The sequence below is a fragment of the Thioalkalivibrio versutus genome, from assembly GCF_001999325.1.
In the GTDB taxonomy this organism is placed as follows: domain Bacteria; phylum Pseudomonadota; class Gammaproteobacteria; order Ectothiorhodospirales; family Ectothiorhodospiraceae; genus Thioalkalivibrio; species Thioalkalivibrio versutus.
Genome location: NZ_MVAR01000003.1, coordinates 70,685 through 125,177, shown reverse-complemented (window position 1 = coordinate 125,177; position 54,493 = coordinate 70,685). Strand labels below are relative to the sequence as shown.

At 66.1% G+C, this 54,493-nt stretch carries 46 protein-coding genes (1 of these 46 only partly in view); 17 read left to right on the top strand and 29 right to left on the bottom strand.

Translation table 11 applies throughout. From position 1 onward, the window contains the following. Positions 1 to 49: 49 nt before the first annotated feature. A complete protein-coding gene (locus tag B0684_RS01065; RefSeq protein ID WP_026313046.1) occupies positions 50 to 1,801 on the top strand; it encodes an EAL domain-containing protein in 1,752 nt (583 codons plus the stop codon). 101 nt (positions 1,802 to 1,902) lie between these two features. Here B0684_RS01065 and B0684_RS01060 read toward each other — a convergent pair whose 3' ends face one another. Further along, complete coding sequence (locus B0684_RS01060; RefSeq protein WP_018650040.1) at positions 1,903 to 4,530, bottom strand: hybrid sensor histidine kinase/response regulator; 2,628 nt, start codon at positions 4,528 to 4,530, stop codon at positions 1,903 to 1,905. A gap of 817 nt (positions 4,531 to 5,347) precedes the next feature. On the opposite strand from B0684_RS01060, the gene B0684_RS01055 reads away from it, so the two are divergent. Beyond that, positions 5,348 to 13,990 carry a glycoside hydrolase family 94 protein gene (locus B0684_RS01055; protein WP_018650039.1) on the top strand — a complete coding sequence of 2,881 codons (8,643 nt, stop codon included), beginning with the start codon at positions 5,348 to 5,350 and terminating at the stop codon, positions 13,988 to 13,990. A 396-nt stretch (positions 13,991 to 14,386) separates the two neighbouring features. Then, positions 14,387 to 16,156: a putative bifunctional diguanylate cyclase/phosphodiesterase gene (locus B0684_RS01050; RefSeq protein WP_018650038.1), complete on the top strand. Its 1,770-nt coding sequence runs from the start codon at positions 14,387 to 14,389 to the stop codon at positions 16,154 to 16,156. On the opposite strand, the gene B0684_RS01045 is transcribed toward B0684_RS01050, so the two are convergent. Then, positions 16,153 to 16,338: a hypothetical protein gene (locus tag B0684_RS01045; protein WP_018650037.1), complete on the bottom strand. Its 186-nt coding sequence runs from the start codon at positions 16,336 to 16,338 to the stop codon at positions 16,153 to 16,155. The genes B0684_RS01050 and B0684_RS01045 overlap by 4 nt on opposite strands. A 456-nt stretch (positions 16,339 to 16,794) precedes the next feature. On the opposite strand from B0684_RS01045, the gene B0684_RS01040 reads away from it, so the two are divergent. Both B0684_RS01040 and B0684_RS01035 read left to right on the top strand, forming a co-directional pair. Continuing rightward, positions 16,795 to 16,953 (top strand): DUF3309 family protein, encoded by a 159-nt coding sequence (locus B0684_RS01040; protein ID WP_018145506.1) that lies wholly within the window; start codon positions 16,795 to 16,797, stop codon positions 16,951 to 16,953. Between the two features lie 112 nt (positions 16,954 to 17,065). Then, the gene (locus B0684_RS01035; RefSeq protein WP_018169928.1) at positions 17,066 to 17,380 is read left to right on the top strand and encodes a BON domain-containing protein; all 315 of its coding nucleotides are present in this window, start codon (positions 17,066 to 17,068) and stop codon (positions 17,378 to 17,380) included. A 419-nt stretch (positions 17,381 to 17,799) separates the two neighbouring features. Here B0684_RS01035 and B0684_RS01025 read toward each other — a convergent pair whose 3' ends face one another. The 4 genes from B0684_RS01025 to B0684_RS01010 all read right to left on the bottom strand — a co-directional run bounded on the left by B0684_RS01025 (position 17,800) and on the right by B0684_RS01010 (position 23,067). After that, on the bottom strand, positions 17,800 to 20,346 hold the full coding sequence (locus B0684_RS01025; protein ID WP_018650036.1) for a chemotaxis protein CheB: 2,547 nt from the start codon (positions 20,344 to 20,346) through the stop codon (positions 17,800 to 17,802). Positions 20,347 to 20,368: 22 nt separating this feature from the next. Then, a complete protein-coding gene (locus tag B0684_RS01020) occupies positions 20,369 to 20,977 on the bottom strand; it encodes a PAS domain S-box protein (protein WP_018169930.1) in 609 nt (202 codons plus the stop codon). 136 nt (positions 20,978 to 21,113) lie between these two features. After that, on the bottom strand, positions 21,114 to 21,290 hold the full coding sequence (locus B0684_RS01015) for a CsbD family protein (protein WP_018176672.1): 177 nt from the start codon (positions 21,288 to 21,290) through the stop codon (positions 21,114 to 21,116). A gap of 736 nt (positions 21,291 to 22,026) precedes the next feature. Beyond that, a complete protein-coding gene (locus B0684_RS01010; protein ID WP_018650035.1) occupies positions 22,027 to 23,067 on the bottom strand; it encodes a fatty acid desaturase in 1,041 nt (346 codons plus the stop codon). A 683-nt stretch (positions 23,068 to 23,750) separates the two neighbouring features. On the opposite strand from B0684_RS01010, the gene B0684_RS01005 reads away from it, so the two are divergent. The 3 genes from B0684_RS01005 to B0684_RS00995 all read left to right on the top strand — a co-directional run bounded on the left by B0684_RS01005 (position 23,751) and on the right by B0684_RS00995 (position 25,786). Then, positions 23,751 to 24,404, top strand: a complete 654-nt coding sequence (locus tag B0684_RS01005; RefSeq protein ID WP_018650034.1) for a Crp/Fnr family transcriptional regulator — start codon at positions 23,751 to 23,753, stop codon at positions 24,402 to 24,404. 324 nt (positions 24,405 to 24,728) lie between these two features. Continuing rightward, positions 24,729 to 25,049, top strand: a complete 321-nt coding sequence (locus tag B0684_RS01000; RefSeq protein WP_018176668.1) for a rhodanese-like domain-containing protein — start codon at positions 24,729 to 24,731, stop codon at positions 25,047 to 25,049. Positions 25,050 to 25,054: 5 nt separating this feature from the next. After that, positions 25,055 to 25,786, top strand: a complete 732-nt coding sequence (locus B0684_RS00995; RefSeq protein ID WP_018650033.1) for a glycosyltransferase — start codon at positions 25,055 to 25,057, stop codon at positions 25,784 to 25,786. A 31-nt stretch (positions 25,787 to 25,817) separates the two neighbouring features. Here the strand turns inward: B0684_RS00995 and B0684_RS00990 are convergent, their stop codons facing one another. The 5 genes from B0684_RS00990 to B0684_RS00970 all read right to left on the bottom strand — a co-directional run bounded on the left by B0684_RS00990 (position 25,818) and on the right by B0684_RS00970 (position 29,027). After that, positions 25,818 to 26,639, bottom strand: coding sequence for a universal stress protein (locus B0684_RS00990; protein ID WP_018650032.1), 822 nt, complete (start codon positions 26,637 to 26,639; stop codon positions 25,818 to 25,820). A 15-nt stretch (positions 26,640 to 26,654) separates the two neighbouring features. After that, on the bottom strand, positions 26,655 to 26,948 hold the full coding sequence (locus B0684_RS00985) for a CC/Se motif family (seleno)protein (RefSeq protein WP_018169936.1): 294 nt from the start codon (positions 26,946 to 26,948) through the stop codon (positions 26,655 to 26,657). After that, the gene (gene arsB / locus B0684_RS00980; RefSeq protein ID WP_018176666.1) at positions 26,945 to 28,036 is read right to left on the bottom strand and encodes an ACR3 family arsenite efflux transporter; all 1,092 of its coding nucleotides are present in this window, start codon (positions 28,034 to 28,036) and stop codon (positions 26,945 to 26,947) included. The genes B0684_RS00985 and arsB overlap by 4 nt, the downstream gene beginning before the upstream one ends. A 30-nt stretch (positions 28,037 to 28,066) precedes the next feature. Beyond that, a complete protein-coding gene (locus B0684_RS00975) occupies positions 28,067 to 28,537 on the bottom strand; it encodes an ArsI/CadI family heavy metal resistance metalloenzyme (RefSeq protein ID WP_018176665.1) in 471 nt (156 codons plus the stop codon). Between the two features lie 112 nt (positions 28,538 to 28,649). Beyond that, on the bottom strand, positions 28,650 to 29,027 hold the full coding sequence (locus B0684_RS00970) for an ArsR/SmtB family transcription factor (protein WP_018169939.1): 378 nt from the start codon (positions 29,025 to 29,027) through the stop codon (positions 28,650 to 28,652). Between the two features lie 233 nt (positions 29,028 to 29,260). Between B0684_RS00970 and dapC the strand changes: the two genes are divergently transcribed. From dapC to B0684_RS00950, 4 genes are read left to right on the top strand one after another with little or no spacing between them, the layout of a single operon-like run. Then, positions 29,261 to 30,454: a succinyldiaminopimelate transaminase gene (dapC, locus tag B0684_RS00965; RefSeq protein ID WP_018650031.1), complete on the top strand. Its 1,194-nt coding sequence runs from the start codon at positions 29,261 to 29,263 to the stop codon at positions 30,452 to 30,454. A gap of 45 nt (positions 30,455 to 30,499) precedes the next feature. Continuing rightward, positions 30,500 to 31,321 carry a 2,3,4,5-tetrahydropyridine-2,6-dicarboxylate N-succinyltransferase gene (gene dapD, locus B0684_RS00960; RefSeq protein WP_018145491.1) on the top strand — a complete coding sequence of 274 codons (822 nt, stop codon included), beginning with the start codon at positions 30,500 to 30,502 and terminating at the stop codon, positions 31,319 to 31,321. Then, on the top strand, positions 31,314 to 31,667 hold the full coding sequence (locus tag B0684_RS00955) for an ArsC family reductase (protein WP_018650030.1): 354 nt from the start codon (positions 31,314 to 31,316) through the stop codon (positions 31,665 to 31,667). Before dapD ends, B0684_RS00955 begins: the two co-directional genes overlap by 8 nt. Before the next feature lie 13 nt (positions 31,668 to 31,680). Beyond that, a complete protein-coding gene (locus B0684_RS00950; protein ID WP_018650029.1) occupies positions 31,681 to 32,208 on the top strand; it encodes a DUF2062 domain-containing protein in 528 nt (175 codons plus the stop codon). Positions 32,209 to 32,215: 7 nt separating this feature from the next. On the opposite strand, the gene B0684_RS00945 is transcribed toward B0684_RS00950, so the two are convergent. From B0684_RS00945 to B0684_RS00935, 3 genes are read right to left on the bottom strand one after another with little or no spacing between them, the layout of a single operon-like run. Next, positions 32,216 to 32,437 carry a hypothetical protein gene (locus tag B0684_RS00945; RefSeq protein ID WP_018169943.1) on the bottom strand — a complete coding sequence of 74 codons (222 nt, stop codon included), beginning with the start codon at positions 32,435 to 32,437 and terminating at the stop codon, positions 32,216 to 32,218. After that, positions 32,425 to 33,207, bottom strand: a complete 783-nt coding sequence (locus tag B0684_RS00940) for a type III pantothenate kinase (protein WP_018650028.1) — start codon at positions 33,205 to 33,207, stop codon at positions 32,425 to 32,427. Before B0684_RS00940 ends, B0684_RS00945 begins: the two co-directional genes overlap by 13 nt. Beyond that, positions 33,200 to 34,006: a biotin--[acetyl-CoA-carboxylase] ligase gene (locus tag B0684_RS00935; protein WP_026304818.1), complete on the bottom strand. Its 807-nt coding sequence runs from the start codon at positions 34,004 to 34,006 to the stop codon at positions 33,200 to 33,202. Before B0684_RS00935 ends, B0684_RS00940 begins: the two co-directional genes overlap by 8 nt. Positions 34,007 to 34,119: 113 nt before the next feature. Here B0684_RS00935 and B0684_RS00930 point away from each other — a divergent pair, with 113 nt between their 5' ends. Continuing rightward, positions 34,120 to 34,863: a lytic transglycosylase domain-containing protein gene (locus B0684_RS00930; RefSeq protein WP_018650027.1), complete on the top strand. Its 744-nt coding sequence runs from the start codon at positions 34,120 to 34,122 to the stop codon at positions 34,861 to 34,863. 6 nt (positions 34,864 to 34,869) lie between these two features. Here the strand turns inward: B0684_RS00930 and B0684_RS00925 are convergent, their stop codons facing one another. Both B0684_RS00925 and B0684_RS00920 read right to left on the bottom strand, forming a co-directional pair. Further along, positions 34,870 to 35,190, bottom strand: a complete 321-nt coding sequence (locus B0684_RS00925) for a putative signal transducing protein (RefSeq protein WP_077276935.1) — start codon at positions 35,188 to 35,190, stop codon at positions 34,870 to 34,872. 49 nt (positions 35,191 to 35,239) lie between these two features. Beyond that, positions 35,240 to 35,857, bottom strand: coding sequence for a hypothetical protein (locus tag B0684_RS00920; RefSeq protein WP_018145483.1), 618 nt, complete (start codon positions 35,855 to 35,857; stop codon positions 35,240 to 35,242). A 200-nt stretch (positions 35,858 to 36,057) separates the two neighbouring features. On the opposite strand from B0684_RS00920, the gene ppk1 reads away from it, so the two are divergent. Beyond that, positions 36,058 to 38,142 carry a polyphosphate kinase 1 gene (gene ppk1 / locus B0684_RS00915; RefSeq protein ID WP_018650026.1) on the top strand — a complete coding sequence of 695 codons (2,085 nt, stop codon included), beginning with the start codon at positions 36,058 to 36,060 and terminating at the stop codon, positions 38,140 to 38,142. Positions 38,143 to 38,365: 223 nt separating this feature from the next. Here ppk1 and B0684_RS00910 read toward each other — a convergent pair whose 3' ends face one another. The 4 genes from B0684_RS00910 to egtD all read right to left on the bottom strand — a co-directional run bounded on the left by B0684_RS00910 (position 38,366) and on the right by egtD (position 42,029). Continuing rightward, positions 38,366 to 38,917, bottom strand: coding sequence for a hypothetical protein (locus B0684_RS00910; RefSeq protein WP_018650025.1), 552 nt, complete (start codon positions 38,915 to 38,917; stop codon positions 38,366 to 38,368). A gap of 69 nt (positions 38,918 to 38,986) precedes the next feature. Then, a complete protein-coding gene (ppx, locus tag B0684_RS00905; RefSeq protein WP_018650024.1) occupies positions 38,987 to 40,486 on the bottom strand; it encodes an exopolyphosphatase in 1,500 nt (499 codons plus the stop codon). Between the two features lie 2 nt (positions 40,487 to 40,488). Then, the gene (locus tag B0684_RS00900) at positions 40,489 to 41,001 is read right to left on the bottom strand and encodes a SixA phosphatase family protein (RefSeq protein ID WP_018145479.1); all 513 of its coding nucleotides are present in this window, start codon (positions 40,999 to 41,001) and stop codon (positions 40,489 to 40,491) included. A gap of 5 nt (positions 41,002 to 41,006) precedes the next feature. Next, the gene (egtD, locus tag B0684_RS00895) at positions 41,007 to 42,029 is read right to left on the bottom strand and encodes an L-histidine N(alpha)-methyltransferase (protein WP_018650023.1); all 1,023 of its coding nucleotides are present in this window, start codon (positions 42,027 to 42,029) and stop codon (positions 41,007 to 41,009) included. Positions 42,030 to 42,100: 71 nt separating this feature from the next. Here egtD and egtC point away from each other — a divergent pair, with 71 nt between their 5' ends. The 3 genes from egtC to B0684_RS00880 are packed head-to-tail and all read left to right on the top strand — an operon-like array spanning position 42,101 to position 44,851. Continuing rightward, positions 42,101 to 42,883 (top strand): ergothioneine biosynthesis protein EgtC, encoded by a 783-nt coding sequence (gene egtC, locus B0684_RS00890; RefSeq protein WP_018650022.1) that lies wholly within the window; start codon positions 42,101 to 42,103, stop codon positions 42,881 to 42,883. Positions 42,884 to 42,898: 15 nt separating this feature from the next. Continuing rightward, positions 42,899 to 44,089, top strand: a complete 1,191-nt coding sequence (locus B0684_RS00885) for an SUMF1/EgtB/PvdO family nonheme iron enzyme (RefSeq protein ID WP_018650021.1) — start codon at positions 42,899 to 42,901, stop codon at positions 44,087 to 44,089. A gap of 12 nt (positions 44,090 to 44,101) precedes the next feature. Further along, positions 44,102 to 44,851: an SIMPL domain-containing protein gene (locus B0684_RS00880; RefSeq protein ID WP_018650020.1), complete on the top strand. Its 750-nt coding sequence runs from the start codon at positions 44,102 to 44,104 to the stop codon at positions 44,849 to 44,851. An 879-nt stretch (positions 44,852 to 45,730) separates the two neighbouring features. Here B0684_RS00880 and B0684_RS00875 read toward each other — a convergent pair. From B0684_RS00875 to flgE, 9 genes are all read right to left on the bottom strand, one after another. Then, positions 45,731 to 46,420 (bottom strand): hypothetical protein, encoded by a 690-nt coding sequence (locus B0684_RS00875; protein WP_018650019.1) that lies wholly within the window; start codon positions 46,418 to 46,420, stop codon positions 45,731 to 45,733. Between the two features lie 77 nt (positions 46,421 to 46,497). Beyond that, positions 46,498 to 47,769 carry a flagellar hook-associated protein FlgL gene (gene flgL / locus B0684_RS00870; protein WP_018650018.1) on the bottom strand — a complete coding sequence of 424 codons (1,272 nt, stop codon included), beginning with the start codon at positions 47,767 to 47,769 and terminating at the stop codon, positions 46,498 to 46,500. Between the two features lie 21 nt (positions 47,770 to 47,790). Further along, the gene (gene flgK / locus B0684_RS00865) at positions 47,791 to 49,665 is read right to left on the bottom strand and encodes a flagellar hook-associated protein FlgK (protein ID WP_018650017.1); all 1,875 of its coding nucleotides are present in this window, start codon (positions 49,663 to 49,665) and stop codon (positions 47,791 to 47,793) included. A 62-nt stretch (positions 49,666 to 49,727) separates the two neighbouring features. Next, the gene (gene flgJ, locus B0684_RS00860) at positions 49,728 to 50,768 is read right to left on the bottom strand and encodes a flagellar assembly peptidoglycan hydrolase FlgJ (RefSeq protein ID WP_018650016.1); all 1,041 of its coding nucleotides are present in this window, start codon (positions 50,766 to 50,768) and stop codon (positions 49,728 to 49,730) included. Further along, entirely contained in the window at positions 50,768 to 51,913 is a 1,146-nt protein-coding gene (locus tag B0684_RS00855; protein WP_077276934.1) for a flagellar basal body P-ring protein FlgI, read from the bottom strand. The genes flgJ and B0684_RS00855 overlap by 1 nt, the downstream gene beginning before the upstream one ends. A gap of 27 nt (positions 51,914 to 51,940) precedes the next feature. Then, the gene (gene flgH, locus B0684_RS00850) at positions 51,941 to 52,639 is read right to left on the bottom strand and encodes a flagellar basal body L-ring protein FlgH (RefSeq protein WP_018145469.1); all 699 of its coding nucleotides are present in this window, start codon (positions 52,637 to 52,639) and stop codon (positions 51,941 to 51,943) included. A gap of 4 nt (positions 52,640 to 52,643) precedes the next feature. Next, complete coding sequence (gene flgG, locus B0684_RS00845; RefSeq protein WP_018145468.1) at positions 52,644 to 53,432, bottom strand: flagellar basal-body rod protein FlgG; 789 nt, start codon at positions 53,430 to 53,432, stop codon at positions 52,644 to 52,646. A gap of 34 nt (positions 53,433 to 53,466) precedes the next feature. Further along, positions 53,467 to 54,207 (bottom strand): flagellar basal-body rod protein FlgF, encoded by a 741-nt coding sequence (gene flgF / locus B0684_RS00840; protein ID WP_018145467.1) that lies wholly within the window; start codon positions 54,205 to 54,207, stop codon positions 53,467 to 53,469. 32 nt (positions 54,208 to 54,239) lie between these two features. Then, a protein-coding gene (gene flgE, locus B0684_RS00835) for a flagellar hook protein FlgE (protein WP_018650014.1) crosses the window boundary here: on the bottom strand, positions 54,240 to 54,493 show its 3' end. The gene runs 997 nt beyond the window's last position; only the last 254 of its 1,251 coding nucleotides appear in the window; its start codon lies beyond the right edge, outside the window; it ends in the stop codon at positions 54,240 to 54,242.

The window sequence follows — 54,493 nt, the reverse complement described above, 5'->3', positions numbered from 1 at the left end:
ACGGAAATTAGACCAGCTCATGCGCGACTGGAACCCCTCGCTCTCGGGGATGACCGACCTCGTCCACGCCCTGCGCCGCAACCCGAAAGAGTCGGCGGCGCTCGTGGTCCTGGTGTTCGTCAGTAGTCTGGCCTTTCTCTACGTCGACGACAGCCAGCAGGGCACCTTCACGCTATTCCTGTTTGCCCCCGTTATCCTCGCAGCCCTGGCGTTTGGCATCTACGGAGGTTTTTTCGCAGCTCTGTTTGCGGCCGCGCTGATCGCTCCCTACTCCGCCCTGACCCTAGCGCCGGAACACGCCTGGCTCTGGCTGGATTGGGGCATCCGCGCCACGTGGCTGACCGTGATCGGGGTGCTGGTCGGTATGCTCTCCTGCGCGGTCTGTAACCTCGAGGGCCGCGTCAACCTGCTGCGAGGGCTCAATCCGGAAAATGGCGAACCCGATTACGACTCTGCGCAGAAACACGTGGAAGTTCTGCTGAGCAGCACAACCGGCCGCGACCAGTACGCAAATGTCACGGAGGTGCGGGTAGCGAATTTCAAGGCGTTGCAGCAGCGCTTCGGCACACGGCGCATGGATGAAGTCATGCAGGTTCTGGCGGAGCGAATCCGCCTCGTGATGCCCGCGGGCACCTTCGTCAGTCATTCGGCCCCGGACTCGCTCTCCGTAGTCAACAGCTCGCATGCACCCTGGAACCCCGCCGAGCAGACCGAGCGACTGCGCTCGGTCCGCGAGACCCCGCTCCAGATTGACGGGCTCGAGATTCATACCGAGCTGGTCTCAAGCACGGTCAGCCAACGCATGGAACCGCTCGCAGCGAGCCCCGGCATGGGCGATACGGCCGCCCCGCTCTCCAACATGAGCGACGCCGCAAGCCGCCTGCTGGCGCGTGCGCGCGATGCGCTGACGGCCGAGTCCGATCTGAACTCCGGTGGACCCGCCCCTTCTTGGCACGGCGACACGCAACTGCTGGGCGAGATCGCCAAGGCCATCGAGGACCAGGAAATCCAGGTGGTCTATCAGCCGGTCCTCGAGTTGCGCAGCCGCAAGTTCCTCAAGCTCGAGGCCTTGCCCCGCTGGAACCATCCCATCCGGGGACTCATCCCGCCCAGCCGTTTCCTGCCCCTGATCGAACACGCGGGGATGGTCCAGCATTTTGCCCGCTGGGTAGTCGAGGACGTTGTGGAACGTCTGGCCGAGTGGAAAGCCCAGGGTTACGAGCCCGTCGTTTATCTGGACCTGCACCCTCACATGCTGCATGACCACACCTTCTTTGGAGAGGTGGCGCGGCAGCTGCGGACCCATAACCTATCCTTGGCACAACTGGGCTTACAGATCCACGAACGCTACGTGATGTCCTTGAAAGGTCGGCAACTGCGGCATCTGCGCCATCTGCGAGCGTCCGGCATGCGCTGTGTTGTAGACAGCTTCCACGGCAAACATGTGCCGCTCACCCACTTGCGCACCCTCCCCCTGGACACGATCAAGCTGGATGCCAAGGCCCTGTGCTACACCTCCGGGAAGCTGCAAGACCCGCGCTCCATCCAGGCCATCGTGCGGATGGCGCATGACCTGGGACTCTCGGTGATTGGCGCCGGGATCGAGAATCCCACGCAACTCGGCGAATTCGTGCAGCTGGGTTGCGACGAACTCCAGGGTCCCCTGCTCGGCAAACCGCTCGAACATACCCAGATTGACAGCCTGATGGATGTTCAGTATTCCCAGATCAAGCCGCTTTCGCCCACCCTTGTGCCCGAGAGCGAAGAAACGGAACTGGATCCAGCCTACTCGTCACATTGAAATGGCGTGACCGGAGAGCGGACCGCCGCTGGCGCACGTCCGGCATTCAAGGACCAGCGGCGGCGGGACTCGCTCACCGATGACTGCGGCTCGCCCACTGCTCAGCCCCCTTTGTGCAGCGCCTGATGCATGGCGGTCAGGAGCTGTGCCTTGCGATAGGGCTTGCGAAGCACCGGTGCAGAGCTTCCGGACGGATTGCCCACCATCGGCTCGTCACCGGTGTAGCCCGATGCCATGACGATGGGCAGGTGCGGTCGCATCTCGCGCGCCTGCGCGACCACATCGGTTCCCGACAAACAGCCAGGCAGCACCACATCGCACAACAACAGGTCGAGATGGACATCGCTACGAAGAATCTCGATCGCCGTGTCGGCATCCTCAGCTTCGCACGTCTCAAAGCCCGCTTCGCGGAGAATCCCCGCCACCAGCTCTTGGATCTCGGGGTGATCCTCGACGATCAGGATGACCTGCCCCCACCCCTTGTCCAACACGTCCGGTACCGGTTCTACGCACGAATCGGCCGGTTCGCTCGAGGCGGGCAATAACAACGTAAAGGTCGTCCCCGACCCCGGCTCGGAGTCGACGTGAATCGACCCACCCGACTGCTGGAGGAAACCGAACACCATACTCAGACCCAGGCCGCTGCCCTGCCCCGTCGCCTTGCCACTAAAGAACGGCTCGAAGATACGGTCCAGCTCGTCCGGATACATTCCGGTGCCCGTATCCCGGACCGTCACAAGCACGAAATCGCCGTCGCCTGCGTCAGCGTCAGCGTCGAGCGCACCCACAGCAGCGTCACCGTCCGCGTTGCGCATACCGATCTCCAGCACGCCCCCTTCCGGCATCGCATCGGCGGCATTGAAGGCAAGGTTCAGCAGGGCACTCTCCAGCTGACTTCGATCCATATGCACCGGCAGGACTGCTTCATCCGGGGTCAGGATGACCAGTCGACTCCGCTGCCCGAGCGAGGCCTCGAAAATCGGCCGCATCTCTTCGAGGAGATCCTGGAAATCCAGCCTCTCGGGCAACAAGGTCTGGCGTCGGGCAAAGGCCAGCAGGCTTTGCGTGAGGTTCCGGCCGCGTTCCGCGGCCTGCTCGATGACCCGCAGCAGCCGAGCCGGTTGCGACCCTTGGGGCACATGCTCTGCGAGTCGATCGACGTTGCCCAGAATGACGGTCAACAGATTGTTGAAATCATGCGCCAGACCACCAGTCAGCCGCCCCGTCGCCTCCATGCGCTGCGCGTTCATCAGCTCGCGCTCCAGCCCCCGTTTCGCCGTGATATCGCGCTCGACCGACACCCAGTGGGTAAACCATCCCGTCTCGTCGGCCAATGGCACGATATCCAGCTCCAACCACAGCTCCTCGCCGCTCTTGGTGTAATTCAGGAGCTCGGCCCGCACCGGACGCCACTGCTCCAGGGCGCGCCGAATCCTGCGCAGTTCTGCAGGCTGCGTCCCCGGTCCCTGGAGCATGCGCGGCGTATTTCCAATGGCTTCGTCGAGCGTGTACCCGGTACGTCGCTCGAACGCCTCGTTCGCAAAGATGATCCGCGGCCCCGGGTACTCAATCGGCTCGGCTTCCGTGATCAGGACAATGTCGTTGATGCGCGAAATGGCCGCGCGCAGCAGCTTGAGCTCCTGCTGTTGCTTGCGCTCCTCGGTCACATCCAGAAGGTATACGGCCAAGCCATCCGGCAATGGATAAACCCGCACATCAAGACACACACCGCGGGCTTCGAAATGGGCCTGAAAGATGACCGCCTCCCTCCGCCGCATTGCCCGGCGAAACTGCACCCCGAACGGGTCGCTCGGCGAGAACCGCCCCTTGCCCCAGATGGAACGGGCCTCTTCCGGACCACCCGGCAACCCGAGCAAGCTCCTCGCCTTGAGGTTGGCGTAGGTCAGCCCATACTCCCGGTCCACCGTGAAGAACGCGTCCGTGATGCTCTCGACGGTATCCTGCAGGCGAAGATCCAGCGCCCGGGCCTCCTCGCGCAGTTGCCGTAACGCCGTGATCTCGATGGCCGACCCCAGCCAGCGCTGGACGACGCCAGACGCCGACTTCACCGGGATCGCCTGGGCCAGATGCCAGATGTACTCGCCATCCGCACGCCGAAGGCGCACCTCGCGCAGATAGGGCTCTCCTGTCGCCACAGCCCGGCCCCATTGCTCGAGCGTGGGGTCGCGATCGTCCGGGTGGAGACAGTCGCGCCAGGCGCTCAGAAATCCCTCCTTGGAAGCCCCGGAAAAGCGCGCAAACTGGGCCCCGACATAGTCCAGCTCGCCATCCGGTCCTGCGGTCCAGACCTGGATCGGCATCACGTCCGCAATCTGCTCGTAGCGCGCGCGCTCATCGCGTAGACATTCCAGCCGCTTGCGTTCCTGAGCAAAGACGGACTGGTGGTAGTAAAAGACAAAGAACACCGCCAGCACAGCGGCCGTTGCCCCCAGCCGGTTCGCCAGCACGTACCCCATCGAAAAACCTTCTGGCGCGGAGGGTGACAGCAAGAATCCAACCCAGATCGCGGCCACCGCCAATGCAGTCACCAATGCCAGAAAGCGACCACCACCGGCATAGAAGGCCAGCACAATCAACGGTATGTAGAGAAATCCGTGCGCAAAGCCGAGCTGCGTCACCCACTCGGTCGCCAGGATGAGCGCCATGCCGGAATACACCGTCGCGGCCAGGACCCAGCTCCGCGGTTCTGAAGCCTCCATGTTCGTCATTGCGTCCAACTACCTTCAAGCCAAATACGCATGGACCAACGAGCACCCCCGTGGATGAACCGCTCCGGGTTTCTGAACCGCCCCGGATTTTCGGAAACTCGCTGGTTTGGGGCACGCCGCGCGAGCGGGCCTCTGAAGTCGCTGATGGTACTCCGCTTGCGCTCGACCCCGTTTCCGCGGGCCGTTTGCAAGGGGCTTTTTTGTCGCTGCGAGTTCCAGTCGAGCAGAGCGAGTGTCAGGCAGGTCAGGCCCCAGGCTAAACCGCACCTCCAGCGGGTCGCCGATCGGATGCGGGGCCAGACGAAGAAGGCGCCATGTCAGGCATGTGGGTCGCGCGGTCGAAACCACTACTCCTCTTTGCCAAGTGCGGCGCTGACCAATGCATCAAATCCATCTCCTGCCCAAGCGCCATAGCGTTCAGCACCTGAGAGCACTCTGCCGCACCCACTATTCGAGAAACCCTCCCTACCACCAGCCGTGCTGGGCTCCCCGTCCCTGCCCCGCAGAGGCGGGCGACTCCGTGCCGGGTCCAGGCCTGATCCGACCGCTCCAGCCGAGCCCCTCACGCCATCCGTGTCCCCTGCCCAGTCTGGCGGCCTCGACTTCCCGCTGGATCACGTTTAACGCCAGGCAACCGTGCGCTGGCGAACATACGGCGCTGACCCAAGGTGCAAGACTGAAATCGTTGCCTACGACGGGGTAGGCCAGCCCGGCCCTGACCCACCTGCGTCCGGACAAGGAGAAGGTCATCGACATCAAGGCGTTCGGATCTTCCTCGCGTACGCGCGAGGCGCTTCGCCACGACCGCGACACCGAGTTGCTGCGTTCGGAGCTTCTGAGCGTCGAGCAGCTCAAGCGGCATGCGGTCACGCTGGCCGAGCAGCACCGTATCGATCCCCGCCCCGGACCGGACCGGCTGCTGCCGCGCCTGGCGGACAATGAACGGGTCCTGATCGCGGCCTACGATGTCATCACCGCGACCCGTGCCGAAGTACCGGGCCAGCGAATCGTGCCGGACGAGGCGTGGCTGCTCGACAACTTCTATCTGATCGAGCAGCAGATCGCGATGGCACGACGCCATCTGCCCGACGGCTACAGCCGGCAGCTGCCGCACCTGGCCGATGGCCCCTCGGCGGGATTCCCGCGCATCTACGACCTGGCGCTGGGACTGATCTCGCACATGGATGGGCGGGTCGATCGCGACAACGCCACCGAGATGATCGCCGCCTATCAAACCGTCGAGCCCCTGAAACTCGGTGAGCTGTGGGCGTTCCCGATCATGCTCCAGCTGGCCTTGCTGGAGAACCTGCGCCGCGTCGGGGTGCGCATCGCCCAGCGTCGCGTGGAACGTGACGCGGCCATCACCTGGGCGGACCGCATGCTCGCGGCCGCCGAACGCGAACCCGCGCAGCTGATCCAGTTGCTGGCCGAGTTTGCCAGTGCCGATGTGCCGCTGACGGCGCCGTTTGTGGAGGAGTTCTACGGCCGGCTCCAGGCGCAGGGGCCGTCCATGGCCTTCGTGCAGACCTGGGTCGAGCAACGGTTGCAGGAACAGGGGGTCACCACTACCGGGTTGTCCGAGGCGTATGGACGCACGGCGGCAGCCAACCAGATTTCCATCGCCAACTGCATCGGCAGCCTGCGGTTCATCTCCTCGATGGACTGGAAGCAGTATGTCGAGTCACTCAGCGTGGTGGAACGGATCCTGAGCGAGGATCCGATGGGCAGCTACGCCGGCCAGGACTTCGCGACCCGCGACCGGTATCGCCACGTCATTGAGGAAGTGGCGCGCCACAGCGGCCGCAGCGAACCGAGCGTCGCGCACGAAGCCATCGGTCTGGCGCAAGCGGCAGCCACACACCGGAACCCCCGCGACCGCGGTGTGCATGTGGGCTACTACCTGGTCGACCGGGGACGTCCGGACCTGGAGCATGCAGTGGGCTACCGGCCCTCGTGGAGATCCCGCATCCGCGGGGTGTTCCGGGAACACAGCCTGCCCCTGTATCTGGGGCCCATTGGGTTGCTCACTCTCCTCATCGCAGGCGTTGCGGCATCCCTTGGAGGCTTCTTCGGCGCCGGTTCCGGGTGGAACTGGCTGCTTGCGCTTCCGCTCTTGATCGCCGCCTCGGCGCTGGCGATCGCCCTGGTAAACCTGCTGTACACGCGCGTTCTGCCACCACGGGCCTTGCCGCGCATGGATTTTTCCCACGGGATTCCCGACCGCCACCGCACCATGGTGGTCGTACCCACCCTGCTGGGAAGTCCGCAGGACGTCGATGATCTGCTCGAAGCCATGGAGATCCGCTATCTCGGGAATCGCGATCCCAACCTGTTTTTCGCCCTGCTGACGGACTTCCGCGACGCGCCCGAACAAACCATGCCCGGGGATGAGGCCCTGCTCGCCCATGCGCGCAGTGCAGTCGAACAACTCAACCAGACCTACAGCGACGACCGCCCCTGCATCTTTTACTTGTTCCACCGGCCCCGGGTGTGGAATCCGTTCGAGCAGATATGGATGGGCCATGAGCGCAAGCGCGGCAAGCTGGAGCAGTTCAATGCGCGGCTGCGAGGCGAAGCCCTGACCGCCTTCTCCGATCTTGTTGGCGATCCGTCCGTGCTCGCTTCGATCCAGTACGTCATCACCCTGGATACCGATACACAGCTACCGCGCGACGCCGCCCGCGCCCTGATCGGCAATCTGGCGCATCCGCTCAACCGCCCGGTCTACGACCCCGACAAGGGTCGCGTGGTGGAGGGCTATGCGATCCTCCAGCCCCGCGCGATGATCAGCCTGACCAGCGCCGAGCAGTCGCACTTCAGCCGGTTGTTTGCCGGTGAGTCCGGCCTCGACCCGTATACCCGTGAAGTGTCGGACGTCTACCAGGACGTCTTCTGCGAAGGCTCGTTTATTGGCAAGGGCATCTACGACGTGGATGCGTTCCGCCAGGCCGTCGACGGACGCTTCCCGGAGAACCTGATCCTCAGTCACGACCTGCTCGAAAGCGGGTATGCGCGGTCGGCCCTGGTGACCGATATCGAACTGATCGAGGAACACCCGGCCAGTGTTGCCATCGAGGCCAGTCGGCGCCACCGCTGGATACGGGGCGACTGGCAACTGGCAGGCTGGCTGCGCCCGCGGGTACCGGGGCCGCCCGGCCCGGACGGATCCATGGGACCGCGCCAGCCGAACCCCCTCTCGGCCCTGTCGCGCTGGAAACTGTTCGACAACCTGCGGCGCAGCCTGGTCGCGCCCGCGCTGGTGCTCCTGCTTGCAGGGGGCTGGCTGCTGGGACCGGCGTGGCTGTGGACCCTGCTGGTCGTGGCCGTGGTGCTCCTGCCCACCCTGCTGTCCAGCATCATCGAGCTGATCGACAAGCCCACCGGACGCGACTGGGCGCCACACTTGAACCTGACCGGACGGTCGACCGGCCGGCCGCTGCTGCTTGCCCTGCTGACCCTGGCCTTCCTGCCCTACGACGCGCGGATCAGCGTGGGTGCGATCCTGCACTCGGGCATCCGCATGCTGTACACGCGCAGCGGTCTGCTGCTGTGGTACCTGCCATCGTACGCGCGCCGCAACGCCCGCCAGACGCCGGCCGGTTTTTTCCGGGAGATGGCGAGCGCACCCGGCCTTGCCGTCGTGCTGGGCGTGCTACTGGCCCTGACCGGCAGCCCGGCGGCGGTCTGGCTTGCCGCCGCCCCGATCCTGCTGCTGTGGCTGGTCTCGCCGGTGATCGGCTGGTGGATCAGCCGGCCGCTGAGCGTTTCCACTCCGGACCTGAGCGCCGATCAGCGGGCCTTCCTGCGGGCCGTGGCCCGACGTACCTGGCGCTACTTCCTGGACTTCGTCGGCCCCGAAGATCACTGGCTCCCACCCGACAATTTTCAGGAATCCCCCGCCTCGGCCATCGCCACGCGGACCTCGCCGACCAACATGGGCATGGCGCTACTGGCCGATCTGGCGGCGGTCGATTTCGGCTATCTCACGACCGGGGAATGCCTGGAACGCATCGGCAACACCCTGGGCTCGATGGAGCAGCTGGAACGCTATCGCGGGCATTTCTACAACTGGTACGACACCCGCACGCTGCAACCCCTCCAGCCGCAATACGTATCGTCGGTGGACAGCGGTAACCTGGCCGGCAGCCTGCTGACCCTGCAAGCCGGCCTGGAGGAACTGAAGCACCAACCGATACTGACCGCGAACGCGTGGCAGGGCCTACAGGACACCCTGGAGGTGCTCGCCGAACACTTGCCCCCTGCTTCCGCGCCCGAGTTGACGAAAACCGTCAGCCGGCTGCAGGAGACCCTGCGCACCCTGATGCTGAACGCCCCCCCGCAGACCCTGGAGGCCGCCACCCGTGCACTCGGCGAGCTTCACCGACTCGGAGGCATGCTCCTCGAGGAGCCGTCGCCAGGTACCGAAATCGACCCTGAACTGGAGGCCTGGACGCAGGCATTCCAGCGCCAGGCCAAGGCCCTCCAGGAAGAGTTCGCGCGGCTGGTTCCCGCCACGTGGCCGGACAACGGCCTCCCGACGCTGGCGGAACTGGCCCGAGCGGATACTGGAGATGGCGGGGCCCGGGCGCAGATCGACCGCATCGATGACCTGATCGGGCGTTGCAGCGCACTGGCGACCATGGATTTCGAGTTTCTCTACGACGCGCCGCGCGACCTGCTGGCCATCGGCTATGACGTCACCGAACGGCGGCGTGACCCATCGTGCTACGACCTGCTGGCATCGGAAGCCCGCCTGGCCAGTTTCCTGCTCATCGCGCAGGGACAGGTGCCGCAGAAACACTGGTTCACGCTCGGCCGCCTGCTGACTCGCCATGGAGGCGACATCAGCCTGATCTCGTGGAGCGGCTCCATGTTCGAGTACCTGATGCCGCAGCTCATCATGCCGAGCTACGCCAATACCCTGCTGGACCAGACCGGCAAGGCGGCCGTGGCACGCCAGATCGAATACGGCCGTCAACGGGCAGTGCCCTGGGGTATATCCGAGTCCTGTTACAGCGCCACGGATCTCCATCAGGTGTACCAGTACCGCGCCTTCGGCGTGCCCGGCCTCGGCCTGAAGCGGGGGCTGGGCGATGACCTGGTGATCGCACCCTACGCCAGCGCCCTGGCCCTGACCGTGGCACCGCAGGACGCCTGCCGTAACCTCCAGAACCTGGCGGATCAGGGATTCCTCGGCGCCTACGGATTCTACGAGGCGATCGACTATACGGCGACCCGGGTGCCGCACGGCAATCCGCATGCCGTTGTGCGCTCCTTCATGGCGCATCACCAGGGCATGAGCCTGCTCGCCTTTGCCCATGTCCTGCTCGATCAGCCAATGCAGCGCCGTTTCATGTCCGATCCGCTGGTGCGGGCGACCGAATTGCTGCTCCAGGAACGGGTGCCGAAGAAGGGCGCCACCGTGCACCCGCACGCCGCGGAGGTCAGTGCCGCCGCTCGACCCTCCGGCGCGGACACCGGTTCGATCATGCGCATGTTCACCGACCCGGACACGCCGATGCCCGAGGTTCATCTGCTGTCGAACGGTCGTTACCACGTCGTGGCGACACATGCCGGCGGCAGCGCCAGCCGCTGGCGCGACCTCGCCGTCACCCGCTGGCGCGAGGATGCCACCACCGATGGCTGGGGCACGTTCATCTACCTGCGCGACCGCGACAGCGGCACCTACTGGTCGACAGCCCACCAGCCCACCCTGCGCCCCGCCGACCACTACGAGGCGATCTTCGTCCAGGGGCGGGCGGAATACCGCCGCCGCGACCACGCGATCGAGGCCCACACCGAGATCTGTGTCTCGCCCGAGGACGATGTCGAGATCCGCCGCGTCACCCTCACCAACCAGTCGTCCAGTACCCGCCACATCGAGGTGACCAGCTACGCGGAGGTGGTGCTGGCGCCGTTGAACAACGACCTCGCGCACCGCTCGTTCAGCAATCTGTTCGTGCAGACCGAGATCCTGCCGGAGCGCCAGGCGATCCTCTGCACGCGGCGCCCACGCACGCCGGGCGAACAAGTGCCCTGGATGTTCCACCTGATGGCGGCCCCGGGTGCGACAACCGACGAACCCTCCTACGAGACCGACCGTGCCCGCTTCATCGGCCGCGGGCGCAGCGCCGCCAACCCGCTGGTGCTCGACAAGCCGGACAGCGAGGCGACCCTTTCCAATACGGATGGGCCGGTGCTCGATCCCGTGGTCGCGATCCGCCGCACCCTGACCCTGGCGCCCGACGAGTCGGCCAGCGTGCAGATCATCTCCGGGGCCGTGGACACCCGCGAGACCGCACTGGCCCTGCTGGAAAAGTATTGCGACCGCTACTTTGTCGAGCGGGCATTCGAGATGGCCTGGTTCCAGAGCCAGGAGGTGCTGCGCCACATCAATGCCACCGAAGTCGATGCCCAGCTCTTCGGTCGCCTGGCCAGTTCCGTCGTGTACGGCAACGCCCTGCGCCGCACCGAGCCCGCCACCATCGCGCGCAACCGGCTGGGCCAGTCCGGGCTGTGGCGCTTCGGCATCTCGGGGGACCTGCCCATTGTCCTGTTGCACATCCGCAACCTGGATCGCATCGGCCTGGTCAGACAGATCCTGCAGGCCCACACCTACTGGCGTCTGAAGGGCCTGGCCGCCGACCTGGTGATCGTGAACGAGGACTTCTCCGGCTACCGCGCCCTGCTCCAGGATCAAATCATGGGGCTGATCCACGCCGGACCCGAGGCGCAGGTCGTCGACCACCCCGGCGGGGTCTTCGTGCGGCGTGCCGAAGAACTGACCGAGGACGAACGGGTCCTGCTGCAGACGGTGGCGCGGATCGTCTTCAGCGACACGGCCAAGACCCTGAGCGAAGAGATGGACCGGAGGCTGTCGGCCAAGTCGCTGGATCGGCGGGTCTCGAACAAGGGACGATCGGTGGATCGGCGCCGCTCGAAGCCGGGCCGATCGGTGGACCGGCGAGTGACCGCAACGCGTGCCTCCGATCTGCTGGAACCCGCCAAGCCTGCCACCCCCGAAGCGGTTCATCCGCTGGCGTCACGCGAGCGGGTATTCAGCAACGGGATGGGCGGCTTCACCCCCGACGGGCATGAATACGTGGTCACCCTGGAGCCCGGCCAGACGACCCCGGCGCCGTGGGTCAACGTCATCGCCAGCCCCCACATTGGCACGGTCGTCAGCGAGAGCGGCAGTGCCTACACCTGGGTCGAGAACGCGCACGAGTTCCGCCTCACCACCTGGCACAACGATCCGCTCTCCGACGCCAGCGGCGAGGCCTTCTATATCCGCGACGAGGAGACCGGGATGTTCTGGTCACCCACGCCGCTGCCAGCCCGCGGCCAATCCGGCTACGTATGCCGGCACGGGTTTGGCTACAGCGTGTTCGAGCACACCGAATCGGAGATCGCCTCGGAGCTGCATACCTACGTCGCCATGGACGCTCCGGTGAAGATCGTGCGGGTCAAACTGAGCAACACATCGCAGCGGCCACGCAGCCTGTCGCTGACCGGGTACTGGGAACTGGTGCTCGGCGAGTGGCGGCACGCGAACATGATGCACATCGTCACCGAAGTCGATGCGCAAACCGGGGCGCTGCTGGCCCGCAATGCCTACGGCCGCGAATGCGCCAACCGGGTGGTGTTTGCCCATGTTGGCGGACGCGAGCGCTGGATCAGCGGGAGTCGCAACGAATTCATTGGCCGCAACCGCTCGCTGGCCAGCCCGGAGGCGATGCGCCGTAAGCGGCTGTCCGGCAAGACCGGGCCCGGCCTCGACCCGTGCGCCGCGCTCCAGACCCGGATCGAACTGGCTGCAGGAGAGGAACAAGAGATCGTGTTCGTCTTCGGTGCGGCCGCCAACGCCGACGAGGCGCGCCAGTACATCCAGCAATTCGGCGGACGCGCCGGCGCGCGCCACGCACTCGAAGCGGTCTGGGAGTTCTGGAATCACACGCTGGGCGCGGTGCATGTGGACACCCCCGACCCCGCCCTGAACGTGCTGGCCAACGGCTGGCTGGTGTATCAGACGATATCGTGCCGGCTGTGGGGCCGCAGCGGCTATTACCAGTCCGGCGGTGCCTACGGGTTCCGGGATCAGTTGCAGGACACCATGGCGCTCGTCCATGCCACGCCCTGGCTGGCCCGCGAACAGCTGCTTCGCTGTGCCGGACGCCAGTTCCCGCAGGGCGACGTGCAGCACTGGTGGCACCCGCCCAACGGCCAGGGCGTGCGCACCCGGTTCTCCGACGACTACCTGTGGCTGCCCTATGCCGCCTGTCGCTACGTGGCAGCCACCGGGGACACCGGCGTGCTCGACGAGTCCATCGCGTTCCTGGAGGGCCGCGAACTCCATGCGGACGAGGAGGCCTATTACGACCAGCCGCAGACCTCGTCCGAATCGGCCAGCCTCTATGAACACTGCGTGCGCGCCCTTCGGCACGGGCTGCGTTTCGGCGAGCACCACCTGCCGCTGATGGGTTGCGGCGACTGGAACGACGGCATGAACCTGGTCGGCAACGAGGGCAAGGGCGAGAGCGTATGGCTCGCGTGGTTCCTGTTCGAGAATCTCGAGCAATTCGCCGACCTCGCGCGCAACCACGGCGACGCGGACTTTGCCGAGTTGTGCACCGCGCAGGCCGAAGCGCTTCGCGACAACATCGAAGCCGAAGCCTGGGACGGTGCCTGGTACCGGCGCGCCTGGTTCGACAATGGGACTCCGCTGGGTTCGTCCAGCAACGAGGAGTGCCAGATCGATTCGATCAGCCAGAGCTGGGCGATCCTCTCCGGGGGTGGCGACCCGCTGCGCGCCCGCCAGGCAATGGCGGCGGTGGACACGCGCCTGGTGCGACGCGACGCGCGGATCATCCAGCTGCTCGACCCGCCCTTCGACCACTCCGACCTGGAACCGGGGTACATCAAGGGCTACATCCCCGGTGTGCGCGAGAACGGCGGCCAGTACACCCATGCCGCGATCTGGACCACGATGGCATTCGCCAGGATGGGCGACACGGAACGCGCCTGGGAGTTCTTCGCCATGCTCAATCCCATCCACCAGGGCAGCACCCCGGAGGCGATCGAACGCTACCGGGTCGAGCCCTACGTGATGTGCGCGGATATCTACGGCGCCCCACCGCACACCGGCCGCGGCGGCTGGACCTGGTACACCGGGGCGGCCGGCTGGATGTACCGGCTGACGGTCGAGACCCTGCTGGGCCTGCACCTGGAGGCCGACCATCTGCGCATCACGCCCCGCATCCCTGCGGACTGGGACGCCTACCGCATCCACTACCGCTACCGCGAGACGGTCTACCACATCACCATCCGGCCGACCGGGGAACCCGAAGGTCAGGTGACCCGCATGACGGTGGACGGTGTCGAGTGCCCGGATTCACGCATCCCATTGGTGGACGACCACCAGGAGCATCATGTCGAACTCCATCTCGTTACAAAGGCGTGATCGCCAGCCACCGATGCCGCATGGCCCACACGGCCCGGCCCATCGGCCCGGAGGGATGGCACCGCCCATTGAACCGGCCGCGTGTTCGCTAGCGCACAGACCCCCTGGAGGGTCGGTGCCAGGGTTGGGCATGAGCGTTCGACCCCGCGCGGACACCGCGCCGCCCTGCCATCTGCATGCGTCCGGTCGAATCGTTTGTGATGAATCTTTACACCTGGTGGTACACGCAGACGGCCACGAGGCGTGCCGAACCCCGAATGCGACAGGGACGATACCATGAGGCTTGAGTACCAGATGAGGGATGAGTACCAGACCAAGAACGCATTGCGGCGCGCGGCGGAGGCCCGCCTCGCAAGGGTCGCTTCCCGGGAGCCCCCCGAATCGACCCAGGCACTCGTGCACGAACTCCGGGTTAACCAGATCGAACTGGAGATGCAGAACGAGACCCTGCGTCAGGCCCAGCATGAACTGGAGGAATCGCGTAACCGCTATGTCGATCTCTTCGAATCCGCCCCGGTGGCCTATGTCATCCTTGCGCCCGATGGCCGGTTGACCGACGCCAATCAGCTCGCCACCCGGCTCCTGGGCCTCACCCAGGCACAGTTGCTTGAACATTCCTTCGACCAGTTCATCGCTTCCTGCGACCGGGAGCGGTGGCAGGAACGGGCCGCGGCCGTGTGGGCGGGCCGCCTCGACGCACCCCAGGAGCACGAACTTCTACTCCAGAACGCGGAGGGCTCACAGTTCCCGGCCCAACTACAATGCGGCGTGCTGGACCGCTCCCACACCGGGACCACCATGCGCATCGCGTTCTTCGACATCACTGAGCGCGCCGAGGCCGCGGCAGAGATCCACCGGCTGGCCTATTTCGATGCGCTGACCGGCCTTCCCAACCGTCGGCTCCTACTGGACCGCCTGGCCCAGACGCTGGCGGCATCCGAGCGCAAGGGCCTCTACGGCGCGATCGTGTTTCTCGACCTCGACGATTTCAAGGTGCTCAATGATACCCGGGGTCACGACGCCGGCGATCGGCTCCTCGCCGAGTTGGGACAGCGCCTGCGTGCCGGGCTGCGCGAAGGCGATACCGTGGCGCGCATGGGCGGAGACGAATTCGTGGTCATCCTGGATGGCCTGGGGCCGACGCGGGACAGCGCCGCCCTGCTCGCCCAGAGCATTGGCGAGAAACTGCGTCAAAGCATTGCCGAGCCCGTCAATCTCGGCGACTTCGCGTTCCACTGCACGACCAGTATCGGCGTGCGCCTGTTCGGTCCGGGCGAAGCCGAAGAAGAATTGCTCCAGCATGCCGATCTGGCCCTGTACCGGGCGAAATCGGCCGGACGTAACCGGGTAATCTTCTTTGACCCGTCCATGCAGGCAGTGCTGGATGCCCGGGGCATCCTGGAGGACGCACTGGGCCAGGCGCTAAGCAAGGGACAGCTCGAACTGCACTACCAACCCCGGTTCGATGGAACACGGCGCGTGGTGGGGGCCGAGTCGCTGCTCCGCTGGCGACACCCGAAACACGGATTGATGGCGCCTGGCGCCTTCCTCGGGATGGCCGCGCAGACGGGTCTGATCCTGCCCATCGGACGCTGGGTGCTGGAGATCGCCTGCGCCCAGCTCGCCGCCTGGGCGCAGGATCCCACTACCCGCGAACTCACCCTGGCGGTCAATATCAGTGCGCTGGAGTTCCAGCAGGCCGATTTCATCGATCAGGTCCGCCAGGCACTGGAGTCCACTGGCGCCAATCCGGAAAAGCTGACCCTGGAGCTGACCGAGGGCGCGACCCTCGACAGCAGTGAAGCGACCATCGCACGGTCGTGCCAGCTTATGGACCTCGGCGTTCGCTTGTCGGTGGATGACTTCGGACGGGGGTGGTCGTCCCTGTCTCGCCTTACACGGCTGAGGCTGCAGGAAATCAAGATCGACCGATCGCTGGTGGCCAACATGGGTCAACCGGGGAATGACGCCACCCTGGTTTCGGCCATCCTCGCCCTGGCCAAGAGCCTGGGGCTCGCGACCGTTGCCGAAGGCGTGGAAACCGAGGCACAGCGCCGTCTCCTCGCCGATCAGGACTGCGATGCCTTCCAGGGTTTCCTGTTCAGCGCGCCACTGCCACTGGATGATTTTCAGCGGCTATTGCGCAAGGCAGGGCCGCGCCCTTAGCCGTTGCGGTGAGCAGCGCTCGTCGAGGTTCTGCTCCGCATTTTCTGTCGCAGCCGTTCCTGCCCGCTCCAGATTCTGGCAAGGGCACTCCTGGAGAAGGTAGTGCCATCGCCCGCTTCTGCGCAGGTACCCTTGCGGTCGAGGGCGTCACCGGCGGCGTTTCCGAGTTCGTTGGCGGTCATGATCTCTCCTGTCTCCGGACTGAATGCGAGTTCCACAGCGCGGACGGCCCGTCTCGTCCAGGCTCCCCCGAGTAGAAAACCGACAGCCCGCTACCCGGGCTGACCCGACTTAGGGAAACGCTACCGAACAAGAATGCCATCCCCCCGGGGACGACTCTGTTCGCCGCCGAACAAAATCACCTTCCGTGCACGGCCCCTCCGATCGCCCACCGGCCCAGGCGAGGCCTACCCGCCCCTTGGTCCACACGGGTTGGGTGGCCCACGCGCCGGGTGAACTCAAGCCCGCACGCCTGCTCGCCGGCCCCGCCTTACTGCCTGGCCTTTCTCGCTTCGGGAAAGACCCGCGATGTGTGCGGGATCGTACAGACAGCCCATCGGGCACGCGCCAGACTTTCTCACAGGTGCTGGTCAAGAAGACCCGGCCACAAAACGGCCCACAACACTGAGGGAAACGCCATGACACTGGGAACCATTCTGCTCATCGTCCTTGTCCTGCTGTTGATCGGCGTGATCCCGACGTGGCCGCACAGCCGGAACTGGGGCTATGCCCCGGGCGGGGTAATCGGCGTGGTGCTGATCATCCTTCTCATCCTGCTACTCACCGGCCGGATCTAGTCCCCATCGTTCCTGCCGACGGACATGCCGCCACCGACACCCCGAAGCCAAGGCAGCACCTGACCGACACCGTCCACGGTGACTTGGTCCATACCCATCTGGAGAACAAGAAATGAGACAGTTGCGATATTTACCCCCGATCTTCCTGACCCTTTTGCTGGCCCTGCTCCTCGCGGGTTGCGCTGCATCGAATGAACGACAGACTGTCGGCGAGTACGTCGACGACAGCGTGATCACCACCAAGGTGAAGGCGGCATTGTTCAACGAGCCATCCCTGAGCGGCTTCGAAGTCAGCGTCGAGACCTACGAGGGCCGCGTGCAGTTGAGCGGCTTCGTCAGTTCCCAGGAGGACATCAACAAGGCCGTCGAGATCGCACGTGGCGTCGAGGGCGTACGGTCGGTCGAAAACGACATGCAGCTCAAATAGCGGTCGGACCCCGCTACGCACGCTCGGCCACCCTGCCGAGGCCGCGATCGCGGTGACGCGCCGCCACTCGTCCATGCTCCATGACGGCCCGCCCATTGGGGCGGGCCGTCATCGGTTTGCCCTAGGGAAACACTGATTAATGTACACGTTCGCGCTCGAGTCGCTTTTGCGTGCGAACAAGGCGCGGTGACTGCCGTGCAGTCATTCTGCACAAGGGAACCGCAACGCCGTTCCCACGCCCGTTTTTGTCAACAACGGGCGGCCGAGCCCCTGCGCTCAATAGCTCGTGGGGTTGGCGCCCCCTGTTCCCCGATCCTGCGTTGCGCCGCTTGCGGGTAGAACCACTACCCGCTACACGACGCGCGTTGTCTCGGCCAACAGGGGGCACCAACGCGGGCGTGCGATAGATCAGCGTCTCCCTAGTCCCGCAACCCGGCTTCCAGCCTCTTGGTCTCGGTGATATCGACCATGGTGATCACCACCCCGTCGATCACGTTGTCCACCCGCCGATAGGGCATGATGCGGACCGTGAACCAGCGCCCGTCGTCGGTCGTGATCTGTTTCTCCGAGACGGCCAGGGTGCGCAGGGTATCGCGGGCATCGTCATGCAGTTCCGGGTATTCCAGGCTGGTGGTCAGATCGCTCAGCGGCCGGCCGACATCGCTCTCCCGGAGTCGGAAGACCCGGGCCGCCTGATCGGTATAACGCCGGACATCCAGATTCTGATCCAGGAACAGGATGGCGATATCGATGCTGTTGAGCACGTTCTGCATGTCGCTCTGCGCGAGCGCGAGATCGTCCAGCTTGGCCTGCAGCTCGGCATTGATCGTCTGCAGTTCCTCGTTCATGGACTGCATCTCTTCCTTCGAGCTGTTGAGCTCCTCGTTGGACGATTGCAGTTCCTCGTTGGCGGATTGCAGCTCCTCGGTCGCAGCCTGCGAGTCTTCCCGGGCCGTGCGCGCCTCCTCGCGCAAGGCCTCGATCTCGGCGCGGTATTGCTGCAGCTCGGCGGCATGCGCGGCCGGCATTGCCCCCTTGCCCTTGTTCCTGCGCCCACCCTGCCCGGCCGTGCTCGGGGCCAGATCACGGAATACGATCATGGTCATGCCCCGCAAGGGGGATGCGTCATGAAAGGCGTGCACGGTGACATCGACGCGCTGCACTCCGGCGTGCGTGGGCACCTCCAGGCTATGCAAGTGCACGGGGCGGTCGGCCTTCGCGGCCTTTTTCAACGCCCCGGCCAGAGGTCCACCCAGGCCTTCGCGCGCCATGGCGAAGATATTCCAGTTGGCCTTGCCGGCGGCCGGCTCGAGGTACTTTCCGGTATGGCCGCTGACGTAGACGATATCCCCGTCGGCATTGAGCACGACCGCGGCCGGCGCGTACACCTGCAGCAGGACCTGATCGGCCGCCGCCTGCAGCGCATCGGTGGGTTGGGAGGAAACCTCGGATGGGGACACGGGACGCTCCTTGCTCGGGCCGGACAGGGGCGGGAAGGCATGAGGCAGGAAATCACGCCCACCCATGTAGGTGTGATCCTGGCGCTGATAGAACCGCAGCCGCGACTCGATCGGCGTGAACAGATGGTTGAATTGCCCGACGGTCTCGGAAGTCCCCAGAAACAGTACGCCACCCGGGCGCAGACTGTAGTGGAACAGGGGCAGCAGCTTGCGTTGCAACACCGGCCCAAAATAGATCAGCAGGTTGCGGCAGGCAATCAGGTCGAGCTTGGTGAATGGCGGATCGAGGATCACGTCATGCTGGGAAAACAGCACCATGTCCCGAATGCCCGGTATGACCTGATAGTGGTGTTCATGGGCGGTAAAGAAACGCGCCAGCCGTTCGGGCGACACATCGTCCGCGATCGCGAGTGGGTACCGGCCCCGGCGCGCGGTCGCAATGCCGTCCGGGCTCAAATCCGACGCGAAGATCTGCAGCGTGACGGCAGGCGGCTGCGGCGATCGCTCCATGACCTCGGTGAACACCATGGCCAGCGAATAGGCCTCCTCGCCGGTCGAACAGCCAATCACCCAGGCGCGAAGCTTCTCTGTCCCCTTCTGGCGCTCCAGAAGCTCGGGCAGCACCGTATCCGCCAGATACTCCCAGGCGGCGGGATCACGGAAGAAACTGGTCACGCCGATCAGCAGTTCCTTGAACAGCAGTTCGGCTTCCTGCGCGTTGTGTTCAAGGAACGCTGCGTACTCCTCCAGCGAGGCGATGCCATGGATGGCCATGCGCCGTTCCGTCCGGCGCTGCAGCGTGCTGGGCTTGTACAGCGAAAAGTCATGGCGAATCCGCTGCTGCAACGCGGCAACGATCCGTTCCAGAGGCGTGGAGATGTCCGAGGGTAGCGCCTCGCCCGAAACGGCGCTCGCCTCGCGCACGACGGCCAGGATCCGTTCCGGCAGCTCGCTCGGCGTCGCCACGATATCGGCACACCCCGCATTGATCGCGCTTCGGGGCATCGAGTCGAACTGCGCCGATTCGGGGTCTTGCACCGCCGTCAGGCCGCCCACGGCCTTGATCGCCTCCAGGCCCGCCGTTCCGTCCGAGCCCATACCGGAGAGCACGACACCGATGGCGCGTTCGCCTTGCCCACCGGCCAGCGACGAAAACAGGATATTGACTGGCAAGCGCATGCCCCGTGGCTCTGCGGGTGCGCCCAGGTGCAGCGTCGTGCCGACCACGGTGAGTTCCGTGTTCGGCGGAATCACATACACGTGACCGGGCTCGACGCGCATGCCCTGTTCGGCCGCACGCACCGGCATGGCGGTGACCCGTTGCAGCAGTTCGGGCAGCAGCCCCTTCTGGGTGGGATCAAGATGCTGCACCACGACACAAGCGATGCCGCTGTCCGGCGGTATGCGGTGCAGGAACTCCTCCAGCGCGACCAGACCGCCGGCCGATGCCCCGATACCAATAATGCGCACCGCCTCCGGAGCATCGACAGGGGAACGGTTACCCATACTCAGCGCCTCCCGGGCAGACTCATCGCGGCGATGATTCGCACCTCGAGACGATCAGCAATACGTCCTCGCCCCCCGGGCCCAGGCTCGCGGTCATTCGCAAAAGTTCTGCGCCATCACCCCCTCGGCTGCTGGATTCAACCGAACAGCAGACGCCCCCGGCGCCTTCCCGGCACGCATCAACCACGCCCTGGATCGCCGACTGGCTGCCCTGCGCGAACCACGACGCCAGGGGCTCGCCCTCGAGTCCATCCGGTGCCGTACCGAGCAGCTCCGCTCCGGCGCGATTGCCTTCGCGGATTCTTCCATCGAGCCCGACAACCAGGTACCCCACCGGTGCAAACTCATAGAGACTTCGATAACGAGCCAGGGCCTGGTCCAGCTCCTCCTGGTCAGTTCTCAGCTGGAAATTCTGCAGATCCAGCTCGACCTGGTGGGTCTGCAGTTCACTCAGCAGCCTGAGCGCATCCGCGGCGGTATCGGGGTCGCTTGCCAGGCGGTAAAGGAGCGTCAGCGAATCCGGGCCCACCGTCCAGCCACCGGTAGGCGGAGCCGAACCCTCTTTAAGCCGGGACTCGGCCTCATGGCGCAATTGCAACTGTCTCTCGAACTCCGGGCTCAGCTTCCGCATCGGTCCTCCAGTCAAATCCATCCCGAGGTCACCGCCCCTGGTGCGCGCATAATAGCCCGGTGCCGGGCCGCTCTGCTTCCCGGCGGACGCACCGCGATCGCAGCCGGTGACCGGTGTCACTCGCGGAAAGTCCGGGTCAGGTGGAATCCTTGATGTCCTTCTTCAGGTCGCCATATCCCGCCTGGAGCTTTCCACCCGCCTTCTGAGCGCGCCCTTTCACTTCCAGTTCCTTGTTGCCAACGACCTTTCCGGCCGTCTGCTTTGCCTGGCCCTTCGCCTCTTCGACGCGGCCCTTGATCTGGTCCTTGTTCATGCTTGTTCTCCCATTAACGGTTGTCGATAAAAAGGAGTCACGTCCGGGATGGCCGCCCGGCCCATCCGTCATTCACTTACGGGACCCGACCCGCGTCCCGGAGGCGGTCTCCGGCGTGCTCGAGCGACCGCCCACGTTCTCGGCGTTTCGCCAGCTCCAAGCTACACGGGCCCCAAGCCCTGCGTCTGTCTGCTGCCGAACAAAACCCGGCCGCGGGACGCGGCCCCGCCCGCCCTCCGATCGGCATGCGGCCATGCGGGCGTCTGTGCGCCACAGGCGCCAATGCGGTGCACTGGCAGCTCGAATGAGCCCCGAAACTCCCTGTGCGGTGCCGCACCGACGGGCCATCCGGCCACGCATACGCTTAAAGGCGAATCACCGGGTTCGGACAGCCTGTCGCCGAACCCGTCCAAACCAAGGAAAAGCTCATGAACCAGATCATCTACATCGTCGGCGCCATCGTTATCGTCCTGTTCATACTGGGCTTCTTCGGACTCCGATAGGCCTCGCATCGTCGCGGCGGAGGGTCCGCCTGCGGCTTTGCCGGGCTGTACCGCACAGCCCGCCGGCCATTCAGGGAGCGATCACAGGCCCCATCCGCCGGACAGGGTGCAGCCCGGGCACTCTGTCCGGCATGGCCGGTTGCGCGCCAGGGAGACCCTGATCCATTCGCACGTCCGCTCCCCGTGCGCGACGCAGCCGTCGAGCGCCCTGCCGGAGACCCCGCTCTGCATGCCTACGCGCGTACCGGAGGCGTCTCCGTGCTTGCGTGCTCGAAGGGGACCAGACGCTGCCGTTCCTCGTCCCACAGGGCGAGCCGGGCGCAATGGAGGCTTTGCTTCAGCGTGACACGGCTGATCTTGCGAAGCTGCGGATGGTCTTCCAGCACCTCGGGCAATCGGTAGAAGGGAATGCGGCTGGCGAGATGATGGACGTGGTGTACCCCGATATTCGCGGTCATCCAGCGCAGCACCGCAGGTAGCTCGTAATAAGAACTTCCGTAGAGCGCCGTTTCCTGGAAGCTCCACGCCTCGTCGTGCGCCCATCGCGTATTCTCGAACTGGTGCTGGACATAGAACAGCCAGACGCCGATCGCGCCCGCCAGAACCGCGATCGGCAGGTGCACCAGGAGAAAGGTGCCCGCACCCACCAGCCACATCATCGCAACGACGACCAGCGCAATGCCCACATTAGTACCCATGGTGCTCAGCCAGGGCATCCATCCCGCGCGCAGGAACCCGACGGGTAGGCGGTTGCTCAACATGAAAAGGTACACCGGACCCAGCCCGAACAGGATCAGCGGGTGCCGGTACAGCCGGTAACGCAGGCGTTGCCAGGGAGACAGCGCCTGGTATTCACGCACACTCAGGGTTTCGATGCTCCCCTCGTCCGCGCGATCCAGATTGCCGGAGTGTGCGTGATGGAGGGCGTGCGTGTGGCGCCAGAAGTCGTAGGGCGTGAGCGTGAAGATGCCCAGCGCCCGCCCCACCCAGTCGTTCGCACGCCGGGACGGGAAGAATGACCCGTGCCCGCAGTCATGCTGGATCATGAACAGCCTCACGAGAAACCCGGCAGCGGGAATGGCCAGCACCAGGCCGACCCAGTAGCCGGCGCTCACGCTGGCCCAAGTCAGAAACCAGAAAAGGCCGAACGGGATCACAGTAACGACCAGTTCAAACACGCTGCGCGCGAGAAGCGGCGTACGATATGCGGACAGTGCGCGCTGTAACGCTCGGGGATCATCGGCGGGTTCGACAACCGCTGCTTGTGGCTCCATGCTGGGGCTCCGTACTTGGCTCGACTCCAGCGACCGGGTTCACAACCCACCGCCGGCGAACCGGTTTCTAACACCAGGCTTTCGGTTTCGACACTAGGAACGGGTCCGAAAGCCGTACACTTCCAACCTATACTGGGGCCAGGCGCGTTCACCGTATGTTCGATCCCGCACATTGCGCCTGCTGCACCATGGCAGCTTCCGCTCCGCCCCCCGCGAGCCTTGTCGTCTGTTCACCTCCGCAAGTTCGTGCAGACGCCCTGGTCACGCCAATTGGACACGCACATTGAACGTGGAACGTCCAAACCTCTGTAGCACCCGGGTGTTACTCGATCTGCCCGCCATCCAGGCTCGGCTCCGCGTGGCCCGGGGCGACACGTATGCGGGTGGACGCCCCCCGAAAGAATCCTGTCGAGTTCACGCTTACGTGAATAGAGCGTTGACGCCCAGCATCCGGAAGTCTATTAAAGCAACATGGCTTTGTAACGATCTCCATGAACACTTCAGCCAGCAGCGATGGGGCACCGTCGCGCTTGCGGCCACCGGGGGGGGCTTATGTACTGATTCAACCTTCGGGCAGGGGGGCCAGGATGCCGTACTCCGATAGACTTCGCGCGAACGAGTTGCTCGCAGGACTTCCGCTCGATGACTACGCGCATCTTTCCCCGCACATGGAGGCGGTACCCATGCCGTTGGGGGAAGTCCTCGCCGAGCCCGGACACCCGATGCGCTACGCCTACTTCCCCACCACGGCCATCGTGTCCCTCCTCAACGTGATGCAGGATGGCGCAACAACCGAAGTCGCCGTGGTTGGATACGAGGGCATGATCGGGGTCTCCTTGTTCATGGGCGGCGAAAGCACATCCAGCCGCGCTGTCGTGCACAGCGCCGGACACGGGTTCCGGCTGAAGGCCCAGGTCCTGAAAGACGAGTTCACCCACGGCGGGCACATGCAGCAATTGCTGTTGCGCTATACCCAGGCGCTGCTGACCCAGATGGCACAAACGGCGGTATGCAACCGCCACCACACCCTGGACCAGCAACTCGCCCGCTGGCTGCTGCTGAATCTCGACCGTCTGCACGCGAACACCCTCGAAATGACCCAGGAACTGATCGCGCATATCCTGGGCGTGCGCCGGGAAGGCATCACCTGCGCCGCCGGAAAACTGCAAAAAGCGGGCCTGATCGAGTATCACCGCGGGCACATCACCGTGCTCGACCGGCCCGGTCTGGAGGCGTGTGCCTGTGAATGCTATACGGCGGTCCGGGCGGAATACCATCGTCTGCTGTCAACGTCGCCTGATCTGCAGCCGGGGAGCCTCCTGGCCGTGTCTCGCTGACAGCCCCCTGGATCGCAATGGATGAAGCGCCTGGGGCCAGGCCCATCCACCACGAACGTCGCGGGTCCGGACGCCATTCGCATGCTCTCGCATGCCTCCCCATCGCCGCAGTCATACAAGAACCGCGGCAACCTCCAGCCAGCCCTCCTGCCGCAAACCAGGCGATGCGATCCCGAGCGCCTCGACCCGCCGTACCCATGAATCCATGTCTCCCTCCGCGGCTGCATGCCGGTCGATCCCTCTCGACGCGGTAAGGATCGTGTTTCTTGCACCCCGGCCCGCCGCACCCTAGCGTGACGGGCTTACTCAGGCACGGATCGACCCATGCGCCAGATGTCTCCCCGAGAACTACAGGACTACCTCGCCCAGGCGGAGAACCCGCCGCTGCTCCTGGACGTACGCGAGCCCTGGGAATACGAGCACTGCCACATCGGGGGCTCGCAACTGCTCCCGATGGGCCAGATCCCGACGGCCTATCAGGATCTGAACGCCGAGGACGAGATCGTGGTGATCTGCCACCACGGGGTGCGCAGCCAGCAGGTCTGCGGATTTCTGGACCGGGCCGGGTTCCAGCACGTGATCAACCTGACCGGCGGCGTCGATGCCTGGGCGCGCGATGTCGACCCCCACATGCCGACCTACTGAACCGCGTGTCCCGCAGACCGGCCCTGTCGATCATCATCCCGGCCTGGAACGAGGCCGAATGGCTGCCGCGCACCCTGGCGGCGGTGCAGGAAGCGTTGTCCGGCATTGACCGGAACAGCGAGATCATCGTGGTCGACAACGCCTCGACCGACCGCACGCCACAGATTGCCCAGGCCGCGGGATGCCGCGTCGTGTTCGAACCCGAGCGCCGCATCAGCCGCGCCCGCAATGCCGGCGCGGCCGCAGCCTGCGGCGATTACCTCCTGTTCGTCGATGCCGACACCTGGCCCGACCGCGCCCTGTTGCAGGCAACACTGGACGCGCTGGACAGCGGCGAGGTCTGTGGGGGTGGCGCACGGGTGACCTTCGACCACCTCAGCCACTGGATCTATCGCTGGGGTGCCACCGCGTGGAACACCCTCTCCGCGCGCCTGGTTCTGGCGGCTGGCTGCTACGTCTTCTGCACCCGCGAGGCCTTCGCGGCGGTGGGCGGCTTCAGCGAGGCCGTGTACGCGGGGGAAGAGGTGTTCCTGTCCCGCGCGCTGAGACGCTGGGGCCGCGCGCACGGCCAGCGCGTCGAGATCCTGGAAACGCCCGTACTGACCTCCGGCCGCAAGGCGGACTGGTTCCATCCAGGCCGCCACATCCTCGTGGTGACGCAGGTGTTGCTGTTCCCCTGGAGCCTGCGCTCACGCCGCCTCAGCTGGTTCTGGTACACCCGCCCACGCCGGCATTAACAAAACACATCGAACTCCAGAACTTGGCCTCTCAGGATGATGGCACCAGCAGCGTCAGGCGCCGGGCCTGGCGGCATACCGCCTCGGCCGTGCTGCCCAGCAGCAGGTCCGTGACCGGGTTGCGACCGCGCTTGCCGATGACCACGAGATCCGCGGCCTTTTCCTCGGCCACCCGACCGATCACGACCGAGGGCTTGCCCTGGCCGACGAGCACGGTGTCGAAGGGGCGCTCACCGGCCCGCTGCGCCAGCCCCTCGACGTGGGCCTCGATGGTCCGGCGCTCCTCGACGCGTTCGGGATCATCGCCCCAACGCCCGACCGCCACCACCACCCCGCGCCGACACTGAGGCAAGACCTGCAAGAAGACCTCCTCGGCAGCCGCTGCGGCCTTCGAGCCATCCGTCGCCAGCAAAGGGCGACTCACCGGGGCCTCGGCCAGTGCCACATCGCCGCCGGTGGGTGCCAGCAGCAGCGGGCGCCGGGCGCGGCGCGCCAGATCCAGCACCGTGCTACCGAGCAAGATGTCGCGCAGCGAGCTGTGACCATGGCTGCCGGCCAGGATCACGCCGGCACCACGCTCTCGGGCCACGCGCTCCAGTTCGGAGGCCACGGCGCCCGCGCAGACGGCCGTATCGATCTCGAAACCTCGCCCCCGAAGCCGGGTGGCCATTTCCTCCAGGCGCTCTTCGTAATACGGGCCATGCCCCAGCTCGGGGGCCTGGGTGTACCCCCCAACCAGCACGTGGACCAGGGTCAGCCTGCGGCAGCCCAGCGCTCGCAGGCGTTCTAGCTGGCCCTCCAGACGGGCCGAGGCGGGCGAGAAGTCCACTGCAACCAGAATATGTTCGAACATCGCGCTCTCCAGCCTTTAGTTTTGGCTTTGGCCCATTTCGCCTTCCACCACCAGCCGGCGCCAGCGAAACAGGCCCTCCCCATCAATACGATAGGGACCCGCACCGAGATCATCGGCGACGAAGACCCGGACGCCATCAATCTCCCGGACGGTATAACCGTCCGCATTACGCGGTGCGCCCGGTTCGGCCACCGGCACCGCGGCCTGGCCGCCACAGCAGCCGTGGCGCGTAGACAACCGCAGCGTCACCTCGCCGCCCTGCCCGGCCAGCCAGTCGCGTGCCGCATCGGTCAGGGTAACCGTGGTCATGCCGGTTTCCCCTCGGTGTCCGCCGGGAACCAGTGGCGGGTGCGATTGGCGATGCGCACCAGCGCCAGCATCAGCGGCACCTCGACCAGCACACCCACCACGGTCACCAACGCCGCACCCGACTGCAGGCCGAACATCGCGATCGCCGCGGCCACCGCCAGCTCGAAGAAGTTGCTCGCGCCGATCATCGCGCCGGGCGCGGCCACCGCATGCCGCACGCGCCACGCCTTGGCCCAGTAATAGGCGATGTAGAACACCAGGAAGGTCTGGATGATCAGCGGAATCGCGATCAGCACGATATGCCCCGGGTTCTCCAGGATGCGCTCGCCCTGGAAGGCGAACAGCAGGACCAGCGTCACCAGCAGGCCGATCGGCGTGACCGGGCCCAGACGCTTCATGAACACGTTGTCGAACCACTCGATGCCCTTCTTGCGGATCAGCCAGATGCGCGTCAGGTAGCCGGCGACGAACGGAATGACGATGTACAGCAGCACCGACAGCGCGACCGTGTCCCAGGGCACGTGGATGTTCGACACACCCAGCAGGAGCACCACGATGGGGGCAAAGGCGAACAGCATGATGATGTCGTTCACCGCCACCTGTACCAGCGTGTAGGCGGCGTCGCCGCGGGTCAGGTAGCTCCAGACGAACACCATCGCGGTACACGGCGCCGCGCCCAGCAGGATCGCCCCGGCCAGGTATTCACGCCCGAGGTCTTCCGGGATCCAGGCGGCATACACCACCATGAAGAAGAACCAGGCGATCGCGAACATGGTGAACGGCTTGATCAGCCAGTTCACCGAGGTGGTGATGGCCAGGCCCTTCGGCTCCCGGCGCACGCCGAGGATCGCGGAGAAGTCGATCTGCACCATCATCGGGTAGATCATCGCCCAGATCAGGATGGCCACCGGGATGGAGACCTGGGCGTACTCCCACTGCGACAGGGTCTCCGGCACCACCGGCAGGAACTGCCCCAGGGCGACGCCCGCCACGATGCACAGCGCCACCCACACGCTCAGGTAGCGCTCGAAGATGCCCATGCCTTCCTTCGTCGAGATCTCCTCGACGGAGGCGTTCCGGTCGGTCATTGCTTCCTCCGTATCTGCCCAGGTAACGCGTCAGCAACAACCCTTGGCTTCATTGTCACTAGCTGGCCCGCACGAGACGCTTGATGTCCCTTCCGGTACACAGCAGTCACCGGTCCCTTCATCCTGTGCGCCGAACATCGGGATGCTCCCGAGCGTGTGATAACTCTCCCACGCGATCCCGGCCGGATCGGTGGTCCAGTACTTGTCGGATTGCGCGTAGCAGCAATGCGTGCCCATCTCCTCGCGCACGTCCGCGTCGATGGCGTCCAGACGCTGGCCCAGCTCCTCGAGCTCGGCCGCCTCTTCGGCCTGGATGCCGAGGTGGTTCAGGCCCACCGGCGCACCGCGGGCCGACACCGCGAAATTCACCCGCGGGTCCTCCAGCATCCATTTCGCGTAGTCGCCCTTGACCACGCTCGGCTGGGCCGCGAACAGCTGCGAGTAAAAGCGGATCGCCGGTTCCAGTTCCGGCACGGAAACGTGCAGGTGCATGCGCTTCATGGATCAGACTCCTTGATTCCCTACATTTCGCGGATCGGCCCGGGGTCCCACGGGCCATCCCGGGTGAACCCGGTCCGGCTCGGTTGTTGCGGTCCCCACCCGGGCGCGTGGTCTATCGGACGTGCCGGCCCGGCACTGGCAGAGCCGCTGTGGCTTCCGTATCCCCTGCACAATCCAGGGCCGCAGGCAACGCGCAGCTGTCGGAGTCGGCCGCACAGCAGTTTTCGGTCAGGTAGGCGACCAGGTCCTGCATCGCGTCGAGATTCACCCGATAGCGCTGGTAGCGCCCTTCCTGCGTGACGGTCAGCAGACCCGCCTGCGTCAGGGTCTTGAGGTGAAACGAGAGGTTCGTGCGCGGCAGTTCCAGGGTTTCGGCGATCTCGCCGGCGACCCGCCCAGCGTGGCCATAACGCACCAGCAGGCGCACGATATCCAGGCGAATGCCGGAGGCCAGCGACTCGAACATGTGGGTGGCGGTGACCTTATCCATAGGCCGATATTTCAACGATCCTTGTATCGTTGTCAAGTCACAGGACCCAGGCGCCGTTGCCGCGGGCGCGCACCTTTTTCTCAAGAACCGCCCGATGCCTCCCCGCTCAGCCTGCAGGGTCTGCGCCGGGCCACCCGGTCGCCGCCGGTCTGTCGGGGTTTTCCCGCGGGGCATCGAGGCCCGGTATACTGCGCAGTCTTCCGTTCAACTCCGACCACGACGCCCGAGCCGCCATGAACCCGCGCCTGGACCGGCTACAGCCCTATCCGTTCGAACGCCTGCGCCGGCTGTTCGCGGACCTGCAACCGCCTGCGGACCGGGAGCCCATCGCACTGTCGATTGGCGAGCCGCGTCACGCACTGCCCGATTTCGTCGAACCCGTCCTGCGGGCCTCCCTCCAGGGCTTCAACCACTACCCGACCACACGCGGCGAACCGGCCCTGCGCGAGTCCATCGCGGCGTGGCTGCAACGGCGGTTTGATCTCGGCAATGTGGACGCGGAACGGCAGGTGCTTCCGGTCAGCGGAACCCGCGAGGCCCTGTTCGCGATTGCCCAGGCGGTCGTGGCGGAGAAGCCCGGCGCCCGCGTGCTGATGCCGAATCCGTTCTACCAGATCTACGAGGGCGCGGCGCTGCTCGCCGGGGCCGCGCCGGCCTTCTACGACCTGGCGCCGGAGAACGGCTATCTGCCCGACTTCTCGGCGGTCGACCGGGCCACCTGGGAGGACGTGCAGCTGGTCTACATCTGCAACCCGGGCAACCCCGCCGGGGCCTGCATGTCCGAGGCCGCGATGCAGGATCTGATCCGCCTGGCCGAGCGCCACGACTTCATCATCGCGGCGGACGAATGCTACTCCGAGATCTACCCCCCCGATGGCGAGCCGCCGGCCGGCCTGCTGGGCGCTGCCGCGCGAATAGGCAATACCGCCTTCGAGCGCTGCATCGTCTTCCACAGCCTGTCCAAGCGCTCCAACCTGCCGGGGCTGCGGTCCGGTTTCGTGGCCGGCGATGCGGCCCTGCTCGACCGCTTCGCGCTGTACCGGACCTACCATGGCTGCACCCTGCCGCCGCCGACCCAGGCCGTCAGCCGCGCCGCCTGGTCAGACGAGGCCCACGTGGCCGAGAATCGTGCCCTCTATGCCGAGAAATTCGCTGCAGTGGTCCCGATCCTGGAATCGGTGATCGACGTGCGAGCACCCGCCGCCGGCTTCTACCTGTGGCCGCGCGTGCCGGATGGTGACGACGAGGGCTTTGCTCGACGCCTCTACGGCGAGGCGGGGGTCACGGTCCTGCCGGGGCGCTACCTCTCCCGGACCGACCCGGAGACGGGGCACAATCCCGGGGCCGGACACGTGCGCATGGCGCTGGTCGCCGCGCCCGCCGCCTGCATCGAGGCGGCCGAGCGGATCACCGCGCTGTATCGTTAACGCCACTCATCAATTTATTTTTCATTGCCTTAAAGGGAATACCTAATGTCCGATATCCAGAGCACCATCGAAGCCGCCTTTGAACGCCGCGCCGACATCAACCCGCGCAACGTGGAAACCAACGTCCGCGACGCTGTGAACGAGGCGCTGGATATGCTGGACACCGGCCGTGCCCGCGTCGCCGAGAAGAAGGACGGCGACTGGGTGGTGAACGAATGGCTCAAGAAGGCCGTGCTGCTGTCGTTCCGCATCTCCGAGAACGAGTTCATCAAGGGCGGCTTCACCAACTACTACGACAAGGTCCCGTCCAAGTACGCGGATACCTCCAGCCGCGACTTCCGCGAGGCGGGCGTGCGCGTCGTGCCCCCGGCCACCGCCCGCCGCGGGAGCTTCATTGCCCCCAACACCGTGCTGATGCCGTCCTACGTGAACATCGGCGCCTATGTCGATGAAGGCACGATGGTAGACACCTGGGCCACGGTCGGCTCCTGCGCCCAGATCGGCAAGAACGTGCACCTCTCCGGCGGCGTGGGTATCGGCGGCGTGCTGGAGCCGCTGCAGGCCGCCCCGACCATCATCGAGGACAACTGCTTCATCGGCGCGCGCTCCGAGGTGGTCGAGGGCGTGATCGTCGAGGAAGGCGCGGTCATCTCCATGGGCGTGTACCTGGGCCAGTCCACCCGCATCTACGACCGCGAGAACGACGAGATCCTCTACGGCCGCGTGCCGGCTGGCTCCGTGGTCGTCTCCGGCAACCTTCCGTCGAAGGACGGCAAGTACTCCCTGTACTGCGCCGTGATCGTGAAGCGCGTGGACGAGAAGACCAAGGCCAAGGTGGGCCTGAACGCCCTGCTGCGCGATGTCTGAGATCGCGCTCTACGGCATCGCCAACTGCGATACCGTCCGCAAGGCCCGTCGGTCGCTGGATGCGGCCGGCGTGGGCTATCGTTTCGTGGACGTTCGCAAGGACGGGCTGGAGGCGGATCGGCTGCGCGGCTGGGTCGATGCCGTCGGCTGGGAGACCCTGGTCAACCGGCGCGGGACGACCTGGCGCCAACTCCCGGACGATCAGCGCGAGGGACTGGATGCGGAACGCGCCATCGCGCTGATGCTCGAACACCCGGCGCTCATCAAGCGGCCCGTCATCGAACAGGACGACGCGATCACCGTCGGCTGGACCCCCGAGACCGCGGCCCGGTGGGGAGCGGCCTGAGGCACTCGCGGCCATGCTGAGACGGGCCAGCATCCGTTGGCGGGCCTTGCGCTGGCGCGCCCACAACTGGCTGGCCCGTCATCCGCGCCTGCATTCCGGGCTGCATGCCGCCGGGAGCATGAAGAGCGGCCCGGAGGCGCTGGCCCGCGGGGTCGCGATCGGGCTGTTTATTGGCCTGACCCCCACGGTCGGCTTCCAGACCGTCTTGATGATCATTCTCTGCATTGCACTGGCGGGCAATTTTCCCACGGCGTTCGTGGCCTCGTTCGTCAGCAACCCCTTCACCGCCGCGCCGCTGTATTGGGGCTTCCACGAACTCGGCGAGGCCGTGTTCTATCATGTCCCCCTGATCTCGCACGACCCCGACGCCTGGTATCTGCAGGGCATCGGGGACGAGATCACCTATACCCTGATGGGCAGCCTGCTGATCGCCACGCCAACCGCCATTGCCGGCTACTGGGCCTCCCGCCGCCTGTCGGCCGCCTGGCAACGCCACCGCGACCGGCGCCGTGCCGAGCGCGCTGCACAGCGGGAGCGTTAGAGAGCCACTACGGGACCTCGCTCCGAAGTCGTTCACGCCACACCGAATCACCCGGGTCCGGGTCACCAGCAGGCGCCTCCAGCCACGCATCCAGCAGCTCCACCTCGCCACCATTGCGCTCCAGCGGGGGCACGTCCGCGTAGGGATCGGGGTTGAGGCGGCCGTCGTGCCAGGCCCAGGTGAAATACCCCAGGTTCACCAACGCGAGAAACAGGATCAGCCAGCGCATTCGGCGCCCTCCCAGCGCGACAGCTCCCAGAGGCCGTCCAGCACCAGGTTCGGGAAGATCGTGGACTCTGCACGCAACACCGGCGCCAGCCAGTAGGCATCCCCCCCCGTCAGCCAGCAGGCCGCGCCCGCCCGCTCTGCGGTCCGCGAGCGCGCGATCAAGCCATCCAGCGCGCCGGCCAGCCCCAGGCTCCATCCGCGCTCCAGGGCCTCGGTGCTGTTCAGGCCCGGCGCGGTCTCCAGGTCATCCGGCCACTGCGTGGCCTCGCGCGGCGCAATGCGATCTGTCAGACGCGTCTGCAGCGCCTCCCAGCCGAGCTGGCGCCCCGGCAACAGATAGCCTCCCGCATGGCGACCGTCCGCCTCCAGTACATCCACGGTGACGGCGGTGCCAGCATCGACCAGGATCATCGGCGCATCGCAGCGGGCCCGCGCCGCGACCAGCGCGCAGTAGCGATCGACGCCCAGCTGCCCCGCCGCATAGTCGATCCGCAGGCCATGCGGGCCGTTCGCCGGCACCGTCACCGCGTGTACCGGCGCGTCGATCCCGGCGGACGCCAGTTCGGCCGAGAACGCCTCCTCGCGCTCGCCGGGCCCGACCCGCGACAACCAGACGGCCGTGAGCGGGGCCTCGCGCGCCATCGAGGCCAGGCCACGGACACAACCGGCCGGGTCGCGATTCGCCCCGGACCCCAGCACTTCGCCCTCCGCGTTGCGCACCTGCCACTTCACACGGGTACTGCCGATATCCACCAGGGCAATGTCAGCCATGTTCGCAACTCCGTACCGAGACCTCGCCCGAATGCAGGTGCCGGATCGCACCGTCGTCGAACTGCACAACCAGGCAGCCGCTCGCCGGATCGATTCCATGCGCCTGTCCGCGGGCGCCGTCATCCAGGATTTCGACCGGCCGGCCGCGCAGGCAGTCCAGCCGTACCAGCTCACGCTCCAGCGGCACAAGCCCTTCGCCCATCAACAGCGGATGCAGGCGACATTGCTCCGCGATCACCCGGGCTGCAAGCTCCAGGAGCTCTGGAACCGGGCCGGGGAGCTGGGTCGCGAGATCGGTCACCGCGCGGTCCAGCTCCAGGCCACCGGCGCCTTGCCGGTTGAGACCAATCCCCACCACCAGCCAGCCTGGCTGGCCACCACTCGCCGCGCGCTGCTCCACCAGGATGCCGCCCAGCTTGGCGGCATCGACCATCAGGTCATTGGGCCACTTGAGTCGCACACCTTCCAGACCCAGCGCTTCCAGCGCACGGATGACCCCAACGCCAACCCCGACCGGATAGGCGGGCGGCACCCGCCCCTGCATGATGGGCCATGCCAGCGACAGCGCCAGGCTCGCCCCCGGAGGCGAATGCCAGACGCGACCGCGCCGCCCGCGACCCGCTGTCTGGGCCTGCGCCACGCAGGCGCGTGGCAGATCGCCCGCCTCGGGGCGGGTCTCCAGCAGATAGCGGTTGGTCGAGTCCACCGACTCCAGCACCTCGACCGCCGGCGCCGTCACACCCGCCCCGTCGACCAGGCGTTCGACACGCGCTTTCAGGCGTGCGCTCTCCGGCGCCATAATGCAAACTGTGAACGCGGTCTCGGTCATCGGGATCAGTACTCGGCTCGCATCCGGGCCAGGGGGAACAGGGCTTGCATACAAGGCACCATGGTAAGCATTCCGGTCGGACGGTGCTGCGCCTGCTGATACTGGTGGCGGGGCTGGCTCTGGCCGGCACCAGCGCGGCCGAGCTCTACTCCTTTCGCGATGCCTCCGGGGCCCGGGTCCTGACCGACGAGCGCCCGCAGGGCGTTCCCTACGAGACCATCCGTTCGCCCGGCGGCGCCGGCACGGTCACCTCGACACCCGGCGGTGGAAACTGGTCACCCAGTCAGATCTTCGTGTTCCAGGGCCCGGGTGGAGAGCGCCTGATCACCAACCAGCGTCAGCAGAATAGCGGCATGGAGCTGATCGCTACCTACGGCCGACCGACCGCCCGCGCGCGTTGCGGCGCCCGCGCCCGCAATGCCCTGGCCACCGGCGGTGGCGACTTCGCGGACCTCATCCACAACGCCGCCCACCGCCAGGGCGTGGACCCGGCGCTGGTGCAGTCGGTGATTCACGTGGAGTCCTGCTTCGATCCGCAGGCGGTATCCCGGGTGGGCGCGCACGGCTTGATGCAGCTGATGCCCGCTACAGCCGCCGATCTCGGGGTGACCGACCGCTTTGATCCCGCCCAGAATATCGATGGCGGCACGCGCTACCTGGCCGCCATGCTCGATCGCTTCGAGGGGGATCTGGATCTCGCCCTGGCCGCCTACAATGCCGGCCCCGGCGCGGTGGAACGGCATGGCGGCGTGCCCCCGTTTCGCGAGACGCAGAACTACATCCAGCGCATCCGCGCCCAGTATGGCGGCAACGGGCGGCCCGACTGACGACCCTCAGGCCTTGGGCTTGTCCCGGCCGCAGTTCCAGCACTGGGTGAACTGCGGCTCGATCACCTCGCCGCAGCGCGGACACTTCCAGTCGCGGCCGTCGTGTTCGGGCTCGCCCTCCAGGTATTCCAGGATGATGGCGCGCGCCTCCTCGGCCTGTTCCTCGTGCACCACCATAATGCGGGCCCAGGTCTCGGTCGGCGGGACTTCCCCGACGGCACCGTAAAGCCCGGCCTGGTTCACGTAGGCCGGGATGCCGGCCTCCTGCAGCAGGGTCTCGATGAACCCGGCCATCACCGGGTCGGCGGCAGAATAGACGGTCCTCATGATCGCGACCGTAGCACGCAGCCCGGACCCGGCGCAGCGGCGGCGGTGCCTACTGCACGGTGCCCTGGTTGGCGGCCTGGAAGTACTCCATCGCCTTCTGGATGGCGAAGAACGGGGCCTCGTCGAGGGCGATCTGCGTATGCGGCAAGTTGATGTCCGCGTAGTACTTGCGCATGGCCAGCACGTGGATCGGCAGCTCGCGCGCGAACATCGGATTTTCGAAGTTGAAGTACTGCCCGAGCCCCAGCACGAGGTCCTGGCGTTCTTCGGCCGTCAGGCTCTCCGGCGACACCACGACATCCGGCAGCTGCCCGGCCTGGCCATCGACCGAGACCACCACCTGGCGATCGCCTTCGGCCGCGGCGGGGATATCGTCCCCAGTCACGAGCTGCAGGTTCTCGGACAGGTCCAGGTAGCCCTTGGACAGGATATGGCCGTGGGGCTGAAACACCTTGCTGGACATGTTCACTGCCCACAGCTCCAGGGTCTCCTTGAGGTCCTGGGCCGCCTGCACCTCGCCCAGGGCGAACAACTGCCGGGCGTAGAGGATGTCCCAGACCCAGACCTGACCGTATTCGGGCAGCTCGCCTTCGGCGACCACCGAGACCTTGTGCAGCTCCGGCTGTGCCTCGTCGCGCGCGTGCAGTGTCAGGGTAAATTCGGCCAACGGACTTCTCCTTACGGCAGCGCGTTTCGCGCTGCATGATCAAGCATTCAAGTATAGCCACCAGCGCCGAGACAGCGCAGTTCAGGTACGCCGCCCGGGGACTTCCAGGACCGTTCCGGGCCGTCCCAACCGACCCCGGTTCACGGAACTGACATAATGCCGTCATAGACTCTCGGTCCCACTTCTGCCGCGAGTCGTGCATGCCGGATGCCGACGTGACCCAAACCGACCTGTTCCTCAACCGCGAACTGTCCCTGCTGGAATTCAACCGCCGGGTACTCGCCATCGCCCAGGACCCGGCCTTCCCGCTCCTGGAACGCCTGCGCTACCTCAGCATTTCCTCCACCAACCTGGACGAATTCTTCGAGGTCCGCGTGGGCTCGCTGCGCCAGCAGGTCGAACTGAACGTGCAGGCCCCGGGCCCGGATGGCCTCTCGGCCGCTGAACAGCTGCGCCAGATCGCGCCGCGCGCCCACGACCTGGTGGAACAGCAGTACAGCACCCTGAACGACGAACTGATCCCGGCACTCGCAGCGGAGGGGATCCACTTCGTTCGGCGCACCCACTGGGACGCGGCCCAGCGGGACTGGGTGCGGGAGTACTTCCGCGAACAACTCCAGCCAGTCCTCAGCCCGATCGGCCTGGACCCGGCCCATCCGTTCCCGCGCATCCTCAACAAGAGCCTGAACTTCATCGTCACCCTCAAGGGCAAGGATGCCTTCGGGCGGGAATCCGGCCGCGCCGTGGTCCAGGCCCCGCGTTCCCTGCCGCGCCTGGTACGGCTGCCGCGGGAGGTCGCCAGCGGCGACAACGACTTCGTGCTGCTGTCGTCCATCCTGCATGCGCACGTGGACGAGCTGTTCCAGGGCATGAAGGTCACCGGCTGCTACCAGTTCCGGCTGACCCGCAACTCGGACCTGTTCGTGCAGGAGGAGGAGATCGACGACCTCCTGAACGCCCTGGAGGGCGAGCTGCCCCAGCGCAACTACGGTGCCGGCGTGCGCCTCGAGGTCGCGGACAACTGCCCGCAGGAGGTCGCGGAGTTCCTGCTGCAGCAATTCCACCTGGAGCCGGACGACCTCTACCAGGTCACCGGACTGGTCAACCTGAACCGTCTGATGGCCGTGCACGAACTGGTGGACCGCCCGGACCTCAAGTTTCCCCCGCTGGTCCCGGCCCTGCCCCGCAGTGACACGAGCGGCAGCGGCATCTTTGCCTGCATCCGCGACCAGGAGCTGCTGCTGCATCACCCCTACCAGTCGTTCATGCCGGTGGTCGACTTCCTGCGCCAGGCGGCGGCGGATCCGCGGGTGCTGGCCATCAAGCAGACGCTCTACCGCACCGGCACCCGCTCGCCGCTGGTCGAGATCCTGATCGAGGCGGCGCAGGCCGGCAAGGAGGTCACCGTCGTGATCGAGCTGCGGGCGCGCTTCGACGAGGCCGACAACATCGAACTGGCCAACCGCATGCAGGACGCCGGGGTCCACGTCACCTACGGCGTGGTCGGCTACAAGACCCACGCCAAGCTGGCGCTGGTCGTGCGCCGCGATGGCGACCGCATCACCCGCTACGCCCACCTGGGCACCGGGAACTATCACTCCGGCACCGCCAAGGCCTATACCGACTTCGGCCTGCTGACGGCCGATCCGGTGCTTACCGAGGACGTCCACCGCGTGTTCCTCCAGCTCACCGGCCTGGGCAAGGTGACCCGGCTGCGCCAGCTGCTCCAGGCGCCGTTCCGCCTGCATGCCGCGATGCTCGAGAAGATCCAGCGCGAGATCGACAACCACCAGGCCGGGAAGCCCGCCCGCATCGTCGCGCGCATGAACTCGCTCAACGAGGCGAAGATCATCCAGGCCCTCTACAAGGCTTCGCAGGCGGGCGTCCCCATCCAGCTGGTCGTGCGCGGCATCTGCAGCCTGCGCCCCGGGGTGCCCGGCATCTCGGAAACCATCGAGGTGCGCTCGGTCCTGGGCCGGTTCCTGGAACACTCCCGCGTGTTCTATTTCGAGAACGGCGGCGACCCCGAGGTGTTCCTGTCCAGCGCCGACTGGATGCCGCGCAACTTCTTCCGCCGCGTCGAGGTGGCCTTCCCCGTACGCGACCCGGACCTGCGCGACCGCGTCGCCGAGGAATCCCTGTTCAACTACCTGCAGGACAGCTCCACCGCCTGGGCACTGCAGCCCGACGGCAGCTACCAACGCATCCGGCCAACCGCGGGCGAGATCCCCTATTCCGCCCAGGAATCCCTGACCGCCCAACTGTCGGGTGCCACCACGGGCTGAGCGACCCTCTGTCTCGCCGACTTCAGAATCCCTCATTAGCAACGAGCTTCAGCCAATTGCAGGGAACGTTCTCCCAGGCGTTGGCTCCCTTCCGCCGCGGTAGGGTGCCGTTGAGCGCAGCGAAACGCACCATTTCCGGCGTCGTGCCAATCCCTTGATGGGATTCGCTGCGCTCATCCCATCCTGCGACCCGGCGGCTGGCTGAACGTCATGGCTAGTCAGGTCAGGATTTGTCGTGGTCCCGGTCCGCTGAAGCGGTGCCGGAACGCGAGACATCGTGCATCCCGCCCAGCAAGCTGACCTCGGCGTCGCCGTGCCGCAGCAGGTCCTGCAGCAGGACCACGATCCCGGCCACGCAGAGGAACAGCCCGAAATTCAGGCCGATCGACTGCACATGGCGGAGCACAAAGAAGAATTCCGCCTCCTGCGCCGGAATCCACAGGATCGGCGCCATCACCCCCAGCAGCGCCACGAATGCGTACACCATGAAGCGAATGAAATGCACCGGGACCCTGCGGATGCTCAAGCCGTAGACGATGGTCGCCACGATCAGCACACTCGCCGTCGCCTGAACCGCAATCATGGCCCGGTCGGTGATGAACACGTACCGACCCTCCTCGTAGGTGGCTTCGCTGAGCCCGCCGAACACCGCCACCAGCAGCGCATTCCCGATCACATAGACCAGGCTGAGCAGGAAGGGCAGTGCCAGCAACCGGTTGTGTCGCATCAACCGAAACCCGGTCGCCGACCACCAGATGCCGACCCACAGCGGCACCGCGAGTACTTAGATCCAGACCACAATGTCAGCATCCTGCGTTCCTTGTGTCCGGTTCGGAATAGGGGCTCACTCGAACTCCAGTTCCAGCTTGTGGCGCGCCCAGTCCTCGCGTTCCGCATCCAGATCGGCGCGCGTTAGCGGGTGGGTATCCAGCCAGTCGGGCGCGAAGGTCAGCGTCAGACCCTCCTGCGTCGCCTCGATGCGCTCCAGCGGCACCGGATCCGGCGCGCGCGAACGATGCAGCAACACGGCCAGACGCAGCAGGGCCGCCATGAACAGCAGCGGCCGCGCGCGATCCTCTCGCACCCCGGACAACAGCTTGGGCTTCAGCCCGCCCCGGTGCAGGCGCACCAGCCACGCCAGCTCGGCCTGTTCGGGCTGCGAGAAACCCGGCAGGTCGGCCCAGGTGAGGATGTACTCCCCATGTTTGTGGTATTTGCTGTGGGCCAGTGCCAGGCCGATCTCGTGCAGTTCGGCCGCCCAATCCAGGCGTTCCGCGTCGTCCTCGCCGAGCTCCCAGGCGGCGCGAACGGCGGTCACCAGGCGCGCCACCGTCGCCTGCACCCGCTCCGCCTGGGACGCATCGACCGCGAACCGCCGGCGCAGATGGTGAATGGTGCTGCCACGCACGTCCTCGTGCCGAAAACGTCCCAGAAGGTCGTGAATCACGCCCTCGCGCAGGGCCCCGTCCGAGGGGTGCAGCCGTTCGATCCCCAACGCCTCGAAGGCACCCAGAAGCACCGCAAGGCCACCGGCAATCACGGGCGCCCGGTCCTCGGCCAGACCAGGCCATTTCAGCCGCTTGATGGCCCCCTGCTCGATCAGCGCATCGCGGAGCCGCTCCAGGTTCTCGCGGCTTACACCCGGCGCCTCGTCCAATTCCCCCTCATGCACCATGCGGTCCAGCGCCAGGATCGTACCCGACGCCCCCAGCGCCTGCTCCCAGCCGGCCGCGCGGTAGGCACTCGCGATCGGTTGCAGCTCCCGCTGCGCCTGCAGTTGCGCGGCTGCGAAGGCCTTGCGCGTCAGTTTGCCATCGGCGAAGAAGCGCTGGGTGAACGTCACGCAGCCCATCTCCAGGCTCTCGGCCAGGACCGGCTCGAAGCGCTCTCCAATAATGAATTCGGTACTGCCGCCACCGATATCCATCACCAGCCGGCGGCCGCTATCGTCCGCCAGCGCATGCGCCACACCCAGGTAGATCAGCCGCGCTTCCTCGCGTCCGGCAATGATCTCCACCGGATGCCCCAGGGCCTCTTCCGCCGCGCGCAGGAAGGCGCGGCTGTCGTCCATCTGGCGCAAGGTGTTGGTGCCGACCACGCGCACGCAGCCGCGCGGCAGCTGCCGCAGTCGCTGGCCGAAGCGATCCAGACAAGCCAGGGCACGCTGCCCCACCTCCGGATCCAGCTGTCCATCGGGATCCAGACCGCTGGCAAGACGCACCGTCTCCTTGATGCGGTCGACCTTCAGGACCTCGCCGTCCTGGCGCCGTGCCACGATCATGTGAAAGCTGTTGGAACCCAGATCAACGGCCGCAACCGTCTCGGCATCGTTCTCCGTGTGCATGTTCAATCCGCCTCACCGCCGGCCAGCCGTTCGAGGATACGTCGAGGCAGGTGCCAGGCGAGCTGCATGGGGCCCGGCAGCGCGCCCGTCAATCCGCAGGCATCGCCCTTGCCCATATGAACCAGACTCCGCCCGCCCGTCGTGCCCAGCAGACAGCTTACGAGCAGCGACAGGTCCGGCTCGTGTCCCACGATCACCAGGCCGCCATCCGCCGGGAGATTGCGGGCCAGGGCCTCGACCTCCAGCCCCGTGGGTTGTCCGGGCGCCAGCCATTTCTTCTGCCGCACCGGGACATCCAGCGCCTGGGACAGGGGGATCGCCGTCTGGCGGGCCCGCAGATAGGGGCTGCAAAGGAGCTCGACCGATCCCGGCAGCAGATCCCCGAGCGCCTGCGCCATGCGTACCGCACTCACCTGGCCCTTGTCGGTCAGCGGCCGGTCACGATCCGCCCCGTCCCAGTCGCCGGGGTTTCCGGCCTGGGCGTGCCGCACCAGCACCAGCCGCGGTGCGCGCATCCCGCTCAGTCCGCCCCCGGCCGCAGCAGAAACAGGGAGTACCACTCCTCGGGCGCGGACCACTGTGCCGCATGTTCGAGCCCGGCCGCCATCAGCAGACGGTCGATGGCCTCGCGGCTGAACTTGCGCGAGATCTCGGTCCGGATCACCTCGCCTTCGGCGATCTCCAGAACCGCCTCCGGCTCCGACACGCGCACCGTCTGCTGTCGCCGCGACACCAGGTGCATCTCGATCCGCGAGAGGTCTTCGACGAACGGAGCGCGATGCTCGAAACCCTCCGGATCGAAGTCCGCCCCCAACTCGGTATTCAACACCGACAGCAGGTTCAGGTTGAATGCCGCGGTTACCCCCGCCGCATCGTTGTAGGCCGCCTCCAGGACCGGGCGCGGCTTGACCCGGTCCAGCCCCAGCAGCAGCCGGTCTTCGGGGTTCATGGTGTCGCGGATTCGTCGCAGCAGTGCAGCCGCCTCGGCGTCCTCGAAATTCCCCAGACTGCTGCCGAGAAAGGCAAACAGGCGCGGACCGTCGGCTTGCGCACCGGAAACATCGGCCAGATGGGTCAGCGCCGCCGCATAGTCCCCGCACAGGCTGTCCACCCGCATCTGATCGAAGCGCTGCAGGAGTCGCGCGCCGGCCTCGTCGAGGATCTCGCCACAGACATCGTTCGCGACGTAATGGGGCGCGGAGACGCGGGCTTCCAGCGCCGCCAGCAGGTACTCGGTCTTGCGCGACGTCCCGCTGCCGAGTTCAAACAGCGTGCGCGCCCCGGACGCCTCCAGGATCGCTTCGGCATGCCGCTCCAGCAGGTCGGCCTCCAGGCGCGTGGGGTAATACTCCGGGGTATCGCAGATCGCATCGAACAGCTGCGATCCGCGCGCATCGTAGAAATACTTCGGCGGCAGGGACCGGGGCGGCTCAAGCATCCCCGCGCGGAAATCGGCCAGCAAGTCGGCGTGGGCGTCGCGTTCCTCCACCACCTGGCGGCTGTAACGAGGGGAAATAGAGACAGCACTGGGTTCGGCGGACATCCGGGCTTCCGTATCGGGGTGGTTTGCGGCACGCTAGCACGAAACCCCGGACGCCCCAACTGACCCTAGCCATGTGCCGACACCTCGCCTATCTGGGTCCTCCGATCACGCTGCGCAGCCTGATCCTGGATCCGCCACACAACCTGATCGAGCAAGCCATGGCCCCGCAGGAGCTGGTGTATGCCCGCGTCAACGCCGACGGCTTCGGCTTCGGGTGGTTTGGCGAGGGGGGCATTGCGCGCCACTACCGGCGCGCCGATCCGCTCTGGCAGGATCCCAACCTGGTGGATCTGGCCAGCGACATGACCCAGCCCCTGTGGATTGCGGCCATCCGCAGTGCAACCCCCGGCTTCGGCGGCGACACCGTCAACGCCCAGCCATTCGCCCGCGACGGCCTGCTGTACAGCCACAACGGCCTGATCAGCCGCTTCCGTCCCGACATCCGGCGCCAGATCCAGAACATCCTCAGCCAGGAGGTCGAATCGAGCATCGAGGGAACCACCGATTCCGAATACCTCTTCGCCCTGGTCCGCCAATACCTGGCCGATGACGACAACGCGACGCTGGAGGGCGCCCTCGGCGAGGCGTTCTCCACCGTGGAGACCTGGCTGGGTGCCGACACCGCCCTGCTGAACGTGATCCTGTCCGACGGCCGCCGCATCATCGCCAGCCGCCATGCGGTCAATGCGCCCTGTCCCAGCCTCTACTACACCACCGATGACGAGACGTTCCCCGACGACAGCGTGGTCGTGGCCTCCGAGCCCCTTACCGACCGCGAACGCTGGCGCCCGGTCCCACCCGGCCATCTTCTAATCCTCGATCCCGACGAACCGCCGGAACTCCTGGCGCTGTAACACGCTCCACCGGATATGAATGCCGCCCATCCGCAGCCGAGTGCAAGCCCGCACCCATCCGACCTCCTGGACTGCCTGGCGACCCAGCACGACCGCCTGAACACGGCACTGGAGTCGACACCGGGGAACGAATGGCGCAATCAGTATCACCCGGACCTGAGTCCCATCGGGTGGCACTACGCCCATTGCCATTTCATCGAGGCGGTATGGCTACACGAACGCATCCTGGGTGAACCACCGCCAGATCGGCGCGACTGGCACGATCTCTACTTCCCGGAACAGAGCCCGAAGTGGCGCCGCGGCGGAAGACTCCCGACGCGCCAATCCCTGCTGGAATGGGGCCAGGCCAGCCAGCAACACCACCTGGACTTGTTGCACAACCATCCGGCGGTGCGTCGCCATCCCCTGCTCGAGCGGGACTACCTGACCGGTTTTCTCGCGCAGCACCACGCCATGCACCTGGAAAGCCTGGAGCAGGTGCGCTGGTTCGCCCGTCTGCATCGCCCCGCCCCACCCCGAGCGCAGGAGCCAAAACCGGCACTGGCGGCCGGCGGCGACTGGATCGAGTGCCCGGCCGGCGAACATGTCAGCGGTAGCGACGCGGCGACCGCCTTCGACAACGAGCGGGGCCTCCACCCGGTCCGGCTCGCGCCCCACACGATCCGCTCCCATCCGGTCTCCAATGCCGAGATCGCCGCGTTTATCGAGGCCGGAGGCTACCGCCCGGGCCCCCACTGGGACCCGCCGGGTCGAACCTGGCTGGTACAAACGGGCATCGAGGCACCTCTCGGGTGGTGGAAGCTACCCGACGGGACCCGGGTACAAACCCTCCCCCACGGCACCCAGGCACTCGATCCGCATGCACCCGCCGTCGGACTCTCCTGGTTCGAGGCCTCGGCCTACGCCCGCTGGGTGGGCGCCCGCCTCCCCCACGAACACGAATGGGAACACGCCGCCCAGGCCGGGCGGTTGCGCGCCACGGGCCAGGTATGGGAATGGTGCGGCAACCCCTTTCAGCCCTACCCGGGCTTCCAGCCCTTTCCGTACAAGGAATACTCCCTACCCTGGTTCGACGGCGAACACTACGTTCTGCGCGGCGGAAGCGCCTGGAGCGATCCATTGCTCACCCGCTCTACAATGCGCAACTTCTTCACCCCCGAAAAACGCCACGTGTTCGCCGGCCTCCGGCTTGCGCGCAATCTGTAGAGGTTCATGAACATGCGACCGAAGAACACTCCCCTCGCGTCCCGCCCGTCCTGGCTCGTCGCCGGGCTCGCCGCCCTGGTCCTGGCGTTTCCGGCTACGGCCATCGCCAGCGACGGCGGAACCACGCTGGCCCTGACCGGCAAGGCCGAGCGCCAGGTCGCCAACGACCACATGACCGTGCTGATGACGACCGAGGCCCGCGCCCCGGAGGCCGCCACGGCCGCTGCCACCGTCAACCGCAACATGCAGGCCGCACTGGAACGCGCCGGCGAACAGGATGGGATTGACGCGCGCACCATCGGCTATTCCACCCGCGCCATTCACGACTCCGACGACCGCAGCCGCATCAATGCCTGGCTGGTCCAGCAGAACCTGGAACTGACCGGAGCCGATTTCGATCGGTTGACCGAACTGGTCGGCGCGCTCCAGCAGCGGGACCTCAACGTCAGCCAGATCCGATTCTCCCTCAGCCCCGAGGCACGCCAGGAACATCGCGAGGCGATGATCGAAGAGGCCATGGAAGACCTGAAGGAACAAGCGCGCGTCATCGCCCGCTCGCTGGGGGCCACGCACCTGCGCACACTGGAAGTGGAACTGCCGGACGATCACTACGATCGGCCACAGCCCATGATGGCCATGCGCGCCATGGACGAGTCAGCCAGCCAGCCGTCGCTGGAGGCCGGGCATTCCACCCTGACCCTCAGCGTGCGTGGACGCCTGCAGGCCCTGGGCGCCGAGACCCTGCGCGTCACCCCGCGTTAGCACCTACCTCACCGCAGGGTGCCGTGAGGTGCCAGCCGAACCGCACCGTTCCCATGCAGGCCCCGGTCCCCGAGCGCCCCGCGCCACGATCGGTGCAATTCGCTGCGCTCATTGGCACCCTACGTCGTTCATGATCAGGGATAGCCCTCGGATATGTAGAGTCCGTAAACCGCCCCTCGGCGGGCTACCAACGGGCGCCACAAGGCCGTACGCAGCCCAAGCCGACGCCCGCAGCAAACAGCCCCCAATCCTCATCCCGGCCACAGCGCTCCCCTTCTCGTCATCCCGGCCGTAGCGCAGCGAAGAGCCGGGATCTCCTCACGCACGAACACCCCGACGCCTGTGCCACCTCCAACGATGGAGATCCCGGATAACCGCTACGCGGTTTCCGGGATGACAGGGGTTGGGTGGCCATTCTGAGGGTTAGACGGTCATTCCGAACGTGGGTGCATCCATCCAGCCCCAATCCCCCGGCCGTTATCCCGGTGGGACGATCCTTTCCCATCATCCCGGCCACAGCGCTCCCGTTCTCGTCATCCCGGCCGTAACGCCCCCGTTCCCGTCATCCCGGCCGTAGCGCAGCGAAGAGCCGGGACCTCCCCGCGCACAAACACCCCGACGTCTGTGCCACCTCCAACGATGCAGATCCCGGATAACCGCTGCGCGGTTTCCGGGATGACGGGCTCACGGTGAGGATCCGGGCGACCGATGGGCTTGGTACTCCATGCCATCGCCGTTTATGCATTGCGTCTCCCTGAGGATCGAAACGCATCAGGGGCACCGCAACCACCCCGCACTCCTCCGCGCCTAGTAGAGGCATTGACGGAAAAATGAACGCGTGCGGGAAACGGTGTGATTCGCGGACGGACTCGAGCGGCTTTAGCGGGCGAGTTCCAGCACCAGTTCGCCGTCGCGGACCTCGATGGACTCGATGCCCGCGCGCAGTTGCTGGAAGGGCTCCAGCGCCAGCAGGTCTTCGTCCTTCAGCCCGCCCAGCCAGGCATCCGGCAGCGGGATTCCGGCGACGCTGACACCGACCAGGCGCGCATGCACCCGCCCATCCTCGGTCTCGAAGCGGACACCCGAGCGGACATTCAGGACACGGCCCCCAAGGAGTGGGATATCGGCCGGAACATCAATACGCACCCGAGTGCTGACCTGCCCCGGCGTCAGACGCATGGCCACGCGTCCGGCCAAGTCCGGGTCCTGGGCGATCAGGGCATTCAATTCGCGCTCGCTGAAGCGCACGCTGCGTGCCTCGGCGCGTTCCTCGTAGAGTTCCGGGACCAGCGGCTCGGCCTCGGCGTCGAGATCGATGATCGGGTCACCGGGTGCCTGGTCCGGGCGGGGCTCGGCATCGCGCGGCCCCAGCGCCTGCAACTTGGCCTCCAGCTCGGCCTGCTCCTCGACGTCCAGCGTCACCGCCTCGGGCTCACCCGACTGCAGGTGGATGACACCCCAGAAGCCGGCCCACAACGCAGCCAGGATTAACAGGACAATCAGGTAGCGCGGGGGACGCCCGGTAGAACGGTACTGGATGGGCGCGGAGGGTTCGTTGTTCTTGGCCATGCCGGACTCTCGCAGATCAGGACGGCGTCATGGTCGCACAAAGGCGCAACCATGGCCCGCCCGGCCAGGGAGACGGATCAGAGGAAATCGAACAGCGACAGTCGGTTCACCTGGGTATAGGTCTGCTGCGCGGCCTGCAGGGCCACCTGCTGCTGGTTGAAGCGGCTGATCGCCTCGGCGTAGTCCAGGTCGCGAATCTCGGACACCGCGCTGTTCAGGTCCACCAGCCGGTCCTCGTTCAGATCTTTTTGCTGATCAAAGGTCTTCAGGCGTGACCCCACCTCGGCGCGGATATCGCTGAAATTCCCCAGCACGGTGTCCAGGTCGGCCAGTGCAGTGTTGCTGGCCGTCGCCAGGTTGGCCCGGCTCGTACCGCTGGCGCCGCCCTCTTCCAGGGCCGCGATGATCGCGTCCAGGGTCTCGAACACACTCTTGTTCTGCGCCGGCCTGGAAAGCACCTGGTCATTAGTTGCAGGTGTTCCACTCACCGTAACGGAACGGCCTGCAAACTCGATCGCAGCACCTGGGACGTAATCGCCCGCCACGGGACCGTCACCGTCGAGAAGAGAAACACGCTCCCCTTCATCGAAAGGAATTTCACCGTCCTCACCCACCTGATAAACGCCATAACTGAAACTGCCGTCGTCATTTTCTTCAAACCGGATCATGTACTCGTCAGTCGTCAAGGAAGACTGATTTGCTACGCCCGTTTGCTCTACTACCAGCCGACTGCCGGCCCCACGGTTCGCAACCTCGGCCCCGACACGCCCATCGTTCTCCGGAATATCCATGAACACGCGCGCACCGGTATCGCCCACCGGGATCTTCCGGTTGGCCGAGATCGCCACCTCGCGGACGCTGCCCGTACCTTCGGCTCCCTTGTAGCGCACCTCACCCGTGCCATCCTGCTGGAAGGGCTGCTGCAACGACTTCGTGCCGGCGAAGAGGTATTCGCCGTTCGGGTCCTTGGTGTTCGCGATATCGAACATCCCTTCGCGCAGCTGGCGCAGCTCGCCGGCGAGATAGCTACGGGTCTCGTTGGTCTGGCTGTCGTTGTTGCCGGCCACCACCAGTTCGCGTGCGCGCTGCAGCAGGTCGGTCCCGCTTTGCAGGGCCGATTCCTCCTGCTGCAGGCGCGGCTGGGTGTTGTCGATATTGCGCTGGTATTGCTTGGTGGCCTGGATGATGCGTTCGAACTGATTGACCTGGGTCGCACCGCTCGGGTCATCGGACGGCGACAGGATGCGCTCGCCCCGTCCCATCTGCAGCGAGGTCCGGTTGAGCTCCGTCTGGCCGCGCTGGATCTGGTCGATCCCGGTCTGGAAGATCTGGGTGGTCGAAATACGCATGTTCGTGTCTCCCGGTGGGCGCTAGCGGCGGACCGCGCCGAGCAGTGTATCGAACAGCGAATTGCTGACCGAGATGACCTGGGCCGCCGCCTGATAGGCCTGCTGATAGCGGATCAGGTCCGCCGCCTCTTCGTCCAGATTGACGCCGGACACCGCCTCGCGCTGGGCGCGCGCCTGCTCCAGTTGCGCATCGGCGGATTCCTGCGCGACCTGCGCCTGGCGGGTGCGCGTGCCGACATTGGCCAACAGGCTGTTGTAGCCATCCCCGAAGGTACGATCACCGCCCACCAGCCGTTCATCCGACAGATCGTTCATCGCCAGCATGTTGCGGTTATCGCCCGGATGGTCCTCATTGCTTCTCACCACGAAGGTATCCCCTTCCGCTGGCGTGCCGCGGATCTCCATCTCCCAGCCTTTGAACGCAATGGTTGTCACGCCGTCAGGGCCGGTCTCAACGGTTGGATCGTCATCACCGTCGACAACAAACCCATCCCCATCAAACTCGACGGTAACCGAATCCAAGTCGAGGGCGTCGGCGTCCACCGCGCGAACCGAGGCGATCGTGGCATCCCCTTTGTTGTCCTCGCCGAGGTCGGCCCGCACGGCGGCCGCAGCCGCAATCCTAGAGGGGTCTGTCATCTCCACAGACAAATCCCGCGCGCCGTTGCGCGTCGGCTGGATCAGCCACTCGTCCCCGTCCACGGCATTCGTAATTTCCCCGATATTCACCTTGATCCCGTCGAATTCGAGCACGCCGTTGTCGAATGTTTCCGAGGTGCCATCAGACAACCGGGTCAACTCGTATTCGCCCCCGACATTACGCAGACGGTAGTCGGACGTTGTCATGGCGCGGACATCCGTGATCTCCACTTCCGGGACACCACCGGACTCATTTCCCGGGAACCCACGCACGGTCGGATCGCTGATCCCGAAAATATCCGCGCCCAGATTGCCCTCCAGGTCCAGCCCGAGATTGTTCTGCTGGTTGAATTCCTCACCGATACTGATCGCGAGGCGGCCCAGGGTGTTCTGGGCCTCGTCGATGATGCCGGTCCGGGTCTCCAGCAGTGCACCCAGCTCGCCGCCCTGGATGAAGCGGGAGATGTTGACCGGATCGCCGCTGGTGGCCAGTCCGATGTCCGGGGAGCGCGGGTCGCCCGTGAGCGACTCGGCGACCAATTCACGGTTGTTACCGCCCAGTACCAGCGCCTGGCCGTTGCCGACGAACACATTGACCGCGCCGTCGTCCTGCTCGGTGATGCGGACGTTCACTTTCTCCGCCAGCTGGTTCAGCACGCGGTCGCGCTGGTCCAGCAGATCGTTCGGGGTGCCTTGGGTGGACTTGGACACGATCTCGCGGTTGAGCCCCGCGACCGCCTCGGTCAGCGAGTTGATCTCGTCGACGTTGGTACGGATCTGGCCGTTGATGATGTCGCGCTGCTCCTCGATGCGCCGGTCGATCGAGGCGAATCGCTCGGCCAGAGACTCCGCTTCGGTCAGGAAGACCGTGCGCGCGGCGCTGGAGGTAGGGTCGTTGGCCAGATCCTGGCCGGCGTCGAAGAAGTCCTGCAGCACCGGTGTCAGCCCCGAACTGGAACTGCCCAGCAGGTCGTCGATGCGCCCGGCCAGCGAGGCCTTCAGCTCGGCATTCGACTGATCCGAGATCGAGTTGCGTAGCTGCGTATTCACGAAATCGTCGGAGATACGGCGGATCGTGTCCACCTGCACGCCCTGGCCCTGGAAGCTGCCCCCCAGGAACTGCGGCGTCAGGTTGGACAGCTCGGTGCGCTGGCGGCTGTAGCCTTCGGTCGCCGAGTTCGCGATGTTGTTGCTGGTCGTGCCAATCGCGCGCTGGAACGCCAGCAGCGCGGAGGTGCCGATGCCGGACGCGCTCATGCCCGTGCCTCCCGCGACAACGCCTGTTTAATCATCGGACTGGGCCATTTCTGCTTCATGCTCTACCCCTTGGTACGGGTAACGGCCGCATCGGCCGCGACTTGAGTCGATCCACTGTCACGATGCGCGGCCATCTGGTCGCGCACCCGCAGGACCTTGTCCGCATAAGCCGGGTCGGTGGCATAGCCGGCGTCCTGCAGCTCGCGGATGTACTGCGCGTCATCGCCGGCCTGCAGGGCCCGGTGGTAACGCGGATTGTTGCGAATGAAATCGACGTAATCGGAGAACGACTCGGACGGATCGGCATAGGCCCGGAAGCGTGCCTGTTCGCGCTGGGCGACGCCCTCGCGGAACTCCAGCGTCCCCACGGAGACGCGATCGCCATCCCAGCGGCTGTCGGCCTTGATCCCGAACAGGTTGAAACTCGGCTGGCCGTCGGCCCGCGACGGCACGTGCTGCCCCCAGCCGGTCTCCAGCGCGCTCTGCGCCAGCAGGATGCCGGGCTCGACCCCGAGCTCGGCGGCGGCATCCCGTGCCAGCGGTTCCAGGGTCTGCACGAAATCGGCGGCATCCCGCGGCGGCCAGGCAATCGGCGCCGGTTGTGCCGCACCCGGTCGCGCGGCTTGCGGGCCAGTAGACTCGGGTCGCTGCGGCCCCACGGGCTGCAACTCGGCCTCGGGACCGCCCTGCAACGCCCGCAGGGTATCCAGCTCCGAGCGTCGACGCGGCATTTCCAGAGCCGCCTGGCGATCCGGATCATTCAGTGTCTCGGGATCGACAGGCTGCTGGGCGGAGAGCTGGCGCATCAGGGCATCACGGAGGCCGATGCCGTCGCCCTGGCTCATGGCCTTGGCGAACTCCTGATCCTGCATCTCCAGGTACATCTCGCTCTGGTCGTTGTCGAACAGGCCGTCGCCCAGAGAGGCCTCACGCATCTGCTTGAGCATCTGGCCGATCAGCATGGCCTCGAACTCGCGAGCCACGGCCTCCAGACCCTTCTGATCGCCCGAACGCGCGCCCCGGGCCAGGTCCTGCAGACCACTGGGGTCCGAGGCCATGGCCGCGCGGGCCTGCATCTGGGTATCGACGCCCGAGCCAATCATCAGATCACCACCAGCTCCGCACGCAGGGCACCGGCCTCGCGCAGGGCCTCCAGGATCGCGACCAGATCGCCCGGGGCCGCGCCCACGTTGTTCACGGCGCGGACAATCTCGTCCAGCGAGGTGCCCGGGTCGAACAGGAACATGGTGTTGTCGCCCTCCTCGATCGCGATGTCGGTATCCGGCTGGATAGCCGTCTCGCCTTCGCCGAAGGGCGCAGGCTGGACCACTTGCGGTGCCTCGCTGATGGTGACGGTCAGGCTGCCGTGGGAGACGGCCGCAGGCGTCACCTGCACACTGGAGCCGATCACCACGGTCCCGGTACGCGAGTTGACGATCACGCGCGCCGGCGCCCGCACCCGCACGGACGAGCCGTCGAGGGCATGGGCCACGCCATGGCCGAAGGTATCGTTCACCGTCTGCACCAGGCGGTTGGCGGTAGTGAAATCCGGCCGATTGAGGTTCAGGGTGACGTGATCGCCCTGGGCGAACGCGGTCGGGACCTCGCGCTCCACGGTTGCGCCGTTGGGAATACGGCCGACGCTGGGCACGTTCACGGTGATGCGCGAGCCATCGGTGCCCTCGGCGCCAAAGCCGCCCACGATCAGATTGCCCTGGGCGATGCTGTAGGTCTGGCCATCCGCCCCCTTCAACGGCGTCATCAGCAGCGTGCCGCCGCGCAGGCTGGTCGCATTGCCCATGGACGACACGGTGATGTCGATCCGCTGCCCCGCCTTGGCGAACGGTGGCAGTTCAGCCGTGACCATCACCGCGGACACGTTGCGCAGCTGCGGGTTGCCGGCGTCCGGCGTCAGCCCCAGCTGGCCCAGCATATTGTTCAGGCTCTGCACGGTGAACGGGGTCTGGGTGGTCTGGTCCCCCGTACCATCGAGGCCGACCACCAGGCCATAACCGATCAGCTGGTTATCCCGCACGCCGGAGACACTGGCCACATCCTTGACCCGCTCCATGTAGCTGCGCTCCTGCATGGCCACCTGCTGCTGCATCGCGGTCTGCGCCGAGACCGCGGCACTCCCCAGCCCCGCCACCAGCAGCGCCGCCAGGAGCAGTAGCCCCAGCCGGCGCCAGTCGCCGAACGGCGCAGCCGGTAAGCCTGAGGCGCGTTGTGTCGTGCGTGTGGAATCCATGTCGTACCTCGCCACGGTCATGCCGGGTCAGAAGGGCCAGATCGGGCTGTTGAAGAAGCGCGTGATCCACCCGGGTGTGTTGCTGTCCGCCAGTACGCCGGAACCGCCGTAGTACACGCGGGCGTTGGCCACCTGGGTGGAGAGCACGGTGTTGTTGGTGGTTACGTCCACTGGGCGCACGATGCCGCGGAAGCGCACGTACTCCTCGCCCTGGTTGATGCCCAGCCATTTCTCGCCCTGCACGACCAGGTTGCCGTTCGCCAGGACCTCGGCGACGGTCACAGTGATCTCGCCGTCTAGCTGGTTGCTCTGCGAGGAGTCCCCGGACCCGTCGAAGTCCCGCGAACTCGAGTTGCTCGCCCCAAACAACGGGCGACCGTTGAACGTGGCATCGCGGCCGAAGGCCGAGAGATTGCCCAGCTCCAGGTTGGAATCCTTGCCGGTGGAGGTCGACGCCGACTTCTGCGCGTTGGTGCTCTCCGCCAGGATGACCGTCAGGATGTCGCCGACATTGCGCGCCTTGTAGTCCTCGAACAGCCCCTGGGAGTGGGCGGCCTGGTAGATGCCGCCATTGTTCTGCGACTGCGGGACCGGCTGCGCCGGCATCACCGGCTGGTACTCCGGGTTGTCGTCCGGCTTGGTCGTCTGGGTGGCGGCGCAGGCGGACAGCAACAATGCGGCGGTCACGGCCAGGGCCAGGCGGAGAACGGTTCCGAGGCGCGTCATCAGATCACCCGATCGTCTGGTTAACGAACTGCAGCGACTGGTCGGCCGCGGAGATCGCCTTGGAGTTGACCTCGTAGGCGCGCTGGGTCTCGATCATGTTCACCAGCTCCTCGGCAATGTTCACGTTCGAGGTCTCCAGCGAGCCCTGCACCACGGTGCCGGTGCCGTTCAGGCCCGGCAGGGACTGCTGCGCCACGCCCGAGGCCGCAGACTCGCGGAACAGGTTCTCACCTACCGCCTGCAGACCGGCCGGGTTCACGAAGTCCGCCAGCTGGATATTGCCCAGCTCCACCGGGGCGGCCTGCCCCGGGATCTGCGCGGTCACCGTGCCGTCCTTGCCGATCGAGAGGGACTGGGTGTCCTCCGGCACGAACAGACCCGGCTGAAGCGGGTAGCCATTGGACATCACGACCTGGCCATCCGAGTTCAACTGGAAGCTGCCGTCCCGGGTGTAGCCCACATTTCCGTCCGGCAGCAGGATCTGGAAGAACCCGCGGCCCTCGATGGCCATGTCCAGCGAATTGTCCGTCTGCTGCAGGTTGCCCTGCTGGAACATCTTCTCGGTGGAGACGGCGCGCACCCCGGTACCGATCTGCAGGCCCGAGGGCAGCTGCTGATCCTGGGTGGCCTGGGCGCCTGGCTGGCGCACGGTCTGATAGATCAGATCCTCGAACACCGCCCGGTCCTTCTTGAAGCCGGTGGTGTTCACGTTGGCCAGGTTGTTCGAGACCGTCGACATGCGCGTGTGCTGCGCGTCGAGGCCGGTCTTGGCGATCCACAGTGCCTGGTTCATGGTGCTCTCCTGTCGTTACTCTCGAAGCCGCGCATCAGCCGAGGCCGAGCAAGCGGTTGCTGCTTTGTTCCAGCGTGTTGGCGCTGTCCATCATCTTCACTTGCATCTCGAAGTGGCGGGACAGCTCGATCATCCGCGTGAGCGCCTCCACGGTGTTCACGTTGCTGCCCTCCAGCATCCCGGAGACCACACGCACCTCGGCATCCGCCGGGGCCTCGCCCCCTTCCGCCAGGCGGAACAGGCCGTCATCCCCGCGCTGGAGCTCGTCGGTGTCCGGGTTGACCAGGCGGATGCGTTCCACCGCCGCCAGGGCCTCCGGGCCCACGCCCAGGGGGCGCACGCTGATGGTCCCGTCAGTGCCGATCTCGATCTGCTCCGCCGGCGGGATGGCAATCGGACCGCCATCCCCCAGTACCTGGTGACCCTGCGCGGTGCGCAGCAGCCCAAAGGCATCCACATGCAGCGAGCCGGCGCGGGTGTAGCCTTCCTCCCCGTCCGGGCCCTGCACCGCGATAAAGCCTTCGCCCTCGATGGCGATATCCATATCGCGCCCGGTGCTCTGCATCTTGCCCTTGCTGAAGTCCACCGCATCGTTGCCAATCTGGGTGTAGTCGCGCGAGGCATGGCCCGGCCCGCGCACCGGCAAGGTATCTGCCGTGGCCAGCGCCTGGCGAAAGCCGTCGGTATTGGCGTTGGCCAGGTTGTGGTTGTTGATGGCCTGTGCGTGCATCGTCTCCTTCGCACCGGACATCGCGATGTACAGAAATCGATCCATGCTCAAGCCCTCTTCAGCGTCTCATCCGCGACTTAGCGGATGTTGATGATCGTCTGGGTGACCTGATCGGCCGTGGAGATCGTCTGCGCGTTCGCCTGGAAGTTGCGCTGCGCGGTGATCAAATTCACCAGTTCCTGGGCGATATCCACGTTGGAGGCCTCCAGGGCCCCGGACTGGATGGTTCCCAGGTTGCCGGTCCCGGGTGCCGCAAAAACCGGCTCGCCGGCCGCGAAGGTCTCGGCCCAGTTGTTGTTGCCCAACTGCTCCAGGCCCTGCGGATTGGTGA

Excerpts from the sequence above, each read along its gene's own strand:
- B0684_RS00935 (WP_026304818.1), bottom strand. The coding sequence starts at position 34,006 with ATGGCGCCGGAGAGCGCACGCCTGAAAGCGCGTGTCGAACGCCTGGTC.
- flgL (WP_018650018.1), bottom strand. The coding sequence starts at position 47,769 with ATGCGTATTTCGACCACCCAGATCTTCCAGACCGGGATCGACCAGATC.
- B0684_RS00855 (WP_077276934.1), bottom strand. The coding sequence starts at position 51,913 with ATGGATTCCACACGCACGACACAACGCGCCTCAGGCTTACCGGCTGCG.
- B0684_RS01015 (WP_018176672.1), bottom strand. The coding sequence starts at position 21,290 with ATGAACAAGGACCAGATCAAGGGCCGCGTCGAAGAGGCGAAGGGCCAG.
- arsB (WP_018176666.1), bottom strand. The coding sequence starts at position 28,036 with ATGACCGACCGGAACGCCTCCGTCGAGGAGATCTCGACGAAGGAAGGC.
- dapC (WP_018650031.1), top strand. The coding sequence starts at position 29,261 with ATGAACCCGCGCCTGGACCGGCTACAGCCCTATCCGTTCGAACGCCTG.
- B0684_RS00985 (WP_018169936.1), bottom strand. The coding sequence starts at position 26,948 with ATGACCACGGTTACCCTGACCGATGCGGCACGCGACTGGCTGGCCGGG.
- B0684_RS00940 (WP_018650028.1), bottom strand. The coding sequence starts at position 33,207 with ATGGCTGACATTGCCCTGGTGGATATCGGCAGTACCCGTGTGAAGTGG.
- ppk1 (WP_018650026.1), top strand. The coding sequence starts at position 36,058 with ATGCCGGATGCCGACGTGACCCAAACCGACCTGTTCCTCAACCGCGAA.
- B0684_RS01005 (WP_018650034.1), top strand. The coding sequence starts at position 23,751 with ATGCCGTTGGGGGAAGTCCTCGCCGAGCCCGGACACCCGATGCGCTAC.
- flgH (WP_018145469.1), bottom strand. The coding sequence starts at position 52,639 with ATGACGCGCCTCGGAACCGTTCTCCGCCTGGCCCTGGCCGTGACCGCC.
- flgG (WP_018145468.1), bottom strand. The coding sequence starts at position 53,432 with ATGAACCAGGCACTGTGGATCGCCAAGACCGGCCTCGACGCGCAGCAC.
- B0684_RS00885 (WP_018650021.1), top strand. The coding sequence starts at position 42,899 with ATGAATGCCGCCCATCCGCAGCCGAGTGCAAGCCCGCACCCATCCGAC.
- B0684_RS00970 (WP_018169939.1), bottom strand. The coding sequence starts at position 29,027 with ATGGATAAGGTCACCGCCACCCACATGTTCGAGTCGCTGGCCTCCGGC.
- B0684_RS01010 (WP_018650035.1), bottom strand. The coding sequence starts at position 23,067 with ATGGAGCCACAAGCAGCGGTTGTCGAACCCGCCGATGATCCCCGAGCG.
- B0684_RS01025 (WP_018650036.1), bottom strand. The coding sequence starts at position 20,346 with ATGGGTAACCGTTCCCCTGTCGATGCTCCGGAGGCGGTGCGCATTATT.
- ppx (WP_018650024.1), bottom strand. The coding sequence starts at position 40,486 with ATGCACACGGAGAACGATGCCGAGACGGTTGCGGCCGTTGATCTGGGT.
- egtC (WP_018650022.1), top strand. The coding sequence starts at position 42,101 with ATGTGCCGACACCTCGCCTATCTGGGTCCTCCGATCACGCTGCGCAGC.
- flgK (WP_018650017.1), bottom strand. The coding sequence starts at position 49,665 with ATGAGCGCGTCCGGCATCGGCACCTCCGCGCTGCTGGCGTTCCAGCGC.
- B0684_RS01060 (WP_018650040.1), bottom strand. The coding sequence starts at position 4,530 with ATGACGAACATGGAGGCTTCAGAACCGCGGAGCTGGGTCCTGGCCGCG.
- B0684_RS01035 (WP_018169928.1), top strand. The coding sequence starts at position 17,066 with ATGAGACAGTTGCGATATTTACCCCCGATCTTCCTGACCCTTTTGCTG.
- B0684_RS00900 (WP_018145479.1), bottom strand. The coding sequence starts at position 41,001 with ATGCGCGCACCGCGGCTGGTGCTGGTGCGGCACGCCCAGGCCGGAAAC.
- B0684_RS00880 (WP_018650020.1), top strand. The coding sequence starts at position 44,102 with ATGCGACCGAAGAACACTCCCCTCGCGTCCCGCCCGTCCTGGCTCGTC.
- flgJ (WP_018650016.1), bottom strand. The coding sequence starts at position 50,768 with ATGATTGGCTCGGGCGTCGATACCCAGATGCAGGCCCGCGCGGCCATG.
- B0684_RS01000 (WP_018176668.1), top strand. The coding sequence starts at position 24,729 with ATGCGCCAGATGTCTCCCCGAGAACTACAGGACTACCTCGCCCAGGCG.
- B0684_RS01020 (WP_018169930.1), bottom strand. The coding sequence starts at position 20,977 with ATGCGGAAGCTGAGCCCGGAGTTCGAGAGACAGTTGCAATTGCGCCAT.
- dapD (WP_018145491.1), top strand. The coding sequence starts at position 30,500 with ATGTCCGATATCCAGAGCACCATCGAAGCCGCCTTTGAACGCCGCGCC.
- B0684_RS00975 (WP_018176665.1), bottom strand. The coding sequence starts at position 28,537 with ATGAAGCGCATGCACCTGCACGTTTCCGTGCCGGAACTGGAACCGGCG.
- flgF (WP_018145467.1), bottom strand. The coding sequence starts at position 54,207 with ATGGATCGATTTCTGTACATCGCGATGTCCGGTGCGAAGGAGACGATG.
- B0684_RS00925 (WP_077276935.1), bottom strand. The coding sequence starts at position 35,190 with ATGAGGACCGTCTATTCTGCCGCCGACCCGGTGATGGCCGGGTTCATC.
- B0684_RS01065 (WP_026313046.1), top strand. The coding sequence starts at position 50 with ATGACCGACCTCGTCCACGCCCTGCGCCGCAACCCGAAAGAGTCGGCG.
- B0684_RS00990 (WP_018650032.1), bottom strand. The coding sequence starts at position 26,639 with ATGTTCGAACATATTCTGGTTGCAGTGGACTTCTCGCCCGCCTCGGCC.
- B0684_RS00950 (WP_018650029.1), top strand. The coding sequence starts at position 31,681 with ATGCTGAGACGGGCCAGCATCCGTTGGCGGGCCTTGCGCTGGCGCGCC.
- B0684_RS01045 (WP_018650037.1), bottom strand. The coding sequence starts at position 16,338 with ATGACCGCCAACGAACTCGGAAACGCCGCCGGTGACGCCCTCGACCGC.
- B0684_RS00875 (WP_018650019.1), bottom strand. The coding sequence starts at position 46,420 with ATGGCCAAGAACAACGAACCCTCCGCGCCCATCCAGTACCGTTCTACC.
- B0684_RS00945 (WP_018169943.1), bottom strand. The coding sequence starts at position 32,437 with ATGCGCTGGCTGATCCTGTTTCTCGCGTTGGTGAACCTGGGGTATTTC.
- B0684_RS00955 (WP_018650030.1), top strand. The coding sequence starts at position 31,314 with ATGTCTGAGATCGCGCTCTACGGCATCGCCAACTGCGATACCGTCCGC.
- B0684_RS01040 (WP_018145506.1), top strand. The coding sequence starts at position 16,795 with ATGACACTGGGAACCATTCTGCTCATCGTCCTTGTCCTGCTGTTGATC.
- egtD (WP_018650023.1), bottom strand. The coding sequence starts at position 42,029 with ATGTCCGCCGAACCCAGTGCTGTCTCTATTTCCCCTCGTTACAGCCGC.